The organism is Paraconexibacter sp. AEG42_29 (assembly GCF_040581415.1).
Classification (GTDB): Bacteria; Actinomycetota; Thermoleophilia; order Solirubrobacterales; family Solirubrobacteraceae; genus Paraconexibacter.
In genome coordinates, this window is sequence record NZ_CP114014.1 from 1,896,315 (window position 1) to 1,953,985 (window position 57,671).

The window sequence follows — 57,671 nt, forward strand, 5'->3', positions numbered from 1 at the left end:
TGCGCTTCGTGCCCCGGTCAGAGCGGCCCGGGCGGGACGTCGCCCGTGATGCGCGCGCCGTCCGGGACCGTGCCGTCGATCAGCAGGTGGGCGGCGAGCTGCGCGCCCTGGCCGACGGTCGCGCCGCCGCTGAGGACCGTTCGTGCGCCGACCGACGCGCGGGCCCCGATCTCGATCGGCGCCGCGTCGACCCCCTGGACCCGGACGGGAAGCTCGACGTCCGCCGTCCGCGGGCGATGGTCGAGGAGGACGACCTCGTCCGCCAGGCGGGCTCCCGCGCCGATCGTCACCGCCGTCCGGCTCTGGAGCACGCAGCGGTCCCCGAGCTGGGCGCCGGCACCGATCCGCACCGTGCCGGCCGTGACGTGCAGCCGCGTCCCGCCGCCGACCGCGCAGCCGCCGCCGAGGCTGACCCGGGCGCCGGGCCTCAGGTCGAAGCGGACGCCGGGGCCGAGCGCGGCACCGCGCGCGGCTGTCACCGCGCCGCGCGAGCGCCAGACCGCCCAGCGCGCGCGGGCGAGTGCGCGCGGTCCGGAGGGCGGCGTCCCGGCGGCGGGCGCGTGGCCGACGAGCGGCTCGGCAGGGTCCTGCGTCACGGCGGGGAGGTTACGCATCCGCCGGCGCCCATCGCTTGGCTCCCCGTCAGCACACGCGATGCCGATGGTGACGCTCAGCGTCACTGGCGGCATTCGCGTCTTCCCCGGGCGGCGGCGATGGCGCGTCGGTGGCGCCGACGCCGAGGGCTCGGTGGTCGGGAGGTCGGTGGCGCTGGCGCCGAGGACCACCCTGGTCGTGCGGGCCTGGGAACTGCGGGCTGTTGATGGCGGTGGGCACTGGGAGGCTGCGGGGACTTGGGTGCGGCGCGCGGGACGGGCGGCCGGCCAGGCGAACCGCGGCGGTCGGGGACCTTTCGCCCTGGCACATGTCATACATGCACCAGCGCGCATGGTCCCGCCGCTCACCCGTGCGGTCGGGGTCCTCGGAACATCTGGGGGGCTGGGCCCGCCGGATCCTCCGTTCACCCGGCGGCGAGCGGGTCCCGGGTCGGTGTGGCAGCGTGAGATGTCGAAAGCGAAAGCGCGGTCATGACTGCTGCCGGTGGGTGGGGCCGCGCTGCCGTCAGCGGCCCAGGCGCCGGCCCGCCGCCTCGGCCACCCGCCGGCGCCGGTCGCGGCCGACGGCCGGGAGGTGGCTGGTCAGCGCGTATCGCGCCGTCGCGCGGCGGCCATCGTCACGGCGGGCCAGCGCGGACGGGAGCGTCTCCAAGGCCAGCGCCCGGGCCGCGCGGTCGGCGATCTCGAGTTGCCCGAGGGCGGTGGGGTGGACGGCGTCCGGGAGGACCAGGCGCCAGCCGGTCAGGTCGGTGAGGTCGACGACCGCCGCCTCGTGCTCGGCGGCGACGGCGGTGATCACCGCGTTGGCGTCCGTGACCTTCGCCGCGCCCGCCCGGGGACGCCCGAGGTCGAGCGGGATCGTGCACAGGAGCAGGACGTCGGCGTGCGCGCCGACGTGCCCCGCGATCGTCGCCAGCGAGTCGGCGAACGCCTGGGCGTCGAAGTCCACGTGCCGGACGTCGTTCACCCCCGCGTAGACGACGCCGACGCCATAGGCGAACCGCACCCGTGGCAGCTGCCGATCGACGACGTCCGCGGCGACCGCCCCGTCCTCCGCCAGCCCGTGGAACGGCAGCCCCAGCACGTCCGCGAGCCACTGCGCCCACGACCGGCAGGGCACCCCCATCACCGGGGCGCCGCGCCCGTTCGTGATCGAGTCGCCCACGGCGACCAGCCCCGGCTGGGCGGGAAGCCCCAGCGAGCTCATCGAACGCCGACCAGGCCGTGCGAGCGAGTCCCTCGGGCGGGTGCCGGAACCGTCTGCGTGGGCGAACGAGCCCCCCGGGCCAGTCCTTCGGCGCTCACGACGGCAGCCGTCCCGCTTCCTCGGTCGCGCGACGCAGCCGCCGCGCGTGCGCGGCCGTGAGCGCCCCGGCCGGGAGCCGCCAGCCCCAGTTGCCGGTGGCGCGGCCGGGGGTGTTCATGCGCGCCTCCGACCCGAGCTCGAGCAGGTCCTGCGCCTGCAGCATCACGAGCGGCGACGGTGAGCCCATCCACAACCGGGTGACGCCCCAGACCGGGCGGTCGCGCTTCAGCCCGGCCGCGCCGAGCGCGGCGTCGAGGACCGCGCGACGCTCCGGCGCGAGCGTCGCGAGCCAGCCCGCCAGCGTGTCCGAGTCGTGGGTGCCGGTGTAGGCGACCACGTCCTGCTTGTGATTCGCGAGCTCGTGGGGGCTGTCACCGGGGTCCGGGTCGAACGCGAACTGCGCCACCGCCATGCCCGGGAGCCCCAGGTCGCGGCGCAGGCGCTCGACGGGCGGCGTGATCACTCCCAGATCCTCCGCGATGAAGGGCAGCGCCGCATCCCCGGAGCCCAGCTCGGCGAGCGCGGCGTCGAACAGCGCGCGTCCCGGCCCCCGCCGCCAGCGGCCGTCACGGGCGTTCTTCGCACCGTCGTCGACCGCCCATCCCGCGACGAACCCGCGAAAGTGATCGATGCGCGCGGCGTCGAAGAGCTCGAGCGTGCGGGCCAGCCGCGCGATCCACCAGCGGTACTCCTGCGCGCGCATGGCCGGCCAGTCGTAGAACGGGTTGCCCCAGAGCTGCCCGTCGTCGGAGTACGCGTCCGGCGGCGCGCCGGCGACCAGGCCGTCGCGGAAGAGCTCGGGATGGGCGAGGTGGTCGGCGCTGCCGGGCGCGACGTAGATGGGGACGTCCCCGATGATGCGCACGCCGCGTTCGGCCGCGTACTCGCGCAGCGCGGACCACTCGCGGTCGAACCGCACCTGGTCGGCGACCGCGCGCCGTCCGCCGGACACCCGCGCCCAGTCGTCGATCCAGGCGCTGTTCCCCGCCGCGAACGCATCGAGTTCGTCCACGGACACGGGCGCGGCCGGGTCCGCGAGCAGCCCGCGCCACGCCGCGAACGCCGACTTCGACTTGTAGGGCGAGTGGTGGCGGTCGGGCGGCCCGACGGGCAGCACCTGCCACCAGGACTGGCCTGCTTTGGACAGCCAGTCCACCCAGGTACGGGCCGACGGTCCGAGACGCCCGTCGGGCAGCGAGGTGAGGTGCAGCTGGATGCCGCTGGATCTGGTGAACACGATGCACTCCATGTTGAGGACCGGCGCAAACTGGAAAGAGCAGGAGACATGCCCGGCCTCACTTCGCCCACACCTCGCCGCGGCTCGCCGGCCCCGTCGCGCATCACGATCCGGGGCGCCGAGCCCGTCCTCGACGCCGGCCGCTATGCGGCCAAGCGCACGGTCGGCGAGACGCTGACGGTCACCGCCGAGGTCTTCGCCGACGGCCACGACGTGGTTCGCGCTGCTGTCCGCTGGCTGCCGCCGGGGAAGCGGAAGTGGTCCGAGGCGCCCATGCGTCACCTCGACGCGCACATCGACGGCGACAACTGGGCCGGCGAGGTCCCGATCGACGCGCTCGGCCGCTGGCAGTGGACGATCGAGGCCTGGGTCGACCAGCTCGCGTCGTGGCGGCACGAGCTGAGCCGCAAGCTCGAAGCCGCGCAGGACGACCTCGGCAGCGAGCTCGCGGAGGGCGCGCTGCTGCTCGCCGCCGCTGCGGCGCGCGCCGGGAAGGGCAGCGACCACCGTGTCCTCGCGAGCGCCGCCGAGGCCACCGGCGACGAGGACGCGGCCCAGGACGACCGCGTCCGCGCCGCCCTCGCCGACGCCGTCGTCAGCGCCTCGGCCCGTCACCCGGACCGCAGCACCGCCGCCACCCTCGACCCCCCGATCGAGCTCGACGCCGACCCGCAGCGTGCGCTCTTCGGCAGCTGGTACGAGCTCTTCCCGCGCTCGTTCGGCGGCCTGACCGGCACCGCGCAGGTGGTGCCGCAACTCGCCGACCTGGGCTTCGACGTCCTGTACCTCCCGCCGATCCACCCGATCGGCCGCAAGAACCGCAAGGGCCCGAACAACAGCCTGACGGCCGGTCCGTCCGATCCCGGCAGCCCGTGGGCGATCGGCGCGGCGGAGGGCGGCCACGAGGCGCTGCACCCGGACCTCGGCACCTTCGACGACTTCGCGGCGCTGGTGCAGACGTGCGAGCAGCACGACATCGCCCTGGCCCTCGACCTCGCCTTCCAGTGCTCGGCCGACCACCCGTGGCTGACCGAGCACCCCGAGTGGTTCCACCACCGCCCGGACGGGACGCTCAAGTACGCCGAGAACCCGCCCAAGCGCTACCAGGACATCTACAACCTGGACTTCGGCTGCAGCACGTGGACCGAGCTGTGGGCCGCGCTGCGCGACGTCACGCTCGGCTGGGTCGACCGTGGCGTGAAGGTGTTCCGGGTCGACAACCCGCACACCAAGCCGCTCGCGTTCTGGGAGTGGATGATCCGCGAGGTGCGCACCAAGCACCCGGACGTGATCTTTCTGGCCGAGGCGTTCACGCGGCAGGCGATGATGCGCGCCCTGGGCAAGGCGGGCTTCAACCAGTCCTACACGTACTTCACGTGGAAGAACGAGAAGCAGGAGCTCGAGGAGTACGTCACGGAGCTCACGACCGAGATGGCCGACTACTACCGGCCGAACTTCTTCGCGAACACCCCGGACATCCTCCACGCCTACCTGCAGCACGGCGGCCCGCCGGCGTTCGAGGCGCGGCTCGTCCTCGCTGCGACGCTGTCCCCGACCTACGGCATCTACTCGGGGTTCGAGAACTTCGAGGGGACCGCCGTCCGCGAGGGCTCGGAGGAGTACCTGGACTCCGAGAAGTACGAGGCCCACAACCGGTCCCTCGACGGGCCGCTGCTGCCGATGGTCAAGGCGCTCAACCACGCCCGGCGCGCACACCCCGCGCTGCAGCAGCTCCGCGGCCTGACGTTCCTGGACACCGCGAACCACGACCTCATCGCCTACGCCCGCCGCGTCGGCACCGACACCGTCATCACGACGGTCAACCTCAACCCCCACCACGCACAGGAAGGCCTGATCACCGTTCCCGCGAGCCTCGGCGTCCCGCCCGTCTACACCGTCCGCGACCTGCTGGACGGGGCCACCTACCAGTGGCGCTTGGGGGGCAACTACGTCCGGCTCGTCCCCGGTGAGCGACAGGCCCACGTCTTCGCCGTGGAGGCCGGATCATGAACCCGCCCGTCGAGAGCACCGAGGTCCGCGGCCACGAGGCCGCCGACACCCAGGCCGACCCGCAGCGCTGGTTCGAGTCCGACCCGCTCTGGTACAAGCGCGCGGTCTTCTACGAGATCCACCTGCGCGGATTCTTCGACGGCAACGACGACGGCTCCGGCGACTTCATCGGGCTGACGCAGAAGCTCGACTACCTGGCGTGGCTCGGCGTCGACTGCATCTGGCTGCTGCCGATGTACGCCTCCCCGCTGCGGGACGGCGGCTACGACATCGCCGACTACAACCAGATCCATCCCGACTACGGGACGGTCGAGGACTTCCGCAAGTTCGTCGAGGCGGCGCACCAGCGCGGGATGCGGGTCATCGCCGACCTCGTCGTCAACCACACCTCGTCCGACCATCCGTGGTTCCAGGAGTCGCGCTCCTCGCCGGACAACCCGAAGCGCGACTGGTACATGTGGTCCGACACCGACCAGCGCTACCAGGACGCGCGGATCATCTTCACGGACACGGAGCCGTCGAACTGGACCTGGGACCCCGTGGCCGGCCAGTACTACTGGCACCGGTTCTTCGCGCACCAGCCGGACCTCAACTACGACAACGACGAGGTCCAGGAGGCGATGCTCGACGCGCTGCGCTTCTGGCTCGACCTCGGGCTGGACGGCTTCCGCCTGGACGCCGTCCCGTACCTGTACGCCCGGGAGGGAACCAACTGCGAGAACCTTCCCGAGACGCACGAGTACCTGAAGAAGCTCCGTGCGACCGTCGACAACGAGTACTCGGACAAGGTGCTGCTCGCTGAGGCGAACCAGTGGCCCGAGGACGTCGTCGAGTACTTCGGCGACGGCGACGAGTGCCAGATGGCCTTTCACTTCCCGGTCATGCCGCGGATGTTCATGGCGCTGCGGCGTGAGGTCGCCACGCCGATCATCGAGATCCTCGAGCGCACGCCGGCGATCCCGGACAACTGCCAGTGGGGCCTCTTCCTGCGCAACCACGACGAGCTGACCCTCGAGATGGTCACCGACGAGGAGCGCGACTACATGTACGCGGAGTACGCGAAGGACCCGCGCATGAAGCTGAACCTCGGCATCCGCCGCCGCCTGGCGCCGCTGCTGGACAACGGCCGCGACGAGATCGAGCTGCTCACGGCGATCATGTTCAGCCTGCCGGGGTCGCCCGTCCTCTACTACGGCGACGAGATCGCCATGGGGGACAACTTCTACCTCGGCGACCGCGACGGCGTCCGGACGCCGATGCAGTGGACCGGCGACCGCAACGGCGGCTTCAGCCGCGCGGACTTCGCCCAGCTGTATGCACCGCCGCTGATGGATCCCGTCTACGGATTCCAGGCCGTCAACGTCGAGGCCCAGCTGCGCACGCCGACCTCGCTGCTGCGGTGGCTGCGGCGGTTCATCTCGCTGCGCAAGGAGCACCCCGTCTTCGGCCTCGGGACGTACGAGGCGCAGCAGGTGTCGAACGACAAGATCTTCGCCCACATCCGGCGGCACGCCGACGACGTGATCCTCTGCGTGCACAACGTCGCCCGCTCGGCGCAGGCCGTCGAGCTCGACCTGTCCGCCTACGAGGGCTACCACCCGGTCGAGATGTTCGGACGCACGCAGTTCCCGCGGATCGGCGAGCTGCCCTACCTGCTGACGCTCGCCCCGCGCGGGTTCTTCTGGTTCCAGCTCACGCCGCCCCCGGAGGACGACGGCCACGTGCCGACCGACGGCAACGGCCACGGGGAGCTGCCCGCTGGCGGAACGGTGCCGAAGACGGGAGGGTTCGGTTCATGATCGCCATCGCCGACGTCATCAGCGAGGACACGCTGGCCGAGTACGTGATGGCCCAGCGCTGGTTCGGGTCGCGGCCGGAGGAGGTCGCCGGGATCGGGGTCATCGAGTCGATCCCGCTGCGCGACGCGGACCCGGCCCTCGCCCTCGCGATCATCGAGGTGCGCTTCCACCCAGGGACGCATGAGCTGTACCAGCTGCCGATCGGCCGCCGCGCGACCGGCTCGGGCTGGGCGGACGGCGTGATCTGCGACGACGGTGAGCACGTCGTCTACGACGCGATGACCGACCCGGAGTTCGTCCGCGAGCTGCTGCGCCTGATGTCTCAGCGCGCCGACCTGGAGACCGAGGCGGGGACGGCCGAGTTCCGCTGTCCCGACGGTGACCCCATCGCGGTGCCGACCGCCGTCCGGGCGCTCGGTGCCGAGCAGTCCAACTCGTCCGTGATCCTCGACGACGCCCACGTCCTGAAGGCGTTCCGGCGCCTCGGTGCGGGGGTGAACCCCGAGCTCGAGATGCTGCACTTCCTCAGCGAGCACGGGTTCGCGAACATCGCCCCGCTGCGGGGCTGGTACGGGCACACCGGCAAGCTGATCGACGCGACGCTCGGCGTCGCGCAGGACTACGTCGCCGGGTCGACCGACGGCTGGGACCTCGCGCTGGACCTGCTCGGATCCGGCGAGCCGGACGCGTTCGTCGCGCACGCGGCGCGGCTCGGCACGGTGACCGGGCAGCTGCACACGGTCCTCGCATCGGACAACGCGGCCGAGGCGTTCGCCCCCGAGGAGACGTCGACGGAGGCGCTCGGCCTGCTGACCGCGACGGTCGACGAGGAGATCGAGCGGATCTTCCGCGACCTGCCCGACCTGCCCGAGCTCGAGCCGCTCGCCGGCCGCGGGCAGGAGGTGCGCGAGCGGCTGGGCGCGCTGACCGTCGGCTCCGCCGGTCGCACGATCCGCCACCACGGCGACTACCACCTGGGCCAGGTGCTGCTGGACGCGGCCGGCGAGTGGGTGATCCTCGACTTCGAGGGCGAGCCCGCGCGCTCGCTGGCCGAGCGCCGCGCCAAGCGGTCGCCGCTGCGGGACGTCGCCGGGATGCTGCGCTCCTTCGCCTACGCGGCGACGGCGTCGCGGATCCTCAACGCCAAGCCCGCGCCCGAAGGCTGGGAGGCCCAGGTCCGCACCGAGTTCCTCGACGGCTACCTGGACGCGGCGGACCAGACCCTGCTGCCGCCCGGGCGCCAGGCCGTCGAGCGGCTGCTGAACGTGTTCGAGCTCGAGAAGGCCGTGTACGAGCTGCGCTACGAGCTCGACCACCGACCGGACTGGGTGTCGATCCCGGTCGCCGGGATCCTCCGGATGCTCGAGGGGGACGACCCGTCATGAGTCCCAAGCGCGCGACCACCCCGGACGTCGAGGCCGTGCCCTCGACCTTCGGCGAGCTCGACCTGCACCTCGCCGGCGAGGGCCGCCACGAGGACATCTACCAGCGCCTCGGCGCGCACCCGCAGTCGCTCGCGGGGGTGGAGGGCGTGACCTTCGCCGTCTGGGCGCCGAACGCGGCGGCCGTCGGCGTGGTGGGCGACTTCAACGACTGGGAGCAGGACGCCGACGAGCTGCGGCCCGTCGCTGCCTCCGGGATCTGGGAGCTGTTCGTGCCCGGCGTCCCGGTCGGCAGCGCGTACAAGTTCGCGATCCGCTCCGCGGACGGGAGCGTCAAGCTGAAGGCCGACCCGTACGCCACGCAGTGCCAGGCCCCGCCCGGCACCGACTCGATCGTCCACGCCCCCGCGCACGAGTGGCGCGACGCGAAGTGGATGACCCGCCGCGAGGCGCAGGAGCAGCACCGCGAGCCGATCTCCGTCTACGAGGTCCACCTCGGCTCCTGGCGCCGCGACCCAGACGACCCGGAGACGCCGCTGCCGTTCGCACAACTCGCCCCCGAGCTGGCGGCCTACGCCGTCGACATGGGCTTCACGCACGTCGAGCTGCTGCCCGTGATGGCCCACCCGTTCAGCGGGTCTTGGGGCTACCAGGTGTCCGGCTACTTCGCGCCCGACGCCCGGCACGGCGACCCGGACGACTTCCGCGCGTTCGTGGACACGCTCCACGAGGCGGGCATCGGCGTGATCGTCGACTGGGTCCCGGCCCACTTCCCGAAGGACGACTGGGCGCTCGCGCGCTTCGACGGCACCGCGCTCTACGAGCACGAGGACCCGCGCCGCGGCGAGCACAAGGACTGGGGCACGCTGATCTTCAACACCGGCCGCAACGAGGTGAAGAACTTCCTGCTGGCCAGCGCCCTGTACTGGCTGCGCGAGATGCACTGCGACGGCCTGCGCGTGGACGCGGTCGCGTCGATGCTCTACCTCGACTACTCCCGCGAGCCCGGGGAGTGGGTCCCCAACGAGCACGGCGGCCGGGAGGACCTCGACAGCGTCGCGTTCCTGCGGCAGCTCAACGAGACGGTCTACGCCCGCGAGCCGGGGACGATCTCCGCCGCCGAGGAGTCGACCGCCTGGCCGGGGGTCTCGCGCCCCACGCACGTCGGCGGCCTGGGCTTCGGCTTCAAGTGGAACATGGGCTGGATGCACGACACGCTCGGGTACTTCCAGGAGGACCCGATCAACCGCCGCTACCACCACCACCAGCTCACGTTCAGCCTGATGTACGCGTTCAGCGAGAACTTCATCCTGCCGCTGTCCCACGACGAGGTCGTCCACGGCAAGGGCTCGATCCTCACGAAGATGCCCGGCGACCGCTGGCAGCAGCTCGCGAACGTCCGCGCGCTCTACGCCTACATGTGGGCCCACCCCGGCAAGAAGCTGCTCTTCATGGGCAACGAGTTCGCGCAGGAGATCGAGTGGTCGCACAAGCAGTCGCTCGACTGGCATCTGCTGCAGGACCACGGGCACGCGGGCGTCCAGGCGCTGGTCCGCGAGCTGAACCACGTCTACCGGGACGCGCCCGCGCTGTGGCAGCGCGACGAGGACGCATCCGCGTTCCGCTGGCTGGAGGCCAACGACGCGGATCACAACGTCGTCGCGTTCCTGCGGCTGGGGGACGACGGCACGCCGCCCCTGGTCTGCGTCTGCAACCTGTCGCCCGTCCCGCGCACCGACTACCGCGTGGGCCTGCCGGCAGGCGGGGACTGGCGTGAGGTCCTGAACAGCGACGAGCCGCGTTTCGGCGGCTCGGGCGTGGGGAACGCCGGCACGATCGCCGCCGACGGACAGCCCTGGCACGACCAGCCGACGTCCGCCGCGCTGGCGCTCCCGCCGCTCGGCGTGATCTGGCTGACACCTGCGCCCGCCGGCGAGGGCTCTTGACCAGCCTGCCGTTCGAGCGTCCCCTGGGGACGACGATCATCGATGGTGGCACGGTCCGCTTCCGCGTCTGGGCGCCGAAGCCGGACGCCGTCGCCGTCCGCCTGAAGTCCGGCGACCACGCGCTGGCCGACGTCGGCCACGGGGTCTGGGAGGGCGAGGTCGCGGCGAGCGCCGGGGAGGACTACTGGCTCGTCGCGGACGGCCGCAGGTACCCCGACCCGTACACCCGCCACCAGCCGAAGGGCCTGCGCGGGCCGTCGCGGATCGTCGACCCCGCGGCGTTCACCTGGACCGACGAGAAATGGGGCGGCGTCGCGCTGCGCGACGCGGTCCTCTACGAGCTGCACGTCGGGACGTTCACCGACGAGGGGACGTTCGACGCGGCCGTCAGCGACCTTCCCCGGCTGGCCGACCTCGGCGTGAACGCGATCGAGCTGCTGCCGATCGCCGAGTTCCCGGGCCACCACAACTGGGGTTACGACGGCGTCTACCAGTGGTGCGCGCAGAGCTCCTACGGCGGGCCGGACGGGCTCGCGCGGTTCGTGGACGCTGCGCACGCGCACGGCATCGCGGTCATCCTCGACGTCGTCTACAACCACGTCGGCGCGTCCGGCGAGCGTGCCCTGCGCGCGTTCGGGCCGTACTTCACCGACCGCTACTCGACCTTCTGGGGCGAGGCGCTGAACTACGACGGTGAGGACAGCGGCGGCGTCCGCGAGTGGGTGCTGCAGAGCATGGAGATGTGGCTGCGCGACCTGCACGTCGACGGCCTGCGGCTCGACGCGATCCACTCGATCTTCGACGGCTCCGCCAGGCCGATCCTCGCCGAGCTGGGGGAGCGGGCGCGGGCGGTCGACCCGCGGGCGCTGATCATCGCCGAGTCCGGGCGCAACGACCCGCAGGTGATGCGGCCCGTCGCGGTCGGCGGCCTCGGACACGACGCGGCCTGGGCGGACGACTTCCACCACGCCGTCCGGACGCTGCTCACCGGCGACCAGGAGGGCTACTACGCGGAGTTCGGGACGATGGCCGATCTCGCGAAGGCCTGGCGGGTGCCGCACGTGCACGACGGCGGCTGGTCCTCGTTCCGGGGGCGGCGCTTCGGAGCCCCCGCCCCCGACCTCCCACCGGAGGCGTTCGTCGTCTTCGACCAGAACCACGACCAGGTCGGCAACCGCGCCCTGGGTGACCGCCTGCCGAAGGAGCTACGCCCGCTCGCGGCGTTCTGCACGCTGCTCTCGCCCTACACCCCGATGCTGTTCATGGGCGAGGAATACGGCGAGCCGGCGCCGTTCCAGTTCTTCGTCGACCACATCGACAAGCGCATCGCGAAGGCGACGCGGGACGGGCGGCGCCGCGAGTTCGCCGCGTTCGCCGAGTTCTCCGGCGAGGAGATCCCCGACCCGATGGACCCCGCGACGTTCCACGCGTCGAAGCTCACCCGCCGGCAGGACCGCAAGCTGGCCGCGCTCTACGCCGACCTGCTGCAGCTGCGGCGCCGGATCAACGACGCTGCCCCCGGGTCCGCGGACGTCACCGGCATCGACGAGGATGCGCGCTGGCTGCGCGTCCGGCGCGGCCCCTACGAGCTCGTCATGAACTTCTCCACCAAGGCACAGACCATTCCCGTCCAAGGATCGACCATCGCCCTCAGCACCGCCACGCCGACCACCGCTGCGGACGGGTCGCTCCGTCTGAAGGCGCGCTCCGGCGTGGTGCTCAAGTGAGTGGCCGCGAGGTCTGGCCCGGCCGGCCGTTCCCGCTCGGCCCGGTCTACCAGGGCGACTGCACGAACTTCTCGCTCTTCTCCGAGAACGCCGAGCGCGTCGTGCTCTGCCTGTTCGACGCCGATGGCGCCGAGGAGCAGATCGAGGTCACCCAGGTCACAGCGCACACGTGGCACTGCGCGGTCCCCGGCGTCGGCCCCGGGCAGCGCTACGGCTACCGCGTGCACGGCCCCTACGACCCGGCCAACGGGCATCGCTTCAACCCGTGCAAGCTGCTGATCGACCCGTACGCGAAGGCGATCGAGGGCAACGTCGACTTCGGCGCGGCGAACATCCTGCCCTACGTCCCCGACCCCGAGGGCAGCCCGGACGCGGACCTCGAGCGGGACGACGAGGACGACGCTGCGGCGATGCCGAAGTGCGTCGTCGTCGACCCCGCGTTCGACTGGGAGGGCGACCGGCGCCTGGAGCGCCCGTGGACCGAGACGGTCATCTACGAGACGCACGTGCGCGGCTTCACCAAGCAGCTCGAGTCGCTGCCGGAGGAGCTGCGCGGGACGTACGCCGGCCTGGCCAGCGACCAGGCCATCGAGTACCTGTCGGAGCTCGGCGTCACCGCGGTGGAGTTGCTGCCCGTCCACCACATCGTCGACGAGTCGTTCCTGCACGAGCGCGGCCTGTCGAACTACTGGGGCTACGCGTCGATCGGCTACCTCGCGCCGCACGCAGGGTACGCGGCCGGCGGCGGCAGCGGGGAGCAGGTGCGCGAGTTCAAGGGGATGGTGAAGGCGCTGCACCGCGCCGGCATCGAGGTGATCCTCGACGTCGTCTACAACCACACGTCCGAGGGCAACCACCTCGGCCCGATGCTCTCCTTCCGCGGCGTCGACAACGCGACCTACTACCGCCTCGTCCCGGACGACAAGCGCCACTACATGGACTACACGGGGACGGGCAACACGCTCAACGCCGTGGAGCCCGAGGTGCTGCGCCTGATCATGGACTCGCTGCGGTACTTCGTCATCGAGTGCCACGTGGACGGCTTCCGCTTCGACCTCGCGTCCGCGCTGGCGCGCGGCCTGTACGACGTGGACCGCCTGAGCGCGTTCTTCGACACGATCCACCAGGATCCGGTGTTGTCGCAGGTGAAGCTGATCGCCGAGCCGTGGGACGTCGGCCCCGGCGGCTACCAGGTGGGCAACTTCCCGGTGCTGTGGTCGGAGTGGAACGGGCCCTACCGCGACGTCATGCGCGACTTCTGGCGGGGTGAGGCGCCGCTGCACGAGTTCGCGTCGCGCTTCACCGGCTCGAGCGACCTCTACGAGGACGATGGCCGCCAGCCGTTCGCGTCGGTCAACTTCATCACCGCGCACGACGGCTTCACGCTCGCGGACCTGACCGCGTTCAACGAGAAGCACAACGCGGAGAACCTCGAGGACAACCAGGACGGGACGGACGACAACCGCTCGTGGAACTGCGGCGTCGAGGGCCCGACCGACGACGCCGAGGTCAACAAGCTGCGCTGGCGCCAGCGCCGCAACTTCCTCACCACGCTCCTCCTGTCCCAGGGCGTCCCGATGCTGCTGGCCGGCGACGAGCTGGCCCGCACCCAGGGCGGCAACAACAACGCCTGGTGCCAGGACAACGAGGTGTCGTGGGTCGACTGGGACCTCGACGATGACGCCCAGGGTCTGCAGGAGTTCACCCGTCGTCTCGTCGCCCTGCGCAAGGCCGAGCCCGTGTTCCGCCGCGAGCACTTCCTCGAGGGGGACGACGCCGAGTCCGTCCTGCCCGACATCTGGTGGTTCCGGCTCGACGGGCGCCGCATGACGCGCAAGCAGTGGCAGGACGAGGACCTGCGCTGGCTCGGCGTCTTCCTGAACGGCGCGAGCACCGGCATGCTCGACCGCTACGGGCAGCCGATCGAGGGCGACTCGTTCGCGCTGTGCATCAACGCGAGCGAGCACGATGTCGAGTTCACGCTGCCCGCCGCCCGCTTCGGGTCCGCGTGGTCGCTCGAGCTCGCGACGGCCGCGCCGTGGGCCGAGGCGGGCTCGGCGACCTTCGCCGCCGGGAGCGAGCTCTTCGTGACCGCTCGCTCCGTGACGCTGCTGCGGCGGACGCCGTGAGCGGCCGCGACGTCCGCGCGACCTACCGGCTGCAGCTCGGGCCGGACCTCGACTTCGCCGGGGCCGAGGCGCTGCTGCCGTACCTCGACGACCTCGGGATCTCGCACCTGTACCTGTCGCCGGCCTGGGAGGCGCGGGCCGGATCGACGCACGGGTACGACGTGATCGACCCCGCCGCGGTGTCGTCCGCGCTGGGTGGGGAGGACGGGCTGCGCGCCCTGGCCGCGGCGGCGCACGAGCGCGGCATGGGGCTGGTGCTGGACGTCGTCCCCAACCACATGGCGACCGACGACGCCAACCGCTACTGGGCGGACCCGGCGCTGCGCGCGCAGTTCTTCGACGTCGACGAGGTGACGGGCGCGCACCGGCGGTTCTTCGACATCGACGAGCTCGCCGGCGTGCGGCAGGAGGACCCCGACGTCTTCGCCGCGACCCACTCGAAGGTCATCGAGCTCGTGTCCGACGGGGTCGTCGACGGCATCCGCGTCGACCACCCCGACGGCATGAGCGACCCGGCCGGGTACCTGCGCGACCTGGCGGCCGCGGGCGTCGGCACGGTCTGGGTCGAGAAGATCCTCGAGAACGGCGAGAAGCTGCGGCCGGGCTGGCCGACGGCGGGCACGACCGGCTACGAGTTCTGCGTCGACGTGCAGGCCCTGTTCGTCGACCCCGCCGGCGAGGCGCCGCTGACCGAGCTGTGGACGGAGCTGTCGGGCGACGCGCGTCCGTTCGCGGACTGGGCCGACGAGGCCAAGGCCGAGCAGGCGACGACGACGTTCACGCGCGAGGTCGAGCGGCTGCAGCGCGTGGCGGACGTCCCGGGCGCCGTCGATGCGCTCAGCCGGCTGCACGTGTACCGGACCTACGTCGAGCCGTCCGCGGGTGTCGTGTCGCCCGAGGACCGCGAGGCCGTCGCCGGACTGCCGGAGGCGGTTCGCCGTGCGGTGCTGCTCGAGGCCGACGACGTCCCCGGTGAGTGGGTCGTCCGCTTCCAGCAGACCTCGTCGCCGGTGATGGCGAAGGGCGTCGAGGACACCGCGTTCTACCGGTACCTGCGGCTGATGGCGCTGAACGAGGTCGGCGGGGACCCGGGGCGCTTCTCGCTCCCCGTGGCCGAGTTCCACGCGGGGAACGCCGAGCGCGCGGAGCGGTTCCCGCTGACGCTGCTGACGACGTCCACGCACGACACGAAGCGGTCGGGTGACGTGCGCGCGCGGCTCGGTGCGCTGGCCGGGCTGGGCGAGGAGTGGGCCGGCGCGGTGCGGCGGTGGCGGGCGGACAACGTCGAGCTCCGCGCGGGCGACGTCCCGACAGCCGCCGAGGAGCTGCTGATCTACCAGACGCTGATCGGCGCCTGGCCGATCGAGATGGACCGCCTGGAGCCGTACCTGATCAAGGCGCTGCGGGAGGCCAAGCAGGGGACGAACTGGGTGTCGCCCGACCTCGCGCATGAGCGCGCGGTCCTCGACTTCGCCGCGGCCCTCCTGGAGCACGGCCCGTTCCGCTACGGCTTCGACGGCTGGGCGATGCGCGTGGCGGACGTCGGCGCCCGCGCGGCGCTCGGGCAGACCCTGTTGAAGCTCACCTGTCCCGGCGTCCCCGACGTGTACCAGGGCGACGAGACCGGGTTCCTGGCGCTGGTCGACCCGGACAACCGGCGGCCGGTGGACTGGGCGTCCCGGGCGTCGTCACTGGCCGCGCTGCGCGGCGGGGACGCACCGTCGCGAGAGCTGGCCAAGCTGCACCTGGTGTGGCGGACGCTGACGCTGCGTGCCGAGCTGCCGTCGTCGTTCGCGGGCTCCTACACGCCGATCCCGGCGGGCGAGGGCGTCTGCGCGTTCCTGCGCGGCGACGACGTCCTGGTCGCCGTGGCGCTGCGCGACCCGGTCACGGGCGCCGAGGGCTGGGCGCTGCCCCCCGCCGCCGCGGGCCGCTGGGTGGACGTCCTCTCGGGCGCGGAGCACGACCTCCCGGACCGGGCGTCGCTCGCCTCGGTGATCGGCCCGGACGGCCGCGCCCTCCTGCGCCGCCTGCCCTGACCCCGTCCGGGTCACAGCGACGGCGAGCGGGCGGGCCTCGATGTGCCACCACGTGCGCGGGCGGTACGTGGTGGCACATCGAGCGACCCTGCGCGCACCGGGCGGAGGGTCTGGCGGGCCTGACCCGCCGAATCCGCCGCGGACCGCGCGATCGGCCGATCTGGCGGTCGTCGGCGCGGGCCTCATTGGGTGAATGGCGGTCCACCAGGCCCCGAACCCTGCGATCCACCACTCGCTCACCCCCGCCAGCCGCCCACCTCCCGCCCCGCACGCGAGACCTCGCGGCCTCTCAGCGCCCACCGCCGTCTCCAGCCCGCAGTTCCCAGAGCCGCCACCTCCGGGGCGGCCCTCGGCGTCAGCGCCACAGACTCCCGACCACCAGGCCCTCGGCGTCAGCGCCACCGAGCCCCGACCACCGGGCCCTCGGCGTCAGCGCCACAGACTCCCGACCACCAGGCCCTCGGCGTCAGCGCCACAGACTCCCGACCACGAGGCCCTCGGCGTCAGCGCCGCCGACCCCCGACCACCAGGCCCTCGGCATCAGCGCGCCGACCACGACGGCCCTGCCCGCGCGAACCGGCGACCCGCTCCCGGAACGCGCTGGCCCCGTGCGGGCGTGAACGTGGGCGTTCGGGTAGGGCAATAGGATGCAGCGCGTGGCATCCCGCGTCCTGCTCGTCACCTGGGAGTACCCGCCGATCGTCGAAGGCGGCCTCGCGCGGCACGCCCGCAAGCTCTCCGAGCAGCTCGTCCGCGACGGCGTGGAGGTCCACGTCCTCACCCGCGGGGACCAGCGCAGCCAGGTGCGCGAGGAGCGTCACGGCGTCACCGTGCACCGCGTCCCGGAACCCGGGTACCCGCAGGGGCTGAACGAGTTCGTCGCCTGGGTCCGGCAGCTGAACGACGACCTCCTGGTCGCCGGCCGCGCGCTCGCCGAGGAGCTCGACTTCGACGTGGTCCACAGCCACGACTGGCTCGTGGCGGTGGCGTCCAAGCGGCTGGCGGACGCGGTCGGCGCTCCGCTCGTCACGACCGTCCACGCGACCGAGTACGGCCGGCACCAGGGCTGGGTGCACGTCGCGCCGCAGTCGGACATCCACCGCACCGAGCGCTGGATGGTCCACGTGGCCGACCAGGTCATCGTCTGCTCGCACTACATGCGCGGCCACGTCGCCGACATCTTCGACCTCGACGAGGCCCGGATCGCCGTCATCCCCAACGGCATCGACCCCGGCGACCTGCAGCCGCGCGCCGGCCAGCCGGTGATCGACCGCGCGCGCTTCGCCGCCCCGCACGAGCGCCTGATCCTGCTCGTCGGCCGCCTGGTCTACGAGAAGGGCTTCCAGGTCGCCCTCGACGCCCTGCCGGACGTCATCGCGAAGGTCGGCAACGTGCGCTTCCTCGTGGCGGGCTCGGGGACCGCGGACTCCGAGCTCCGCGCTCAGGCGACCCGCCTGGGCCTCGACGAGCACGGCACGTTCCTCGGCTGGATCGGCGACGACACGCTGCACTCGCTCTACCGGATCGCCGACCTGACCGTGGTGCCGTCGCTGTACGAGCCGTTCGGGCTGGTGGCGCTCGAGGCGATGGCGTCGGACTGCCCGTGCATCGTCGCCGACACCGGCGGACTGCGTGAGGTCGTCCCGCCCGGCGAGCGTGTCGGCCTGCGCTTCAACGGCGGCGACGCCGAGCACCTCGGCGTGATGATGGAGCGGCTGCTGACCGACGAGCCGCTGCGCGATCGCCTCGTCGTCCAGGCCCGTGAGCACGTTCTCGGATTCGACTGGGCGGACGTCGCTGCGCGGACGCGGGCGATCTACGACGGCCTGCTGACCGGTCAGGTCGCGCGGGTGCGCTGACGGCTCCCGGGGCATACCCCGGGGATGGCCTACAAGCTGCTGATGAGCAAGAGCCCGGGCGACGGGCTACGGCGCTGCGCCGACTCGCAGCTGCAGGGGGCGCGGGACGGGCTCGTCGCGGTCCTCGAGAACGACGACGGCGTCGCGCGCGCTGAAGCGATCCACTCCGCGCGCAAGTCGGTGAAGAAGACACGCGCGCTCGTGCGGCTGGCGCGGCCCGCGATCGGCGAGAAGCGCTACCGCAAGGCGAACGCGTCCCTGCGCGAGGCCGGCGGGACGCTGTCCGGCGCCCGCGACGCCGACGTCATGCTGGACGTGATCGCGGACCTGCGCGAGTCGGGGGTCGGGCAGCTGCCGGCGGCGGCGTTCGACGCGCTTCAGGCAGCGGTGGCAGCGGATGGGGGAGGCGACGCGGCGACCGCGGCTGCCGGCGCCGGCGACGCGCTGCCCGTCGCCATCGAGCGGCTGGACGCGGCCGCGGCACGCGTCGGGGCCCTCGACCTGAGCGGCATGACGTGGAGCACCGTGCTCGACAGCCTGACCCTGAGCTACGCCCGCGGCCATGCGGAGCTGGCCGCCGTCGCCGCCGCCCCGACGGTCGAGGCACGCCACGACTGGCGCAAGCGCGCGAAGGACCGCTGGTACCAGGAGCGCCTGATCAGCGGCGCCTGGGAGCCGCTGCTGAGCGCCGAGGCCGATGAGCTGCACCTCCTCTCCGAATACCTCGGGGACGACCACGACCTCGCCGTCCTGCGCGCCGCGATCACGTCGGGCAGCGTCGAGGCGCCGATCGACACGGACGCCGTGCTGGACCTGATCGACGACCGCCGCGAGGAGCTGCTCCACGACGCACTCCTGCTGGGGCGCCGCCTCTACGCCGAGCGGCCGAAGGCGTTCCGGCGCCGGATGCGCGAGTACGTCCGCGTGTGGGACACCGCGCAGCAGGATGCGTTGGTGGAAGTCTGAGCGCATGGAGATCGAGCGCAAGTTCGTCGCCGACGGGGTGCCGGAGGCGATCGCTCAGGCCGCCGGGCGCGACCTGCGCCAGGGCTACGTCGCGGTCGACGAGCAGGCCGAGGCACGCGTGCGGGCCGACGGCGACAGCCACGTCCTGACGATCAAGGGCGGGCACGGCCTGACGCGGACCGAGGTCGAGCTGGAGCTCGACGCCGGCCGCTTCGACGCCCTGTGGGCGCTCACCGAGGACCGCCGCGTGACGAAGACCCGCCACCGGGTGGACCTTGCCGACGGGCTGGTCGCCGAGGTCGACGTCTACTCCGGGGCGCTCGCGGGACTGGTCACTGCCGAGGTCGAGTTCCCGGACGAGGCTGCCTCCGCGGCGTTCGACCCACCGGCGTGGCTGGGCCGCGAGGTCACGGGTGACAAGCGGTACGCGAACCAGCGGCTGGCCGTCGACGGGCGGCCCGCGTGAGCGAACGACCGCACGTTTCATCACCGAGGACGCGGGCATCGAAAATGTATGACCACGTATCCCGTGAAGGTGACCCCGCTGCGTCCCCGGTTCGATCCTGACCGTCATCCGCCCCGGTCGCCCCTGCGACCAGGCCGGGACCGCGACGGTGAGGAGCGTGAAACCGGGTCGGACCGCCGGACGGAGATCCAGCGCCGTCCCGAGCAGCGCAAGCGACGCGGCTAGCGCCGCCGGCTGAACTCCGGCGGTCGCGCAGGAACGTCCGCTGCGGCTGAGGCGCGAGGCGGCGGACCGCCCGCCGCGCTTCATTAGAGTCCGGCGCCATGGCGCTGGTGATCGTGCGGGTCCTGGTCGGTGGCATGCTCGCGTGGGCGATCGCGGGCAAGCTGCGTGCGCCCGCGGCCAGCCGGGCGGCGCTGGCCAATCTCGGCCTGCGCACGGCTCGCGCCCGCAGCGCGGCGTGGACGCTGTCGATCGCGGTGGAGGCCGTCCTGGTGGCGGTGGTCGTCGCCGGCCCGCGGCCCACGCTGCTGCTCCCCGCCGCAGTGCTCGCCGTCTTCGGGGTCGTGCTCGCTCGGGCGATCCGCCGGGGCGCCGCGGGCCAGGCCTGCGGCTGCTTCGGTGCCCGGTCGACGATCTCCTGGCTCGCCGTCGCGCGCAACGGCGCGCTGGCCGCGCTCCTGGCGACGGCGGCGCTCGTCCCGGGCGGCCGCCCCGACGCCGACGTCGTCCAGTGGATCGTGATCGCGATCCTGGTGCTGCTGGTCGCCGCGCTGGCAATCGCACTGCTCGCCCTCGCCCGCGAGGTCGGCGCGCTGCGGATCGCGGTCGGCTCCACCGGCGTCGCGCTCGAGCTCGAGCACGAGGGCCCGCCGGTCGGCTCCCGCCACGACGTCACCGATTGGGTGCAGGACGGCCACGCCGGGCTGGCCGTCGCCGTCTTCGTCTCTGCCGGCTGTGCGATGTGCCAGGGCCTCGGCCCCGCCGTCGCCTACCTCGCGCAGGACCCGTGGCTGCAGGTGGCCACCTTCGACGAGGAGGAGCACCAGCCGCAGTGGCTCGCGTTCGCCGTCCCGGGAAGTCCGTACGCCGTCGTGCTGGAGGCCGACGGCACCGTCGTCGCCAAGGGCACGTTCAACGGGCTGCCGCAGCTCGAGGGCCTGGTCGCGAGCGGCGCCCGCCGCCGCAGCGAGGTGCTCGTCGATGCGTGACCCGAAGCGCAGCAGCGGCCTGGAGCGTCTCGCTGAGGACACATCGCGGCGCGGGTTCCTGGCCCGGGTGAGCGGTGTGCTGATGAGCGCCGCCGGCGCGCAGGCAGCCGTGGGCGTGGTCACCGCGGACGCGGCCGCCACCTATACGAACTTCTGCGGCCACACCTACACCACCGGCAACTGCCCGCACCCGACCGGCCTGCCGCGGATCGACCGGCAGGGGATGCCGCTGCGGGCGAAGGACGGCCACCGGGTGGACGACCTCGGCCGGCCGGTCGACACCAAGGGCCGGCCGCTGACCCCAGCGGGCCGCCTGCTGCGCGATGCCGACGGCGAGCCGCTGGCCCCTGCGCCGCGGACGCAGGTCTGCGCGGCGGTGGCGCAGCGTTACGGCATCAGGACCTACAACGACGGCGCCTGGTACCGCTGCTGCGGCGGACAGGTCCGCAAGCTCGTCGACTGCTGCTCGCCGCACCCGAAGCGCATCAACGGCGACGCCGGGCTCGGGGGCTACTGCTACAAGGGCCGCAAGGTCTTCTGCGTGCAGTACCGCGACACGAACGTGCCGTGCTGATCAGCGGCGTCTGCCTGGTCCTCACCGCGGCGCTCGCGGGCCTGACCGGGACCTGGTCGCCGTGCGGCCTGTCCAGCGTCGACACCCTCGGCACCAGCCTGGGCCGTGAGTCCCGGCGGGGCCGGACCGTCGCCGCCGTGCTCGCCTTCACCGTCGCGGCGGTCGCCGGCGGCGCGCTGACGTTCGGCGCGGCGGCCGCGGTGGGCGGGGCGGCCGGCCTGGGGGACGTCACGTGGGCAGCGCTGCTGGCTGCCGCCATCGCGCTCGGCGCCGGCATCGGCGACCTGCGCTTCCTGCCGATCGTGCCGCAGATCCGCCGGCAGGTCCCTGAGGCGGTCCGGTGGCAGCTGCCCCTGCCCGTCACCGCGGCGTTCTACGGCGGGCTGCTCGGGCTCGGCTTCACCACGTACCTCTTCACCTACGCGATGTGGGCGCTGCTGGCGGCCGCCCTGCTGCTGGGCAGCCCGCTGCTCGGCGTCGTCCTCGGCGCCACCTTCGGCCTCGGCCGCGCGCTGCCGGTCGTCGTCCTGGCCTGCCGCTTCACCGCGCCGACCACGCAGCAGTTCATCGAGGACATGGAGCGCGGCCCGGCGCTGATCGGCCTGCGCCGCATCGACGGCGCGGCGCTGCTGCTGTGCGCGCTGGTGGTGGCGCCGGTCGCGATCGCGGGGGCGGCGACCCGCACCTCCGTCCGGTCCGGGGCCGCCGACCCGAGCGTCGCGCCCGGCCTGCTCGCCTACCAGGATCCGGCCGGCGGGGCCGTGCTTGCGCGCGCCGGCCTACCGCCGGTGACCCTGCCCGGGACGGATCCGGCGGTCGCCGAGGGCGGGACCGTCGCCTGGCGCAGCGGCGACACCGTCACGGTCGCCGACGGGGCGACGCTCACCCCGGCCGCGACGTTCGCCATCCCCGGCGTCCGCGAGCTGGCCCTGACACCCGACCGCCTCGTCTACCGGCGGACCGAGGCGGACGGGCGGCAGGTCGTCGGGGCGCAGGACCTGAGCGGCGGCGCCGCGCCCAGCGTCCTGTTCCGCAGCCGGGACGCGATCGGGCGCCCGTCGGTCGCGGGGACGACCGTCGCCTTCGCGGTCGCCGGCCGCCGCGGCAGCCGCATCGTCGCGGTGGACCTGCTCACCCGCCAGGCGCGGACGGTCCGCCGCGCGGGGCTCGGGACGCAGATCAGCCAGGCCGCCGTGCACGGTCGCCGGCTGGCCTACGTGAGCACGAACCGCTGCGGGCAGGAGCTGCGGTTCGGGACGACCGCCCGGCCGGCCGCCCAGGACCGCGCGCTCCTGCGGCTGCGCCCGGTGGGCAGCCGGGACAGCGGCTTCCAGCGCGGCTATCCCGACGCCTACAACGCGGCCAGCAAGTGCCCGCACCGCCCGACCAGCCGGCGGGCGGGGGTCCTGTCGACCGTGGCCCTGAGCGGCACGCGCGCCTACGTGACCCGACTGCCCCCGACGGGCACGGGCGCGCCGGCGCTGCTGCAAGTCCACTTCACCGGCTGACCGGGGGCCGCCCCGCCCGGCCCGGCCCCCAGCACGCGGAGACCATTTTTCATCAACCTGTCCGATGCTGGACGGCTTTCGGCGCCTTCGGGGCAGTCGACCGGCTAGCGTCGACGAGGTGGACGACCATCGCTACGACGAGGACGAGGGGCTGACGACGCGCCACCCGTCCGAGCACGCCGCCGGCCTGCCCGCCGTCGTCTCCGCGCTACGGCACGGCGTCCGCGAGATGGGCGTCCGCCGCACGGTCAAGACGCTGCGCATGATCAACCAGGACACGGGCTTCGACTGCATGGGCTGCGCGTGGCCCGACCCGGCCAAGCGTCACCACGCGGAGTTCTGCGAGAACGGCGCGAAGGCCGTCGCGGAGGAGGCGACGCTGCTGCGCGCCGGCCCTGACCTCTTCGCCCAGTACAGCGTGGCCGAGCTCGCCGCGCAGTCGGACTTCTGGCTCGGCAAGCGCGGCCGCCTGACGCATCCGCTCTACCTCGCCCCGGGCGCCACGCACTACGCGCCGATCTCCTGGGACGGCGCGTTCGACCTCATCGCCGGCGAGCTGCAGGCCCTCGACAGCCCCGATGAGGCCGCCTTCTACACGAGTGGCCGCACCTCCAACGAGGCGGCGTTCGTCTACCAGGCGTTCGTCCGCGCGCTCGGGACCAACAACCTGCCGGACTGCTCGAACATGTGCCACGAGTCCAGTGGCGTCGCGCTGGAGCAGTCGATCGGGATCGGCAAGGGCAGCGTCTCGCTCGAGGACATCGAGGCTGCCGACCTGCTGATCGTGGTCGGCCAGAACCCGGGGACGAACCACCCCCGGATGCTCTCCTCGCTGGAGGCCGCGAAGGGCCGGGGCGCCAAGGTCGTCGCCGTCAACCCCCTGCGCGAGGCGGGGCTGACGCGGTTCGACAACCCGCAGAAGGTGCGCGGGATGGTGGGGGCGGGGACGAAGCTCGCCGACCTGCACCTGCCGATCCGCGTCAACGGGGACCTCGCGCTGTTCTCGGCGGTGAACGCGCGGCTGCTCGAGCGGGACGCCGTGGACCACGAGTTCCTCAGCGCCAGCTGCGACGGGCTGACCGCCGTCCGCGCGGCCCACGCGGACCTCGACGAGGCCGCGGTCCTGGCCGCGACCGGGCTCAGCCGTGCGGCGATCGACGAGCTCACCGAGCTCGTCGTCGCCTCCGAGCGCACCGTCATCTGCTGGGCGATGGGCCTCACGCAGCACCGCAACTCGGTGGCCACCATCCGCGAGGTCGTCAACCTGCTGCTGTTGCGCGGCATGATCGGCAAGCCGGGGGCGGGGCTGTGCCCGGTCCGCGGGCATTCCAACGTCCAGGGCGACCGCTCGATGGGCATCTACGAGAAGCCGCCCGCGGCGTTCCTGGACCGGATGCAGGCGGCGCTCGGCTACGACCTGCCGCGCGAGCACGGGGTCGACGTCGTCGGGGCGATCCGCGCGATGCGCGACGGCAAGGTCAAGGTCTTCCTCGGGATGGGCGGCAACTTCCTCTCCGCCGCGCCCGACACGGCCGCGACCGCGGCCGCCCTGGGCTCCTGCCGGCTGACGGTCCACGTCGCCACCAAGCCGAACCGCTCGCACGTGACCCCGGGCCGGGCCGCGCTGCTGCTGCCCACGCTCGGGCGGACCGAGCGCGACGTGCAGGCCGGCGGCGAGCAGGTGGTCACCGTCGAGGACTCGATGAGCGCGGTGCACGCCTCGCGCGGCGCCCTGCCGCCGGCCTCGGACGAGCTGCTGAGCGAGGTCGCGATCGTCTGCCGCCTCGCGGACCGGGTCGTCGGCGACCGCGGCAACGTGCGCTGGCTGGAGCTCGCGGCCGACTACGACCGCATCCGCGACCTGATCGCCGAGGCGATCGCCGGGTTCGAGGACTTCAACGCGCGTCGCGACGCCGGCTTCGTCCTGCCGCACCCGCCGCGCGACTCGCGCAGCTTCGCCACCCCGAACGGCCGCGCGCAGCTGACGGTCAACCCGCTCGAGGTGCTGCACGTCCCGGCGGGCCGGCTCGTCCTGCAGACGCTGCGCTCGCACGACCAGTACAACACGACCATCTACGGGCTGAACGACCGTTACCGCGGCGTGAAGGCCGGGCGCCGCGTCGTGCTCGTCAACGCCGCGGACCTCGCCGCCCAGGGCCTACGGGACGGCGACACCGTCGACCTCGTCGGCGAACCCGACCCCGACGGGACCGTCCGCCGCGCCGAGCACTTCCGCGCGATCGCCTACGACACGCCGCTCGGGTGCGCGGCCGCGTACTACCCGGAGACGAACACGCTCGTCCCCCTCGACAGCGTCGCCCTCGAGTCGGGCACGCCGACGTCGAAGTCGGTCATCGTCCGGTTGGAGCCGGCGAGCTGACCCCGGCCCGTCGCAGGCACCACCGTGCCCGCCGGCTGGCCGGCGCGGCGCTGCTCGCCCTCGTCGTCGCCGCGGCGACGTTCACCGGCGGGATGCTCGCCGTCTGGTCCTACTCGGCCGATCGCGAGCTTTCCGCCGGGACGATCTCGCTGTCGGTCAGCCCGTTCCACGAGGGGGCGCTCGACGTCTACGTGCCGCTGGTGGACTGGGGCGTGCGGTTCGGCGGCGTGTCCGCGCCGGCCCGGCTCAAGGTCGAGCTGAAGTCCGTCGACCGCGAGGTCGCTGCCGACGTCGCCAGCGGCGGGCTGGACGCCACGCGGCAGGTCCGCGGGGAGGCCCGGGACGCGGTGGCGTCCTACCTGCTCGTGCTCGCGCTGCTGACCGCGGCGGGCGCGCTCGGCGCCGGCCTGCTCGTCCTCGCCGCGCTGCGGCCGGCCCGCCGCCGGGCGCGGGTGCTCGGCGCGGGGGTGGTGGTCGGCGCCATCGGCTGGGTCGCGGTGATCGGCCTGCTCCTGGCCCCGCGTGGCGAGCTGCCGGACCAGCGCTACTACGCGCGCGGCACCGACATCCCCGTGGCGCTGCGGGCGCTCGAGTCCGCCGCCCGGTCGCCGGACGTGCTCAGCGAAGAGCTCGATGCGCAGCTGCTCGGCCTGGCCCGGCTCGTCACCGCCCCGGGCGGCCGCGTCGCGCTGAGCGGGCTGCCGCGGCTGACGGTCGCCTCCGACCTGCACAACAACGTCCTGGCGATCCCGGCGCTGCGGCGGGCGGCGGCAGGCGGCCCGGTGATCTTCGCCGGCGACCTGTCCGACAGCGGGACGCCGCTCGAGACCCGCGTCACCCGGTCGGTCGTCCGCACCGGCCGCCCGTTCGTGATGCTCGGCGGCAACCACGACTCGGACGCGTCGCTGCGGGCGCTGGCCCGGGCCGGCGCCGTGGTCCTGGGCCGGGAGGGCCGGCTGCGCGCGGACGGGCGCCGCGGCCCGGTCGTCAATCGCGTCGGCGGCCTGCGCGTCGCCGGGTACGAGAGCCCCAACCTGCGGCGGGCGGCAAGTGGCTACGACGATCGCGGAGCTGCTGTCACCGCTGGTCAGCAGGCGGCGTTCAAGGCCTGGCTCGATCCGCTGGTCGGCCGGATCGACGTGGTGGTCGTCCACGAGCCGGCCCTCGCCGCGCCGGCGCTCGCCGGCCTGCGCGCCGACCCACCGGCGGCGCCGCTGCTCGTGATCGAGGGGCACACCCACCGGCAGGCGATCGACTCCCGCTCGTCGATCACCCTCGTCAACGGCGGGACGGTCGGCGGCGGCGGGACCGGCAACCTCGCCGACGACCTGCCGATCGGCCTCGCCGTCGTCACCTACGACACACGCCCGTTCGCCCCGCTCGCGGCCGACCTGGTCACCGTCGCGCCGGGCGACGGCGGTGGCTCGGCGCGTCGGGTCCGCCTCGACGAGGGCTCCGCGCGCACGGGCGATCCCGACGCGCAGTCGCCGGAGGAGGACCCCGCCCGGGCCGACCCGGTCCGCGACGCCGGGGGCCGGATCCTGTCCGCGCCGCCGAACCGCCGCACCGACTGACCCGCGCCGCGCCGCGTCCCTGCCGGTGCCGGGGCGGGTGCCGGCGGTGCGCATAGCCTTCGCCGGACGTGAAGTTCTTCTTAAGTCCGGTCGGTGCATGGCAACGACGGGGCCCGTCATGCGTTCAAGCCCATATGCCGTCCCCCTTCAGGCCCGCCGTCCTCACGCTCACCGGCAGCGCCGCGCTGGCCATCGGCGGTGCTGCGGCACTGCCCCAGGCCGCGGCGGCCGCCGCCACACCGCGCGTGGTCGGCGGGTCCGCGGCTCCAACGCCCTCGTGGCTCGCGCAGGTCTGGGTCTCCGACGGGCTCGGGGGCAGCTCCATCTGCGGTGGCCAGCTCGTCAGCAGCCGGTGGATCCTGACGGCCGCGCACTGCGTCCGGGCGGAGCTCGGCGGTGGCCAGGTAGCGCCGTCGGCCGTCCGCGTGCGGATCGGCGAGCCCGTGCTGAGCGAGCCGAACAGCGGAAGCCCCGGCACCGGCATCGACCAGGTCCGCATCAACCCGGCGAACTCCAGCGGGTCCACGAACGGCGACGCCGCGCTGCTGCACCTGGCCGCGCCCGCGACCCAGACCCCGGTCGCGGTCGGCGGGGCGGGCAGCGCCCCGGTGGGCGTCCCTGCCGTCACCCTCGGCTGGGGCGTCACCCAGACGGGCCGCGTCAGCGCGACACTCCAGCAGGTCGGGCAGACCGTCGTCGACGCCGGCCGCTGCGCGTTCTACGGCGGCGACTTCCTCGCCGACAGCATGATCTGCGCCGGCGGCGTGCCGGGGCAGGACTCCTGCAACGGCGACTCCGGCGGCCCGCTCGCCGTCGACGCCACCGGCCCCGCCGCCACCGTGATCGGGACGGTCGACTTCGGCTCGGATGCCTGCGGGGACGGGTCGCCCGCGGTCTACCAGCGCCTGACCGAGGGCGCCACCGCCGCGTGGCTGCGCAGCGTGCTGGTCCGGCCCGCGATCAGCGCCGGGACGACCACCCCCGTGGCCGGGACGTCGCTGCCGCTCACGGCCGCCACCGGCTGGGGCGACGCCACGTTCAACTGGGACCTCGACAACGACGGCGCGTTCGACGACGCCACCGGCGCGGCGGTCAGGACGGTCGTCCCGCGCGCGGCGCAGACCGTGTCCGTCCGCGCCTCCAGCGTGGCGGAGGGCGACAGCGCCGTCGAGCGGCTCGCCATCACCCCGGTCGACCCGGCGCTCGCGATCACGGCACCGGACGCCGCCACCGAGGGCCGGGTCGTCGCCCTCACCGCCACCAGCCGTGCCGCTGCCGGCACGCTCACCGCCAAGGGCAGCGGGGGGACAGGCACGAAGTCGGCGTCCGTCGCGGCCGGCGGCACGGCGACGCTGCGCTTTCGCGTCGCCCAGAACTCGACGTGGCAGGCGCCGCGGACCGTCGTCTTCACGCTCACCACGACCGGCGGGCTGCAGCCGTCCGCGCGGCAGGTCCGCGTCCGCGTCGCCGACGACGACACGCCGCGGCTGACCGCGGTCAAGACGTGGGCCACGCGCGCCGGGGGCATCGTTACAGCCCGAGTCCCCGGCCGTGGGAGGCTCCGCGCGTACGCGGTGCGCAACGGGCGGACGCTGACCTCGCGCACGGTGACGGTCAAGAAGGTCGGCGCGGTGACGGTGCGCCTGGCGCTGTCGCCGGGGCAGCGCCGGCAGCGCCCGCAGATCCGGCTGACGTGGACGTCGTCCGAGGTCCCGGGGACCACTGCGACCGCGTCACGCCGCCTGCCGTGAGCGTCGCGCGGCCACGCGCCAACTGACCCGCCGCGGCCGGAGGGGCGTCCGGCGGCGAGTTCGGCGTGGCCCGCGCCGAGTACGGTGTCGACGATGGGGGCCGATGCGCTACTCCGGCAGGCGTTCGCCGCTTTTAACGAGCGGGACGCCGAGGCGTTCGTGGCCACCATGCACCCCGACATCGTCTTCGTCCCGCTGCTGACGGCGACCCGTGCGGAGCCCTACCGCGGGCGCGAGGGCATGCGGACGTACCTGGAGGACGCCTACCGCTGGGCGGCGGGCGAGGTCGTGGTCAACCAGGTGCAGGACCTGGGCGACGTCGCCGTCCTGCACGCCCGGATCGACGTGGCGAACGACACGGGCCGGGTGAGCCTCGACGCGGTCTACGTCGCCCGGCTGCGGGACGGCCTGATCGCCGACCTGGCGACGCTGGCCGACCTCAGCCCCGCCCGCCACAGCCTGGGGATCGACCCATCCCGGAGCATCGCGGACCTCGTGCTCGACCTCGAGGCGGTGCCGGCGAACGTCCGCGTCGCGCGCCGGGCGGCCGGTGCGTTCGCGGCGACCGTCGGCTACCCGGACGTGCCCGCCGTCGAGCTGGCGATCACCGAGGCGGTGACGAATGTCGTCCTCCACGCCTACATCGAGGAGCCCGCGGCCGGCACGCTGCGGCTGATGGGGCGGCTGGACGACGGCGACGTGGTCTTCACCATCGAGGACGACGGGCGGGGCCTGCTGCCGCGCCCGGACTCGCCGGGGCTCGGCATGGGGCTCGCCCTCATGCAGACGCAGGCGGCGGAGATCGCGTTCGTCGGCCCGCCACAGCGTGCCCGCGGGTGCGAGGTGCGCCTGCGGTTCAGCCGCGCCGCCTGAGGCGCCCGCCCCCCGCCGTCCGCGCCCGCCACCCGCGCTGGCCGGCCGTCGACTCGAGGGATACCCCACTTCAGCCCGATGGGTGGTGGATGCGGCGGTCGGCCCCCGGTAACGTCGCGCACCATGGGGGACATGATCGGAAGAGTCGGCCGACGCGGGGCTGCGGCCCTGCTTCCGGCGCTCATCGCCGGCCTCGCGTCGCCGCTGGGCACCGCGGGCGCCGCGGTCCCCACCTACAAGGACCCGCCGACGATCGTCGCGCCGACCCGCGCCCCCCAGCAGCAGCCACCGCCGACCCCGCCGGCCGTCCCGCTGTCGACGGGCGGCGTCTTCCCGGACACGCTCATCGACGAGGCCGGGACCGCCCACATCATCTGGACCGAGGGCCGCGGCGCGGACGCCGACGCCACGGTCTACTGCCGCCTGAAGCGCGGCACGTCCAGTTGCGACGGCGCCCCCGTCCAGCTGCTCTGGAACAAGGAGTACGGCCCCGGCGACGGGCCCGAGCTGAACATCGACGACCTCGGCCCGAAGATCATCCGCATCGGGGACCAGCTCGTGGTCCTCAGCCACCGCTACCCCACCGGGAGCACGAAGCCGGACGGGACGACCAGCAGCGACACCGTCGTCGCCTGGGTCAGCAGCGACGGCGGGCAGACCTGGAGCGACCCGTCGATCGTCGGCCGCTACCAGCTCGGCGAGCTCGGGCTGATCGGGACGGGGGACGGCGTCAGCATCCTGAACTTCGGGAACGACCCGCTGTGCCCAGGCACCTGCGTCGAGGACCTGCGGTCGGGCGAGTACAGCGGCGCCGGCGGCAACCTCGAGACCGGCCCGGGGCAGGGCTACCACGCGACGATGGCCGTGACGAAGGGCATCCCGACGGTCGCGTTCGCCGACCTCCAGAACCAGATCTTCCTGCGCCGCTGGAACGGCGCCGGCTCGGCGGCGGACCCGGCGAACTGGTCGGTCTCGGCTGCCGTCCCGGGTGACGAGCCGTCGCTCGCGGGCGGTCCGGCGGGCGTCTACATGCTGAGCAAGGCGCCGTCCGCCCCGGCCGGGCAACGCCCACCGCTCGTGATCCGGCCGGTGGTGGACGCGGCCGGCGGCCTGGCGGCCGGCGCGGCGACGACGGTGAGCACCTCGGACGACGTGAAGTACGGACGCCTCGCCCAGGATGACCAGGGGCGGCTGCTCGCCAGCTGGCAGCAGAAGGAGGGGGCGAAGCCGGGCGTGCGGCTGCGCGTCTCCGACACGACCGCGCCGCCGGCGTCGGGCGCGCGCGCCGCGCTGCGCCAGAAGCAGCCGGCGGCCCTGCCGGTCGGCAGTGACGTCGTCCCCGCGGGCATCTTCGGGCCCGCCCAGACGCTGCTCGCGGGCCGCGACGCGGGTCAGATCGCGCTCGCCGCAGCGCGGGACGGCGGGGGCTTCGCCGTGATGAACCGCACCGGCGGGGTCAACCAGGTGGGGGAGATCGTCGCGACGGGCTTCGGGACGAGCGTCCCGACGGGCCTGCCCGGCATCGCGGACATCCCGGGCGGCGGGACGCCTACCGGCAAGTCGTGCGAGACGATCGACTTCGGCAGCTTCGACATCAAGGGCCTGACGTGCCTCTACCACGGCACAGGGGCGGACGCGAAGAAGGTCAGCACGCGCGGCGAGGTCGACCTCTTCGGCCTCAAGTTCATCCCGGACGTCGGCTCGACGCTGATCATCGACCCCACGAAGCTGCGGATCGACGTCGTCGGCCAGGTCAAGGTCCTGGTCCGCGCGCCCGTCATCGGCGACGTCGTACTGTGGCACGGGAAGCTCAACGTCGACCTGTCAGCCGCGCGCCCGGGGTCCGTCCTGTTCGACTTCCCGATCGGGGAGTACGCGGCGAACATCCTCGGCTTCTCCCCGGCGGCGAACATCAAGGTGCGCCTCGAAAAGGACGGCGTCCACATCCCGATGTCGCTGAAGCTGCCGCCCGCGTTCTTCGGGGCGTCCGCGTCGACCGAGTTCGTCGCCGACCGCGCCACCGGCCTGCGCCTGACGTCGCTGCGCCTGAAGCTCGGGCCGGTGCCGCTCGGCGCGGCCACGCTCGAGAACTTCGACCTGTCCTACAACCCGGCGCAGGAGCTGTGGAAGGGCGACGGGGCCCTGTCCATCGCCGGCGCCGGCCGGATCGCCGCGAACACCGAGTTCAAGGCAGGCCAGTTCAACGGGGCGACCATCAAGTTCGACCCGGACCCGCCCATCCTCATCGGGCCGTTCGTCTACCTGCTGCGCGCCGGCGGCGGCTTCACGGTCGACCCGCTGCACATCGAGGTCGAGGGCTCGGTCGGCGGCGGCGCGGCGATCGCCGGCAAGTCGCCGGTCCGCGTCGACGGCAAGCTCACGGCCGACTTCCCGCGCGACGGGCCGGGGAAGTTCGCGATCAACGGCAGCGTGAAGCTGCTCGACTTCGAGATCGCGACCGGCCGCCTGCGATACCAGACCGACGGCTACGCGGACTTCCTGGTGGAGACCCGCCAGGACTTCGCGGTCCTGACCCTGAACGGCATGTTCGACGGCTTCGTCGACGGGACGACCGGGGACGCGGCCGCGAGCTTCAACGGGCAGGCGTGCATCAACTTCGGTGTCGGCTGCCTGGTCGGGGCGGGCCTGTCCGGGGCCGTCTCCTCCAAGGGCCTGGCGATCTGCGGCAACGCCTCGCTCGGCGACCTCGGGGACACGATCCCGAAGGGCCCGGACGGACAGCCGATCGTGCCGCCGAACGCCACGAAGGGCGGCGGGATCAGCATGGGCGTGCAGTTCACCCTCGAGGGACTGAAGGACGCGGTGTCGACGCTGGCGGCGACGCCGCCGATCGCCGTCCCGTTCGTGGGGGCCGGGATCGTCCTCGCCCACACGCACATCCCGTGTCACACCGGCGACTTCCGCGTCCCGCCGCCACGGCCCCGCCAGGTGGGCGCCGGCGTGGACCTGAACGTCAACGTCGCCGGGGGCCTGCCGAGCCAGACGATCCTCGTCACCGGCGAGGAGGGGCTACCGGCGGTCGACCTCGTCAGCGGCGGCACCACGCTCACCGGCGCCACGGCGGAGCAGCGCGGCGTGCAGACGCCCGCCGGCACGTCGATCGCGATCCCCAACGCGAACGCGGTCCTGTTCGTCCTGAGCGCTCCGAAGGCCGGGACCTGGACCGTCACGCCGCGCGCCGGGTCGCCGGCCGTGAAGAGCATCCAGCTGTCGGACGGGTACCGCGTGGCGCGGCCGACCGGCGTGGTCCGCAAGGCGGGACGGCTGCGGTCGCTGGCCTACAGGGTCGCCGACCTGGCCGCGGGTCAGCAGGTGCGGTTCGTCGAGACGGGGACGTTCGGCACCCGCATCCTGGGCTCGGCCACCCGTCCGGCGGGCACGCTGCGGCTGCCTGCCGGCGCGCTGCCCGGCGGCCCGCGGACGATCACCGCGGAGATCATGAAGGACGGCCTCACGACCGACCGCAAGGTCGTCGCACGCTACGTCGCGCCCCGGCCGCCCGGTCCGGCGGCGGTCAGCGGACTGGCGGTCATCCGCAAGGGCACGACGCTGACCGTGACCTGGCGCCGGGCGTCGCTGGGGGCCGCGCGCCAGCTGGTCAAGCTCACGGGGGCCAAGGGCACGCGGCTGCTGTCGCTGGTCGGCCCGACCACGCGGGTCGCGCGCTTCAGCGGGGTGCGCGCCGACGAGCGGGTGACCGTCGAGGTCGCCGGGGTGACGCGGACCAACGTCCGCGGCACCGTCCAGCGGAAGGTGTCCGCGGGGGCACGCATCAAGCGCTGACGCGCCCCGACCGCCGCCCGTGTGCGATCGGCCACACACGGGCGGCGGCCGGGTCGCCACGCTGGCGGGATGCCTGACGTCGATGTCGCCATCGCGCTGCCGTACGCGCCCGCGCCGGTGTTCGCCGCGCTGACCGACCCGGAGCGCCTGCCCCTGTGGCACCCGACCCACGAGTCGTGGCCCGCCGGCCCGCCGGAGGATCTCGCCGTCGGCCGCGAGTTCGTCCAGCGCACCCGGTTCATGGGGCGCAGCAACGACGTGGCGTGGACCGTGACGGCCCACGAGGCCCCCGCGATGCTCGCGCTCGAGGGGGACGCGGGCCTCGGCGTGAAGCTCGTCTCCACCTACCGGCTGCACCCCGTCGCGGACGGCACGTCGCTGCAGGTGCACGCGCGGGTGAGCGGTGCCCCGCGCGCGATGCAGGTGGCCATGCGCCGCAAGGCCCGCGGCCTGGCTGCCGACACGGGCGCCGGCCTGAGCGCGCTGCTCGCCGCCGACGAGCCCGGGGCACCGGCGCCCGGTCTGCGGCCTTCCGCTCGGCCGCGGCCGACGGTCGCCGGTGCGCGTCCGGGCTGGCAGCGCGCGCTCGGCCTCGCGTCGCAGCTGGTGGACGTCGCCATCGCGCCTGCCGTCCGCCGCGTCGGCCGGCCGCCCCGCCGGCTGGCCCACGACGTGTCGGCGGTCGCGAGCGCGGGTGCCCGGGGTGCCCGTCCGGCGCGGGTCTGGCGGACGGTCCGCCGCGCGGCCGCGGCCCTCCGCGCACACTGACGCCGGCCGCCGGCGCTGCCAAGCCGGGCGCGGCCTTAGTAGGGTCCGCGCGGCCATGGAGAAGCCGTTCATCACCGCCGTGACCTACACGGTCGAGGAAGCCCGCTTCACGCTCGCGGACGTGCCGCACGACCCCGGGGTCGTCGGCCGCATCATGGGCGTCCTGGCCGAGCACGAGGTCAACCTCGACATGATCGTGCAGAACCAGCCGACCTCGGCCGCCGAGCGCGCCCAGGTGTCGGTGTCCGTCCCGCGCTCGCAGCTCCCGGCCGCGCGCGCGGCAGTCGCCAAGCTCGAGACCGAGATGGGCCTGCAGGCCCGGGTGGACGAGGACATGGGCAAGGTCTCGATCGTGGGGGCGGGGTTGCGGTCCCATCCCGAGGTCGCCGCGAAGGTGTTCTCGACGCTCGGGACCGCCGGCATCAACATCGCGATGATCTCGACCTCGCCGATCGTGATCTCCTGCGTGATCCCGGTCGACCAGGTCGAGGCCGCCGTGAGCGCCCTGCGCCTGGCCTTCGAGCTCACCGACGGGGACTCGATCCGGCAGGAACGCCCCTTCGGCGACGACGTCTGAGCGGGGGCGCGGGGCTGGCGCTCTGCGCTGGAATGGGCTGTTGCGGTCGGTGGCGCTGACGCCGCGGGCTTGGTGGTCGGGGGGTCGGTGGCGCTGACGCCGAGGACCGGCGTGGTCGTGGCGGCTTTGGGCACTGCGGGCTGTTGACGGCGGGGGGCGCTGGAGGCTGCGGTGTCTCGGTGCGGGGCGTGGGGCAGGCGGCCGGCCTCGCGGGGCCGGTGGTGGATCGCACGGCTCCCAGCCCTACGGACCGCCATTCACCGCGATGCGGCGGGGAGTGGTGGATCGCACGACTCTCGGCCGGGTGGAATGCCATCGGCGGCGGCCCGCCACGCCCGGAGGATTCGGGGGGTCAGTCCCGCGGGAGCCTCCACGCAGCGCGCCCGGGCTGGACGCTCGGAGGATTCGGGGGGTCAGGCCCGCCGGACCCTCCGCGCGTCGATCGCCCGCCACCCCCGCACCACACCCCCACTTCACGCCGGAGCCACGATGCTCCATCGCGTCAGAGGAAGGTCCTGCCCTCACCGCGGTAGGTCGGGACCTCGTCGACGATGCGGTCGCCGGCCAGCAGGTACAGCCGGTCGAAGCGCTCGCACAGCTCTCCGGCCTTGCAGTGCCGGAAGTACACGCTGTCGCCGATGCGCAGCGCGTCCGCCGTCCGCCCGTGCAGCGGCGTCTGCACCTCGCCCGCGCCCTCCTGCGGGTCCAGCGCCAGGCCCGGCGGCAGATAGGGCCGCGGCGCGCGGTCCGCGGCGGCGACGCCGGACGCGAGGTAGCCGCCGCCGAGCGCAGTCACCACACCCGGCCCGGGCCGGCGGACCACGGGCAGCGCGAACATCGCCGCCGGCTCCAGCGCGAAAGCGGCGTAGTTGTCGAACAGGTGCGGGGCGTAGAAGCCCGAGCCGGCCGTCGCCTCGGTGATCGCGGACTCCGCCGCCACGCGCTCGAGGTCGCCCGTGCCGCCGGCGTTGACGAACTCGAGGTCGGCGACCGCACCGACCGCCGCGATCGCCGCTGCCCGCCGCGCCCGCAGCTCGCGATACGACGCCCCCTGCATCCGCGCGATGGCCCGGCTCTTCAGCGGACTGCCGGGGATCCGGTCCCCGACGCCCGCGATGTGCCCCTCGTAGGACATGAGCCCGACGAGCGTCACTCCGGGCCTGGCAGCGATCTCGCGGGCCAGGGCGACGGCCTGCTCCGGGGTCCGGACGGGCGTGCGCTTGGCGCCGATCCGCACGCGGCCGCCGCCGAGCCAGTAGGCCGCGTCGAAGTCCAGGCAGAGCCGCAGCGGCGCCTGAACAGGGCCGACCGCGGCTGCGATCAGGTCGAGGTGCTCGACGCAGTCGACCATCAGCACCGGCGCGCCCGCCGGGTCCGCTGCCGTCAGCCGCGCCAGGTCGCGCAGCGCGCCGCGGTCGGCCGAGGGGTAGGCGACGACGAGGTCCCGCAGCCCCTGCTCCGCGAGCCACAACGCCTCGGGCAGGGTGAAGGTCAGCTGCCCGCGGAAGCCCACATCCCGTTCGAGGATCAGCGCGGCGACCGCCCGGCAGCGCAGCGACTTCGACGCCAGCCGGATCGGCTTGCCCGCGCTGCGGGCGAGCATCCGGTCCGCGTTGACCCACAGCGCGTCGAGGTCGACGAACGCGAACGGCGCGTCGAGGTCGGCGAATGCAGCGCCATAGCGGGCCAGGCGGGCGGGCGGGGCCAGGGTCATGCCGCGCCGCCGCCGTCCACCGGGCCGAGAACCCGCCGCACGTAGTCGTTGGTGAACACCCCGTCCGGATCGAGGCGGCGGCGGACCGCCTGGAAGCGGGCCCACTCGGGGTACCGCTCGCGGAGCGTCGCCGCCGACTGGTAATGGCGCTTGCCCCAGTGCGGCCGGCCGCCGTACTCGTCCATGATCGCCTCGACCCCGCGGAAGCACGACTCGTACTCCATCCCGGTGTACTGGTGCACCGCGATGTAGCAGGAGTCCCGCGCGTGGGCGGTCGACAGGAACGCGTCGTCGGCGGCGGCGAAGCGCACCTCGAAGGGGAACAGGATCGGCAGCCCCCGGCGCTCGATCAGGTCGAGGCTGCGCTCGAGCGCCTCGCGGGCGTGGGGGCGCGGGATGGCGTACTCCATCTCCGTGAACCGCACGGCGCGCGTCGTCGCGTAGACCTTGTAAGCGTGGTCCTGCACCCGGTGCTCGGCGAACGTACGCGCCATCAGCCGATTCAGCCGCGGGACCTGGCTGCGGAACCGGCGCCCGCTGCGGCACACGAGCTCGAGGGCGGCGTTCTCGACCAGGTCCTCCTGCACCCGACGGCGCCACACGGGGGTCGGGACGGGGGTCTCGGTGCTGCGCCGGGTCGACCGGGCGGCGGCGGTGCGCGTGTACGGGAACAGGAAGAACTCGAAGTGGTCATCGCCGTCGACGTGCGCGTCGAGTGCGTCGAGCGTGGCGTCGAGCGGCAGCGGCCGGTCGTGGCGGTGCAGCGTGTAGAGCGGCACGGTCTGCAGCGTCACCGTCGACGCGATCCCGAGCGCGCCGACCGAGACGCGCGCCGCGAGCAGCGCCTCCGGGTCCGACCGCCCGTCGACGTCGACCACGTCGCCGGACGCCAGGACCAGGCGCATCCCGACGACCCGCGTGGACAGGTTGCCGAACGCCGCTCCGGTGCCGTGCGTCGCGGTCGCGAGGGCGCCGGCCAGCGCCTGGGCGTCGATGTCGCCCTGGTTCTCGAGCGCGAGCCCGTGCCGGGCGAGCTGCTCCCCGAGCACGCGCAGCCGCACGCCGGCCTCGACGGTGACCAGGCCGGTCGCCGGGTCGGCGTCCAGCATCCGCTGCATGCCGCTGGTGTCGACCAGGACGCCGTCGGTGCAGGCGATGTCGGTGAACGAGTGGCCGGCGCCCGCCGCCCGGACCGGCAGGCCGTCGGCGGCCGCCCGTGCGACCACCTCCGCGAGCTCGTCCTCGCTGCCCGGCCGCACGATCCGCGCCGGGGCGCAGCGCTGATCGCCCGCCCAGTTCTTCCACCGCTCCGTCATCTCCTGGCCAAGCTTGCCAGCCGCCGCCCGCCCGCGCGCCCTGTGAAGGTTCCGTAGACCCGCGGGCGCCGATGGCTCCTCCGCGGTACAAACGACGGGATGCCGCCGCTGGTCTTCCTCCACGGGCTGGCGACCACGCAGGTCATCTGGTCGTGGCTGCTGCCGTTGCTGCCCCCGGGCCGTGAGGTCATCGCGCTCGACGTCCCGGGGTTCGGGACCAGCCCGGCGGCCGGTCCGGGGTTCGTGCTGGCGGACGTCGCCGACCGCCTCGCCGCGCAGATCGCCCTGCGGACGGACGGTCCCGTGGACCTCGTCGGCCATTCCATGGGCGGTGCGGTGGCGGTCACGCTGGCCGACCGCCACCCGCACCGGGTCGCGGCGCTGGTGCTCGCGGCGCCCGCGGGCTTCCGCGCGCTGCCGACGCTGCTCTGCCGCGGGGCGGCGCCGGTCGCTGCCGCCGGCATCCGCGTGCGCCGGGCCGCCGCACCGCTCGCCCACCACGCGGCCGCCCGGCGCCTGCTGCTCACCGGTGGCGTGGCCGATCCGGCGCGGATCAGCGCAGCCCAGGCACGGACCATGTTCGCCGCCTCGCGCGACGCCACCCGGACGGCCGCGGCGTTCGCGACGGTCGCCGGAGCGGACCTGCGCCCCGCACTCGGCCGCCTCGCCGCACCGCCGGGGCTGATCTGGGGCGCGGCCGACCGGGTCGTCCCGCCCACCGTGGCCGCGGCGATCGCGGCCGCGCGCCCCGGCGTCCGGCTGCAGACGATCCCCGCCACGGGACACATCGCGATGGTCGAGCGCCCCGACCGGTTCGCGCAGGCGCTCGCGGAGCTGCTGCCGTGCCCGTCGTGACGCTGGCCGGCGGCCGGCGCCTGTCCTACGCCCAGGCAGGCCCGGACGACGGGCGGCCCGTGCTCGTCCTGCACGGCGCCATCGGGTCGCCCCTGCGGCCGAGCCCCGAGCTTGCCGCCGCGATCCAGGCGCTCGGGCTGCGCTATCTGATGGTCAGCCGCCCGGGGTTCGGCGGGTCGGACCCGTCGCCCGGGCGATCGCTCGTCGGCTTCGCGCACGACCTGGCGGGGCTGGCGGAGGTGCTCGGCCTGGCGCGCGTCGCGGTCGTCGGGGTGTCCGCGGGCGGCCCCTACGCGATCGCCTGCGCGCACGCGATCCCGGACCGCGTGGCGGCGGTCGCCACCGTCAGCTCGCCCTCGCCCGCGTTCCGGCCGTGGGCGGCGCCCGGGACCGCGCCGGGCGCGCGGGTGGCGCTCGCCACGATCGCGGCCGCGCCGGGGGTCACGACGGCGGTCGGCAACGTGGCGGCCGGGCTGGTCCGCCGCCACCCGCGACTGCTGCTGCGAGCGATGACGCTGGGGGCGGACGCCGGTGACCGCGAGCTGCTCGACGACCCGCCGCGGGCGGTCGCCGCGGTCGATGGCTTCCTGGCCGCGACCGCCACGGGGGTGGGCGGCCTGATGGACGACTACGTGCTCTCGACCCGACCGTGGGGATTCGCGCTCGCGGACGTCCGCGCTGAGGTCCAGCTCTGGCACGGCACCGGTGATCGCCTCGTCCCGCCGGTGCACGCGGTGCACCTTGCCGCCGGCCTGCCGCGACACCGGCTGACGCTCGCGCCGGCGGACGGCCACTTCTTCTTCCGCCGGCGGCTGCTCGACATCCTCAGCCCGCTCGCGGCGGCGCTCGCCGGCCCGGGCCCAGGGCGGGACGCGACCGACCCCTGACCCTCGGACACCCCGTGGGGGTATTGCTAGCCTGGCCGGATGGCAGCGGCCGAGACCCCGGGGTACAGCGCGTCGAAGGACCAGCTCGGCAAGCGCCTGCGCCGGGTCGAGGGGCAGGTCCGCGGGATCCAGAAGATGGTCGAGGACGACCGCTACTGCATCGATGTCCTCACACAGATCAGTGCCGTGCAGGCCGCCCTGGACAAGGTGGCGCTGGGACTCATGGACGAACACGCCCGGCACTGCGTCCTGCACGCGCCCGAGGGCAAGCAGGAGGACCGCACCGACGAGTTGATGGCCGCGGTGGCACGACTGATGCGCCGCGGGTAGGGGCAAGCGGTCGAGTCCGTTTGCGCCAGGACCGCCCGGCGGGCTAGGTTCGGCTTCACGGTGCGCGATCCGGTCGATCTCACGGGGGGCGATCACGCCGCGGCGCTGCCGGGCGAGTTCACCGTGCTGGTGGCGGTCGTCGACGACACGGTCGCGATCTCCCTGCACGGGGAGCTCGACATCGCGACGGCGCCGCAGGCCCGCGAGGCCTTCGATGCTGCTCTCAGCGGGCCTGCGCCGGCGATCTTCGTCGATCTCGGTGCGCTCGCCTTCGTCGACTCCAGCGGCCTGCGGGAGCTGATCCGCCTGCACCAGCTCGCGCAGGCGCGGGCCAAGGTGGTCGCGATCTCGCCGGGTGGGCCGGCGACGCAACGGGCGTTCGAACTGTCGGGGCTCGACGACATCTTGCCGTTCGTCGACGCTGGACTGTAAGCAGTCTTACGCCAACTCCGGTCGGTTGACTGATCCAGGTGGGGGCCGGGCACGCAACCGTCTCACATGACACACATTGATCTCGATCAAATCGACACGTCAGGTGACCTCCGCCAGATGGCGGACGACGCCGGCGCTTACGACCCCGACGGCAGCACCCGTCGGAACCTGCTGCGCAACGCCAGCATCACCGGCGTCGGCATCTTCGGTGCCAGCGCGCTGCTGTCGCCGCTCGACGCGTTCGCTGCTGCGTCCAAGTCGCAGAAGGGTCAGTTCTCGACCCTCGCCAGCAAGAGCATCCGTCGCGGCAAGGTCAACGCCAACGACGTGAAGATCGGCAACTACGCCCTCACGCTCGAGTACCTCGAGGCCGCGTTCTACGCGATCGCCGACTCCAAGAAGTACGCGGATCCGGACATCGCGCAGGCCGCCAAGGTGCTGGCCGAGCACGAGCAGGCGCACGTCGACGCCCTCAAGAAGGTCCTCGGCTCCGCCGCGGTCAAGACGCCGAAGTTCAACATGGCGAACGTCGAGGCGCTGCTCGTCGACCAGGAGACGTTCATCAAGACGGCCGCGGCCATCGAGCCGGTCGGCACCGCCGCCTACGCCGGTGCGGGCCCGTACGTCCAGAACCTCGCGATCGTCAAGGCCGCGCTCTCGATCCACTCGGTCGAGGCGGAGCACGCCGCGTACACGGCGTCGATCCTGAAGTTCAAGGGCATCGAGCCGAACCGCAACCCGGTCCCGAACGCGTTCAACAAGGCGCGCTCGTTCCAGAGCGTCATCAAGGAAGTCAGCGGTCTGAAGCTGAACGACGGCCCGCTGCAGCCGTAGTCCGAAGTCCGGAGCTCCGCTGATGCTCCTGCGTTCACGGGCCGCCATCTGGCGGCCCGTGGTCGTTCTCCGGGCCGTCGCCACCGTCACGGTCGGCGCTGCCCTGGTCAGCACGACCCACGCCGGCGCGGCGTCGACCCCGACGGCCGCCGCCAAGGTCACGCTCAAGAACATCGCGTTCAAGCGCGCGGTGGTGACGATCAAGGTCGGACAGCGCGTGACATGGACCTGGCAGGACGGCCAGTTCGTGAGCCACAACATCCACTCGGTCGGCAAGCCCCGGTTCGCCGGTGCGCCCGCCAAGACCAAGGGGACCCACACCGTCCGGTTCACCAAGAAGGGGAACTACCGCTACACCTGCACGCTGCACCCCGGGATGGACGGCCGCGTCGTCGTCAAGTAGGTCCGCCGGAGTTCGCGACCGGCGCCGCGCCAACACCTGGTTGACACCCTGTCAAGACGGGGTAGGCGCTCGTTGCGGCCAACCGGCCGCACGGGTCCTGGGAGGGGTCACATGTCCAAGTTCCGCACGCTCGCCGCGGTCGCCGCGGCGTCGTCGGTCGGTGCGGCTGCCGGGTCTGCCGGGTCAGCGTCGGCGTCGGATGCCGACCGCATCCTCGCGACGCGTCCGCCGGTCCAGCTGCACCCGCTCGCCACCGCGACGCGGTCTGTCCTGGCCGACAACGTCATCAAGCTGCTGGCGCCGCAGTCGCGGCCGACCACGGGCGGCCCGTCGACCAACGGCGAGTTCGGACTGCCGTTCGCGGAGCCGACCGTCAACGGCCAGACGACCGCTGCGAAGTGCGTGAAGGCCGCGACGCCGAACGGCGGCGCGAAGGGGCCCGTCGCCCAGGTCTGCAAGCCCGCCGCCGGCACGCTCGTCAACCTCCCGAACGGGAAGGTCCTCTTCTGGGATGCGCTGGAGGGGACCGAGAACAACACCTTCTCGATCGTCGCCGAGGGCGGCGCGACGTTCACCAACGACAGCGCCCGGCTGCTGAGCGGAGCCGAGAGCGGCAAGCCCGTGTGGACCGAGCCGAAGCCGTTCGACGGCGGCGCCAACCCGGACGGCAACCCCGGACGCCCGCTCATCCCGGGGCTGCAGACCACGGAGAAGTACAACGACGGCGCGCTGTTCGGCAGCCACCAGGCCTTCCTGCCCGACGGGCGCCTGCTCGTCCAGGGCGGTACGGACTACTCCCTCGACCCCGGCATCGACGGCATCCCCTTCGGCGCGGTCGAGCTGACGGGCCTGAAGGCGACGCGCATCTACGACCCCAAGACGAACGCCTTCACGCAGACCGGCGACAGCGCCTACCGCCGCTGGTACCCGACGCTCGTCGAGACGGGCGACGGCAAGTACATCAACTTCAGCGGCGTCGGCAAGCTGCTGAAGCCGGTCTACCTCGACGAGCCGCAGGACTCGCTGACCAACGTCAAGCAGGTCGAGCAGTTCGATCCCGCTACGGAGAAGTGGAAGACGTTCCCGAAGACTGCGGACTTCGACCTGCCGCTGTACCCGCGCATGCACCTGCTGCCGAACGGCCGGATGTTCTACAACGCCGCCGGCCAGGCGTTCAACCCGTTCGGGCAGTCGGTGGGGGAGACGAACTGGAACGAGGTCGCGACGTTCGATCCGAAGACCGCGACCTGGAAGAAGCTCGCGCTCGCGAACACCAAGACGCTCGCGCCCGGGTTCCGCGGCTCGACCTCCAGCACGCTGCTACCGCTCAAGCCCGACGCCGACGGCTCCTACACCAAGGCCAGCTTCCTCACGGCCGGCGGCGTCCTGCTGCCGTCACCCGGGAGCTACTTCGCCACCGACCAGTCGTCGATCACCACGGTCGACACCGCGGGCGGCGGCGAGCGCGTGACCCAGCAGAAGACCGGGTCGCTGAACCAGGTCCGCTGGTTCGGGCAGAACATCGTGCTCCCCACCGGTGAGGTCGTCGTCTTCAGCGGCGGGGACAAGGACGAGGTCGTCGGTCCCGGCACCGAGTTCCCGGTGCAGCAGGCCGAGCTGTTCGATCCGGTCCGCAAGACCTGGAAGCCGATCGCGACCGCGCACAACCCGCGCACGTACCACAACAGCGCGGTCCTGCTGCCGAGCGGCGAGGTCCTGGTCGGCGGTCACGCGACCATCTCCACCGCGTACCTGAACAACACGACGCTGCCCGGCGGCTTCGCCCCGCACGACGGCCGCGACCCGTCGTTCGAGGTCTTCAAGCCGCCGTACCTGTTCCGCGGCGCGCGCCCCGTCATCAGCAAGGCCCCCGCCAAGGTCGGCTACGGCAAGAGCATGGTCGTGACCATGAAGACGGCGAAGCAGGCGGCGACGGTCGACACCGTCAGCCTGGTCCGCAACTCGGCGATCACGCACATCGTCGACGCCGACCAGCGCTCGGTGCAGCTGCGCGTCATCTCCCACAAGGGACGCCGCGTGAAGCTGGCCGGCGTGCCGTCGGGGAACGTGGCCCCGCCCGGGCCGTACATGCTGTTCGTCAACCGGACCTCGTCGCAGGGCCCGGTGCCGTCCGTCGCCAAGCAGGTCATGGTCGGGTGATGACCTAGGCCGGTCACGCGGGGCCGCGTCGCGTGCGAGTATCGCGCGATGTGGTCCCGCACCGGCTTTCTGGGTGTCGTCGTCGCCGTCCTCGCCGGTCCCGGCGCGGCGATGGCGGCATCGCCGGCCCCCGCCGACCGCTACGCCCTCGCCGGCGGCTGCTGGACGCTGACCGACGCGGGCGGGGCCGCAGTCGCCGGCCCGCTGCGGCTGCAGGCGACCCGCCTCGGCAGCTACCTGCTGTATACGCAGGACCGTCGGTTCCTCAGCGCCGGGGCAGGCGACGCCGTAGCCGCCGTTGCGGCGCCCGGTCCGGCCGGCGACTGGCAGGTGGCGGACGCGGCGAGCGGCGGCTACGTCCTGACCCCGTCGTCGGACCGTCGTCGCGCGCTCGCGGCGGGCGGGCGGACCACGGCGGCGAGCGCCGCCCCGGCGATTCGCGCCGCCGCAGCGACGGGCTGCCCGGAGTACCCGGAGGCGCAGCTGAACGCCACCGGGACCCCGGCGTCCGGCGCCACGCCGTACGGGGAGACGCGCGGCTTCGTCGACGGGCACATGCACTGGATGACGTACCTGTACTTCGGCGGCCGCTTCCACTGCGGTGCGCCGTACCACCCGTACGGCATCCCGAGCGCACTGCCAGACTGCGCGGGCATCGAGGGGCCGCAGGGCGCGGCCGCGCCGCTGCAGAACCTCCTGTCGTACGGCAGCCCCGTGGCGCCGCACAGCACCGCGGGCTGGCCGTCGCTCGACTCCTGGTCGCGCGAGAACCTCACCTACGAGGGCACCTATTACAAGTGGGTGGAGCGCGTGTGGCTGTCCGGCATGCGCCTGATGGTGATGGGCGTCAACGAGAACCGCGTCCTCTGCGAGCTGCAGACGAACCGCAGCGCACCGTGCGACGAGATGGAGACCGTCCGGCGGTCCGTCGCGTCGATCCGCGCCCTCGAGGACTACGTCGACGCGCAGAGCGGCGGCCCGGGGAAGGGCTGGTTCCGGATCGTCACCGACCCGTTCGAGGCCCGCCGCGTGATCAACGCGGGCAAGATGGCCGTCGTCCTGGAGATGGAGCTGTCCGAGCCGTTCGGGTGCCGCGGCTGGGAGACGTCCACCTGCGACGCCGCCGACGTAGACCGCGACATCGCGGAGCTGCACCGCCTGGGGGTCCGCTCGTCGTTGCTCGTCGGCAAGTACGACAACCCGCTGGCCGGGACGCGGTTCGACGAGGGCACCTCGGGCCTGATCGTCAACCTCGGCAACCGCCTCAGCGCAGGATCGTGGTGGGACGCGAAGACGTGCTCCGGCGGCACGCTCACCGACAACACGATCCCGGGCGAGGCCGGGCCCGTGCCCGAGGCGCTGCAGCAGGTCGGGCTGCCCGGCGGGACGACGCCGCTCTATCCGCCGGGCCCGCACTGCAACACGCGCGGACTGACGGACCTCGGGACCCACGCCGTGCGCCGGCTGATGGAGCGGGGCTGGATCGTCAACCCCGATCACATGTCGCAGGCGGCGGTCGACGCGACCCTCACGCTCGCCGAAGCGCGCCGCTACTCGGGTGTCATCAGCCCGCACTCGTGGATGGACCCGGACAACTGGCCGCGGATCACGCGGCTCGGCGGGATGGCGTTTCCGCAGGCCGCCGGGGCCACGCGGTTCGTCGAGCGCTGGAAGGAGTACCGGCCCAAGGACACCCCGTACTACTTCGGGTGGGGCTTCGGCGCGGACCTCGGCGGTCTGGCGACCCAGGGCGCGCCGGTGCCCGCGGACTCGCCGGCGAAGGTGACCTACCCGTTCAAGTCGCTCGACGGCCGCGTCACCTTCGAACGGCAGAGGACCGGCACGCGGACGTTCGACTACGCGCAGGAGGGCGTCGCGCAGTACGGCCTCTACGCCGACTGGGTGGAGGAGGTCCGCAAGCTCGGCGGGCCACAGCTGGCGAAGGACCTGCTGCGCGGCTCGGAGGCGTACCTGCAGATGTGGGAGCGCACGAGCGGCATCGGCGCACTGAGGTGCCGGGAGCCGCGGCAGTCCATCACGGCCGCCGGCCTCGGCCAGGTGCGCCTGGGTGCGTCCCCCGACCGCCTGCTGCGCGGGGCCGGCCAGCCGGGCACGCGGTCGCGGGCGTGGACCTGGTGCGTACGGGGGACGGCGTCCGCCCGCACTCGGATCGCGGCCGTCTTCGGAACGCGACACGAGCGCGTCGAGCTGGTCGCGTCGACCGCGCCGGGGCACGCTGCGGGCGGGGTCAGGGTGGGGACGCGGTCCGCGGCGCTGCGGCGGCGGAGCGGCGCCCGCGCGGTCGGCGGCGGCGTGGTGGTGCGGCGGGTCGGCCGGACGACGTGGGCCTACCGCTCGCGGGGCGGCCGCGTGCGCGTGGTCGCGGTCGCGTCACCGTCCCTTGCGGCTGATCGGCGCGCCCTGCGCGCGGCGTTCGCCCGCATCCCGGCGACCTACCCCGTCGCCCCGCCCGAGCCCGCGGTGGCCGCGGCGCGGATGCGGGTCCCGTCGGTCAGCGCGGAGCGGTCCCGGGCACTGATCGACTTCGACGCAGACGATCCGGCCGCGCCGGCCTTCGGCCTGGTGTGCAAGCTGGGCCTGATGCAGTAGCGGCCTCGCTCGATGTGCCACCAGGCGCCACATCGGTACCTGGTGGCACATCGGCCGCGTTGTCCCGCCACGGCAGCCCCCGGAACCACGCGGGCTCGATGTGCCACTACGCGCCACATCGGTACCTGGTGGCACATCGAGTGTGGAGGAGGGTGGTGGCTGCGGGTGACGGCAGGTCGTCGATGTGCCGCTAGGCGCCACATGCGCTCGTGGTGGCACATCGAGCGCCGTGGCCAGGGGCTGAGCTCAGAGGGCGGAGGCGAGGACGGTCGCCTCGTGCGCGGCGACCGCGGCCGTCGCCGCTGCGGCGCGGGCGCGGAAGGCGTGCCCCGCCGGGAGGCCGAGGTTGATCTCCACCAGATGCGCGGCGGTCCGGCAGGCCGCGGCCGCGAGCAGGACCGCACCGACCGCGTCCGCCCGGTGGTCGGCGCACCCGTCGCCGACGGTCCAGACCGCGACCTCCGCGACCTCGGCGGCCGCCTCGGCGATCAGCAGCGGCTCCTGGGCTGCGTGGATGAGGGCGGACGTCAGCGCCCGCTCGCGCTCGTCCGGCGTGGCCGCCGGAGCGCCGGGGGCACGCGGCGCACCGCGGTGGTCGCGGTCCTTCCCCGACTGGGCGAGCAGGCTGCGCGCCTGCTGATAGGCGTCCGCGTCGGTCGCGATGTGCGCCTGGAGGCGCGAGCGCAGCGACTCCGCCTGCGCGATCGCCCCGCCGGCGTCGGCCCACGACGCGCGCGACGCGCGGGCGGCCATCGAGATCAGCGCGGCCGCGGTGGCCGCAGTCATTGCCGCGGCGGAACCGCTCGCGGTCGCGTCGCGGCCGTGCGCGATGTCCTCGAGCATCTGCAGCAGCGGCCGCGACGCGGCGCGCTCACCGCGCTGGGGGTCGGTCCCGGGCATCTTCGGGCGACCATACCGCCGCCCAAGCTCCGTCGCGACCGCGACCGCACCGACCCGCTACGGGCCTGCGCCGGGGACCGGCCGCCCCTCCGGCACCGCCCCGCCGTCACCGGGACCTCCGTCCGCCGCCGCGCTCGATGTGCCATCACGTGCGCGGGTGGCATGTGGTGGCACATCGACCGGGCCTCGCCGTCGCGTCCGCCGGTCCCCGCCGGTCCCCGCCGGTCCCCGCCGACGGCACCGTCAGCGCCGGAGCTCGAGCGCCAGCGACCGCAGCCACGGCTCGGCGAACGACGGCTCGCGGCTGAGCAGGCGGGCGATCGCCTCGCGGGTCGCCTTCCGGGCCCCGAGCTCCGTGACCGCCACGGCCTCCGCGAGGGCGGTCAGCCGTTCCTCGCTGCGGCCCGGCGTGGCCACCTGCTCGTCCTGCCACAGCGGGCGGCTGAAGGACAGGCTGGTCTTCGGCTGGCCGTTGCTGAAGTACACGCTGACGTCGAAGCCGAGCGAGACGTTGGCGATCGCGCGCGCCGGCAGTTCCCGGGTCCAGGCGGCGTGCTGCTGCCAGCGGTGCGTGTTCGGGCTCGTGTGCTCCCGGATGGTGACGCCCAGGTAGCGAAGCTTGTGGCGGATGACGTCCCACTGCCCGCGCTCGTCGGCGATCCAGTCGCGCAGGATGCCGTGGATGTTCTCGTAGGTTCCGCCGGAGGCGACGATGTCCGTGAAGACGACGGGCGTCCGGCGCCGGGCGAGGGCCGCCGGCGCCAGGCCGGCCGCCGTCATGTTCGCGCGTAGCTGAGCGAGCTCGTGCGGGGCGAGCGGCTCGACCCCGAGCCAGCGGATCGAGATCGGCAGCGTGTGCAGCCGGGACGCCGCGCTCGTCCCCTGCAGCGCGCCGGTCAGGAGGTCGTGCACGCTGTCCAGCGACCGGCCGACGAAGTGCAGGTCGCCACCCTGGGAGCGGGCCAGGAGCTTGGCGGCGCACGGGACGAGCTCGTCGGCGAACCACAGGTCCGGCTCGGGGACCCCGTCCAGCAGCGACCCGAGCTGCGCGGTCGGGACGTTCCAGCGGAACGGCCGGTTGGGCTCGGGCAGCGTCCCCATCGGACGGGACAGTAGACCTGCCCGCGCGTGGGGACCAGCCGCTAGGTGTCCTGCTCGATCGGCGGGCGCCACTGCAGGCTGATCGCCGTGACCGCCAGCAGGATCAGCAGGAAGCAGACCAGTGCGGCTGCACCCGTTCCCGGTGAGATCGCGAAGAACGACCGGCTGAACCCGAGTGCCTCGTTGGCGCTGGGCTTCGCCGCGAGACGACGGTCGAGATCGATCGACGAGCCCATGCCGGCGTACGCCCAGCGCGCGTACGTCAGCTGCGCGATCGCGTTGGCGGCCCCCGGCATCCGGCCGAGAGGGATGATCGCCCCCGCGAAGATCAGCTGCGGGATGAGGACCAGCGGGATGACGCCGGCGGCCTGGTCGACGCTGCGTGCGATCGCCGAGACCATCAGGCCCAGCGCGACGCTCACCCAGCCGACGAGCACCGCGAGTCCGAGCAGCGAGAAGACCCCCGCCGCATCGCTGTCGGGCGGCTGCAGCAGCAGGATCACCGCCATCATCAGGACGACCTGGGCGGTGGTCAGCGCGAACAGGACCGTGGTCTTCGCGAGGACGTACGCGTCCGATCGCAGGCCGACGTCGAACTCGCGCTCGATGATCGACCGCTCCTTGACGATCTCGCGGCAGGCCGACGTGATGCCGAGCCAGATCGCACCGGTCATCAGCAGGAAGACGTACTGGACGGCATTGGCCGGGCTGCCGCTGGACCGGTCCAGCGCGCCCGAGTGGAAGAGGGTGACGAGCAGCAGGCCGATGACCGGCGCCTGCGCCAGCAGGACCCGCAGCGTCCGCCGGTCGCGCCACAGCGTGCGGGCGTAGCGGCCGGTCAGGGCGCGGTACTCGAGGCCGAACGGACGCGAGCCGACGCCCAGGCGCGGCGGGTCCAGCTCGGCCGCCGGCTCGCGGACCGGGTCGGGCTCCTCGCCGGCCGCGAGCCGCAGCCCGGTGATGGCATCGTCCGCGTCCTTGGCGACGTTGAGCGCGCCCCGGCTCATCACGGCGACGTTGTCGCAGAGGTCGAGGCTGGCGGTGGCGTGGGTCGCCACGACGACGGCACGGCCCTGGTCGGCGAGCCGGCGGAACATCAGCATCAGCCGTCGCTCCAGGACCGGATCGAGGCCGCTGGTCGGCTCGTCGAGGATCAGGACGCGAGGGCGGCCGACGAGCTCGAGGCCGCACGCGGTCCGCCGGCGCTCGCCGCCCGAGAGGTCGCCGACGAAGGTGTCGGCCTGCTCGACGAGGTCGAGCTCCTCGAGCACCTGCTGCGCGCGCGCCTCGACGTCCTCGCTTGCGTCCAGGCGCAGGATCGCGGAGTACTGCAGCGCCTCGCGGACGGTCAGGCGATCGTGGACGGTCTCGCGCTGGGGGACGTAGCCGAGGTCCTCGACGCGGCGGCTCGCGGGGTCGCCGTCGAGCGTGACGGTGCCGGCGGTCGGCGGGGTGATCCCCGCCAGGATGCGCAGCAGCGTGGTCTTGCCGGACCCGCTCGGGCCGACGAGGGCCGTCAGGGTCCCGGGCGTGACCTCGAGGCCGGCCGGCCCCAGGATCTTGCGGCCGTCCGGAAGGACCATCTCGACGTCATCGGCGCGGAGCACCCGTCAGGGGGCGCGATGACAGGCGTGGTCCATGCCGCCGACCCTACCTCAGCCGCCGGTTCGCAGGAGCTGCCGTGGACGGCTCAGTCGCGGGCCGTACAGCCCTCGATGCCGTAGTCGCGGAGGGCCGCCGCCAGGCCTGCGCGCCGACGCGCCACAACCGCTTCTGCACCCCGGCTGTCGCCCCCGCGGCGGAGGACGCGGGCGTACTCGGCGGAGGCGATGTCGAGCCGCTGCATCCGCGCGAAGAGCCGTGTGACCCCTGGGTCGCCGACCGGACGGGGGAGGGCGCGCAGTCGTGCCTGCAGGCGCCGCGTCCGCGTCGCGACCCGCCGCATGAGGTCATCGGCGACGCCGAGGCGCTGAGGGTCGAGCGCGCCCTCGGCCTGGATCCGCGCCTGCCCCCGGAACTGCTCGATCTCGGCCTGGAGCCCCGCGCAGACCCGCTCCGCCGCGGCGACGAAGCTCGCGTGCGTCGGCGGCTCGTCGGCCTCCGCCGGCTCGCGGGCGGCGGTCGGCGCGGGCCCGGCGCCGCCGCATCCGCCGAGCGCCGTTACGCAGACGATCGCGGCGGCTGCCGCCCGCGCGCGGACCGGCCGGCGCGAGGGTGGGGGGACGGCCGGGGCGGACATGGCCCGCGCATCATCGCGCACCGCGGCGGTGCCCCGGCCAGAATCCGCACGTGGCGCAGACCACGGGCACGTGAACGTGCCCTCTACCACTGGCGCGAGCTCGACCGCAGCGACAGCTGACGATCGGGGAACAGAAATGTTCCGTGGTCCCCCCACGATGTAACCGCGTACGCCAGGTGGTTCGCTGGGTGCACGCGCGTACCCGGGGCCGCGTCGCCTGTCTCAGGTCCCGGCGGCGCCGTACCGCCATGTGGACCTCCGCCGCCGCCCTCACCGCCGAGCCGTCGACCGACCCGACGTTCTCGGCCGACGACCTGCACGCGCTCAGGGCGCTGGGCCGCGAGCAGCGCTTCCTGCCCGGGTGGACCCTGAGCACGGCGTCCGCGCGCAAGCTGCTGTTGATCGAGCGCGGCTTCGTCAAGGTCGTCGAGCAGCGGGGTGGACGGGAGACGGTCCTGTCGGTCCACGGCCCGGGCGAGCACCTGGGGGAGATTGCGCTGGTCGACCGGGTGGACCGCGCGCACACGATCGTGGCGCTGACGGGCGGCCACGCCGTGCACCTGCCCGCATCGTCGCTCTGGCGGCTGCTCGATCTGCGCCCGGAGCTGAACCGCACGCTGATCATGGCGCTGACGGCGCGCCTGGGCTCGGTCGCCCAGCAGCAGGCGGACGATGCGCTGACCCCCGCCGTCGCGCGCATCGCCGGCCGGGTGCTGTGGCTGGCCGACCGCTTCGGCACCGAGCGCGGGGCGGTCACGGTCATCGACATCCCGCTGGCCCAGGCGGACCTCGCCTCTTGGGCGGGCATGAGCCGCGAGAGTGGCGTGCGGGCATTGCGTCAGCTTCGTGATGCGGGCTGGATCCGCGTCGAGCAGCGGCGGATCATCGTGATCGACCGCGCCGCACTGGATCGGTACGCGCACGACCCCGGTCGCGGCCCCGCCGCGGACCCCCGCGCGCAGCGCACCCAGCCGGCTCCGCTCGCGCTGATCTGATCCGGCGGCCTGACCGCGCGCCGGCCCGGTGCCGCACGCGGAGTCATCAGAGCGCGTCGAGCGCCGCGGCCGCCGCGGCGTGGTCGGCGTCCGCCTCCCGGCGCGCGGCAGTGGCGTCCGCGAGCCGCCGGCGCGCGGCGTCCTCGTCGCGCGCAGCCGCTTGGCGGCGGGCCTCCGCAGCGGAGAGCACCGCACGCGCCTTATCCCGAGCACGGAGCCGCTCTGCCGCGGCCTCCGCCTCCGCCTCCGCCTGAGCGGCGGCCTGCTCTGCCGCCTCTGCTGCGGCCCGCGCGTCCGCTTCTGCTGCGGCTTCCGCCTCTGCTGTGGCTTCCGCTCCTGCTGCGGCCTCCACCTCCGCTGCGGCCGGTCCCTCCGCCCCGGCCCGGGCCACCTCCACCTGAGCGGCCCCTCTGCGGTTGCGGTCGGTCGCGGTCACCGCCGGGGCGGACCCGGCTGCGGCGCGCGGCAGCAGCGGGATGTCTTCGGCGAGCAGGCCGTCGAAGCCGCCCGGCGCGACCTCCTTCAGCAGGCGGCCGCCGAGGACGACCGCCTCGACGGCGCCGTCGGCGGCCGCGGCCGTCAGGGTCCCCGCGGCCTTCTCGAGGGCGGCCGGCCCGGCCCCGAGTGTCCCCGCCACGTCGACGAGCGCCTGCTGCGCCTGCTTGAGCGCTGCGCTCGCGGCGGGCCAGGCTGTGCGGTCGCCGCCGGCCAGGGCCGCCTGGGCGCTGCGGGCCGCGGCGGCCGCGGCGCGGAACTCGTCGACGAGCCGAGGGTGACCATGGACGAGCTGGTTGACGATCCACGCCGCCGCGGTCGGCTTGCGCAGCGCGGCGGCCGTTTTCGCCTCCTCCTTGGCGCCCCCGGCACGCAGGCGCGCCGCGAGCGCCTTGCGCGCAGGCACGAACTCGTCCAGCGGGACCGCATAGAGATCGACGTCCACGGCGCCATGATGCTCGACGACGAAACCCGGGAGATCGACGCACCGTAAGAGCGAGCACCGCGCTCATGAGAAGTTCCCGAAGGCAGGTGTGCCGGGACTCGGCCGTGGGGAAACACCCGCCCCATGAAACGACTCCTGGTTGGTGTGCTGTCAGCGGTACTGACGGTCGGGTTGTTCGCGGCGGTCCCCAGCGCGGACGCGGCGTACTACATCTCGAAGAAGCGAGCGGAGCACAACGTGCGCGTGCACTTCGCCGGGTATCGCAGCTACGTGTACGCCGGCGCCTCGTGCCGGCCCACGGGCCTGCCGCGGGCGCGGTCGCGCACGCTGTACCACCGTTGGACCTGCCGCTTCGTCGCCTACAACAGCCGGTACCAGAAGCACAAGTGCCAGGGCACGATCCGCATCACCGGGTCCCTGCGCAACCGCTACTACTACCGCGTCCTCACCCACCGCGGGCCGTGCACCCGCGGAACCTGAGCGGCGGGACCTGAACAACCACGGCGCGGACCGGGAGCGGTCCGCGCCGCCGCCGTCAGGTCCGCCTGCGAGGATCCCAGCCGGACCCGAACGAAAGAGCACCATGAGCGCCACCGTCACCAAGGACGTGACCACGCCGACGTTGTACGTCTGCCACGTCGACAAGATCCCGAGCCTGCATCCCTGCGCCAAGGCGGACGCCGCCCTGACCGACGCGGGCGTGAGCCACGAGAAGATCGTCTACGGCAAGGGCAAGCCGTTCGGCCTCGGGACGAAGGGCACCCGCGCCGACCTCGCGGCCGTCAGCGGCCAGGAGAAGCTCCCCGTGCTGGTGCTCCCGGGTGGCGAGGTCCTGTCGGGCAGCAAGTCGATCATCGGCTGGGCCAAGCAGCAGTCCGCAGGCTGAGCTGAGCAGGATGGCCGGCGACGGGTTCGCCGGTCAGCAGTCGCCGGCGTCGTCCGCGTCCGCTGCCATGCAGGCGGACGGGGACTCGCTGGTCGCCAGGTGCAGCAACGCGTAGAGCGTCTCGCGCTGGCCCGAGTCCAGCGCCGCGAGGACACGATCCTCGACGGCCGCCAGCGCATATTCGGCCTTTGCGAGCCGGCGTCCGCCCTTCGGCGTGAGCTCGACGATGTGCCGGCGCCGGTCCTCCGCGGACCGCCGCCGGGCGATGAGCCCCTCGGCCTCCAGCTCGTTGAGCAGGCCGACGAGGTTCGTCCGGTCGACCCCCAGAGTGGTGGCGAGAGCCTGCTGGGTGGACCCGTGCTGGTCGCGGAGGACCGTCAGCGCCACGAGGTGCCGTGAGCGCATGCCGAGGTGCGCGATCGCCGCCTCGGACTCGACGCGCAGGCGCCGAGCGAGGTGCACGACCAACACGGTCGACCGGTGCGGGGCCTGGTTGACGACGGGGAGCTCGATGGCCTCGAGTCTACGCCATGACGCGCGCACATTTGTGTGCTACAAATGAGTTGTACAACACAAACGATCATTGAGGCACAACTTTATGTCCGACCATCTGCTGCACATCGACTCGAGCATCCAGGGCGAGAGCTCGGTCAGCCGCGCGCTGACGGCTCGTGCCGCCGCCGTGTGGCGCGCCGCGCATCCGGGCGGCACCGTGACCCACCGCGACTTCGGCGCCGACCCGCTGCCTCACCTCGACAGCGCCGGCGGCCTGGCCCGCATGCTGCCGCCCGAGCAGCACACACCGGCCCAGGCCGCGTCCTGGGCGCACACCCTGGGCGCGGTGTCCGACGTCCAGCAGGCGACGACGATCATCCTCGGCCTGCCGCTGTACAACTACGGGCCGCCGAGCTCGATCAAGGCGTGGGTCGATCACCTCATCGCGCCGGGGCTGTCGCTCGATCCGGCCACCGTGGAGGGGCGCCTGGGTGGCCGCGACCTCGTCGTGCTGGTGTCGCGGGGCGGCGGCTACGGCGCGGGGACGCCGAAGCACGGCTGGGACCACGCCGAGCCGTGGCTCCCTCACGGACTCAGCCTCACCGGCCTGGAGCCGCGCTTCATCGCGGCCGAGCTCACGCTGGCGAACACCGTGCCGGCCATGGCGGAGCTCAGGCCGCTGGCGGCCGAGAGCCTGGCCGCGGCCGAGCGGCAGATCGACGCGCTCTGGGCCACGGTCGCCGCGGCCTGACCGCGCCCCGCGTCAGGCCGCCGTGCGGGCTGCCTGGCGCAGGTACCAGGCAGCGGCCTCCGAGCGCGTGCTGGTCCGGGTCTTCGCGAGGATCCGCTTCACGTGCGACTTGACCGTGCCGGGGGTGATCGTCAGCTGCGCCGCGATGCCCTTGTTCGTCGCCCCGGCCGTGACGAGCTCGAGCACGTCGAGCTCGCGCGGGCTCAGCAGCCGTGCGGCGCCGGCGGGCCGGTGCGGGACGGGCTTCGCGGCGGCGCCGAGCGCCGCCGGTCGCCGCAGGGGCGGGCCGTCGTCGGCGTCCAGGTCGGCCTGCGCGAGCGCGCGCAGTCGCTCGGTCAGCTCAGCCGTCTGCTCCGCGAGCCGCTGCGCGATCACCGCGCGCTGGACGAGCACGCCCAGCTCCTGCGCGAAGGCGAGGGCGTTGTCGCGGTCCTCGGCGTCCGCCGGGTGGGTCTGTCCGAGCCGGTCGGCGTGCAGCAGGGCGATGACGCGGTCCTCGTCGACCACGGGCACGACCAGATAGGCATCGCAGCCGGAGCGGTCCAGGTATTCGGCCGAGACGCGCCGGTCGGTGGCGGCGTGGGGGACGAGCAGCGGCACGCGACGGCGGGCGATGTCCGCCTCCAGGCTCGTGTGACGCAGCGGGATGGGAACGCCGCGGGCGGCGGCGAACCCGGCGTTGAGCCGGGCGTCCCCGGCGATCGTGCTGTGCAGCGCCACCGGCGTCCACGTCACGGGGGTGAGCCGCGAGATCATCGCGCGGCTGAACCCGCAGGACCGGCAGAGCTCGGCCGGCGCAGCCTCGATCAGCGCGGACGTCGTCCCCGCCGCCCGCAGCCGCCGCATGGCGTGGGTGATCGCCAGGCGGGTGGTGTGGTGGTCCCAGCCCGGGGCAGGGAGCGGGAGCCGCTGGCGCTGCAGGCGCCGGATGCGGGCCGCGACCTGCCCGGCCGTGGCCGCTCCGCCGGTCCCGGCGGACTGGGCCGTGCCGGTCGTCAACGGGACGCGGGAGCCGGGAAGCGCTGCGCGCGGTTCTGCATCCGCCGAGTATCAGGGCCGGTGCCCGGATGCGCGATGCGCTGTTCGGCGGAGGTTCCTCGGTCGATCGGCCGAACCGCCCGGCCCCGTCCCGCCCGCTCGATGTGCCATCACGCGCCACCCGCGCGCGTCATGGCACATCGAGCGTCCGCGGGGTCGCCGGCTCAGGCCTTGCGGCCACCGCGGCGTCCGCGCAGCCGCTTGAGGCGCCCCGGGGCGGGCGGAGGTGTGGCCGCGCCGCGGACGAGCTCGTCGATCAGCACGAGCTTGTCGATGACGTCGGGGGCCAGGACGAACGGGTAGAGGTCGTCCTCGCCGAGGCTGCGGTTGATCGCGTTCAGCGCGTAGGTGAGTGGCAGCCAGGTGTCGAGCATCGCCCGCACGTCGTCGGGCGTCGCGGCCGGGTAGGCGTAGAGCGGCGCCGCGTCGGCCGCGAGGACCTGCGGCCCCGCCACGCTGACGCCGTACGCGACCGCGGTCTGCAGGACGTCACGGATGTGGAGGTAGTGGGCCATCGTCTCGGCCCAGTCCTCCCACGGATGCATGGTGGCGTAGGCCGAAACGAACCGCTGCTGCCAGTCGGCCGGCGCACCCTCCGCGTAGTAGCGGTCCATCGCGGCCGAGTAGTCCTCGCGCTCGTCGCCCATCAGCGCGCGGGTCCGCGCCTCGCCGGGGGACCCCTCCGGCATCAGGATCGGCTGGTAGTAGTGGGCGACCTCATGCCGCATGTGGCCCAGGAGCGTGCGGTACGGCTCGTCCATCTGGGTGCGCATCTTCTCGCGGTGGGCCGGGTCGGCCTCCGCGAGGTCGAGGGTGATGACCCCGTCCGCGTGGCCCGTCGTGACGGGCTCGACCGCGCTGGACAGGAGGTCGAACGCGAGCCCGCCCTCCTGCGTGCGGTACCCGTCGACCGGGAGGCCCAGCTCGAGCAACTCGAAGATCAGGCGGCGCTTGGCGGCCTCGGCGGCGGCCATCAGCGCCAGGCCCGCGGTGTCGTCGTCGGCCGGCCGCGTGCGGGTGAGCGCGCAGCTGCGGCACAGCCCGTCGGTCTCCGCGACGCCGTTGCAGGTGATCAGGTCGCGGTTCGCGCAGCCCTGGCCGGCGTCGAGCTCGACGATGTCGCGGGACTGCCAGTCGAACCCGAGGGTCGTCTGGGAGTGCAGGCAGACGGTGCTGTCAAAGGTGACGAGGTGCCGGCAGACCGGGCAGGAGAAGGCGCGCATGAGCGCGGCATCGTGGCAGCTGGCGGCGCGACGTGGTGTCCGCAGTGCGGACGGAAACCGCTCCGGGCGCGGCGACGCTCCGGCCCGGGACGCTCAGCGGCCCGCCTGCTCCCAGGCCGCGGCGAACCGCCGCAGCTGCTCCAGGCGATCATCGAGGCCGTCCGCGACGATGCTGACGAGCAGCTCGTCGACGCCCGCATCGCGGTAGGCCGCCAGGCGGCCCGCGACCGAGTCGACGGTCCCGCAGAGGCCGACGGTGTCCAGCAACTCGATCGGAAGCGCCGCGGCCGCCTCGTCCTTGTGGCCGTCGAGGTAGAGGTCCTGCACCTTGCGGGCGGCGTCCCCGAATCCGTAGCGGACCATCTGCGCGTTGTAGAAGTTCTTCGCGCGCGAGCCCATGCCGCCGACGTAGAGCGCCGTGACCTCGCGGGTCGCGTCGCGCGCTGCGTCCGCGTCGTCCTCGATCCGGCCGTAGACGGTGGGCGCGACCTTCACGTCGGCCGCGGTCCTGCCGGCGGCGGCGATGCCCTCGTCGAGGCTCTCGCGGATGACCGGGACGTGCTCGGGCGAGAAGAAGATCGGCAGCCAGCCGTCGGCGATCTCGCCGACCATCCGCGTGGCGTTCGGCCCGATGGAGGGCAGGTAGATCGGGACCTCGTCCTGGAGCGGCGCGATCATCAGCTTGATCGCGCGCTGGCCGCCGCCGGGGAGCTGCAGCGTCTCGCCGTCGTAGGTCAGCGGCTCGCGGCGCAGCGCCTGGCGGACGACGTCGACGTACTCGCGGGTGCGCTTGAGCTGCGGGTTGAAGGTCTGACCGTGCCAGCCCTCGGCGACCTGGGGACCGGACGGGCCGAGCCCGAGCTTGAGGCGGCCGCCGGAGAGGGTGTCGAGCGTCGCGGCCATCATCGCCGTGCCGGCGGGTGTCCGTCCCGGGATCTGCGCGATGGCGGTGCCGAGCCCGATCGTCTCGGTGTGGGCGGCCAGGTATCCGAGGCTCACCGCGACGTCGGACCCGTAGGCCTCGCCGACCCAGAGCCGCGAGAACCCGCGGGCCTCGGCCTC

Annotated in this window: 46 protein-coding genes (1 of these 46 only partly in view); 32 read left to right on the forward strand and 14 right to left on the reverse strand. The window is 73.7% G+C overall.

Annotated elements, in window-relative coordinates; genetic code table 11:
- Positions 1-17: 17 nt before the first annotated feature.
- From DSM112329_RS09160 to DSM112329_RS09170, 3 genes are all read right to left on the reverse strand, one after another.
- Positions 18-596, reverse strand: coding sequence for a hypothetical protein (locus DSM112329_RS09160; protein ID WP_354701511.1), 579 nt, complete (start codon positions 594-596; stop codon positions 18-20).
- A gap of 523 nt (positions 597-1,119) precedes the next feature.
- Positions 1,120-1,821: a GDSL-type esterase/lipase family protein gene (locus DSM112329_RS09165; RefSeq protein WP_354701512.1), complete on the reverse strand. Its 702-nt coding sequence runs from the start codon at positions 1,819-1,821 to the stop codon at positions 1,120-1,122.
- A 94-nt stretch (positions 1,822-1,915) separates the two neighbouring features.
- Positions 1,916-3,157, reverse strand: coding sequence for a 4-alpha-glucanotransferase (locus DSM112329_RS09170; protein WP_354701513.1), 1,242 nt, complete (start codon positions 3,155-3,157; stop codon positions 1,916-1,918).
- A 48-nt stretch (positions 3,158-3,205) separates the two neighbouring features.
- Between DSM112329_RS09170 and DSM112329_RS09175 the strand changes: the two genes are divergently transcribed.
- From DSM112329_RS09175 to DSM112329_RS09270, 20 genes are all read left to right on the forward strand, one after another.
- Positions 3,206-5,167, forward strand: coding sequence for an alpha-1,4-glucan--maltose-1-phosphate maltosyltransferase (locus DSM112329_RS09175; protein ID WP_354701514.1), 1,962 nt, complete (start codon positions 3,206-3,208; stop codon positions 5,165-5,167).
- A complete protein-coding gene (gene treS / locus DSM112329_RS09180; protein WP_354701515.1) occupies positions 5,164-6,966 on the forward strand; it encodes a maltose alpha-D-glucosyltransferase in 1,803 nt (600 codons plus the stop codon). The genes DSM112329_RS09175 and treS overlap by 4 nt, the downstream gene beginning before the upstream one ends.
- Complete coding sequence (locus DSM112329_RS09185) at positions 6,963-8,351, forward strand: phosphotransferase (RefSeq protein ID WP_354701516.1); 1,389 nt, start codon at positions 6,963-6,965, stop codon at positions 8,349-8,351. The genes treS and DSM112329_RS09185 overlap by 4 nt, the downstream gene beginning before the upstream one ends.
- Positions 8,348-10,294: a 1,4-alpha-glucan branching protein GlgB gene (glgB, locus tag DSM112329_RS09190; protein WP_354701517.1), complete on the forward strand. Its 1,947-nt coding sequence runs from the start codon at positions 8,348-8,350 to the stop codon at positions 10,292-10,294. The genes DSM112329_RS09185 and glgB overlap by 4 nt, the downstream gene beginning before the upstream one ends.
- Positions 10,291-12,021, forward strand: a complete 1,731-nt coding sequence (gene treZ / locus DSM112329_RS09195; protein WP_354701518.1) for a malto-oligosyltrehalose trehalohydrolase — start codon at positions 10,291-10,293, stop codon at positions 12,019-12,021. Before glgB ends, treZ begins: the two co-directional genes overlap by 4 nt.
- Positions 12,018-14,150, forward strand: coding sequence for a glycogen debranching protein GlgX (glgX, locus tag DSM112329_RS09200; protein ID WP_354701519.1), 2,133 nt, complete (start codon positions 12,018-12,020; stop codon positions 14,148-14,150). Before treZ ends, glgX begins: the two co-directional genes overlap by 4 nt.
- On the forward strand, positions 14,147-16,189 hold the full coding sequence (locus DSM112329_RS09205; protein WP_354701520.1) for a malto-oligosyltrehalose synthase: 2,043 nt from the start codon (positions 14,147-14,149) through the stop codon (positions 16,187-16,189). Before glgX ends, DSM112329_RS09205 begins: the two co-directional genes overlap by 4 nt.
- A gap of 656 nt (positions 16,190-16,845) precedes the next feature.
- Positions 16,846-18,048, forward strand: coding sequence for a glycosyltransferase family 4 protein (locus tag DSM112329_RS09210; RefSeq protein ID WP_354701521.1), 1,203 nt, complete (start codon positions 16,846-16,848; stop codon positions 18,046-18,048).
- Between the two features lie 42 nt (positions 18,049-18,090).
- Positions 18,091-19,014, forward strand: coding sequence for a CHAD domain-containing protein (locus DSM112329_RS09215; protein WP_354701522.1), 924 nt, complete (start codon positions 18,091-18,093; stop codon positions 19,012-19,014).
- Positions 19,015-19,018: 4 nt separating this feature from the next.
- Positions 19,019-19,480 (forward strand): CYTH domain-containing protein, encoded by a 462-nt coding sequence (locus tag DSM112329_RS09220; RefSeq protein ID WP_354701523.1) that lies wholly within the window; start codon positions 19,019-19,021, stop codon positions 19,478-19,480.
- Between the two features lie 323 nt (positions 19,481-19,803).
- Positions 19,804-20,691 (forward strand): MauE/DoxX family redox-associated membrane protein, encoded by an 888-nt coding sequence (locus DSM112329_RS09225; RefSeq protein WP_354701524.1) that lies wholly within the window; start codon positions 19,804-19,806, stop codon positions 20,689-20,691.
- Positions 20,684-21,265: a hypothetical protein gene (locus DSM112329_RS09230; protein ID WP_354701525.1), complete on the forward strand. Its 582-nt coding sequence runs from the start codon at positions 20,684-20,686 to the stop codon at positions 21,263-21,265. The genes DSM112329_RS09225 and DSM112329_RS09230 overlap by 8 nt, the downstream gene beginning before the upstream one ends.
- A complete protein-coding gene (locus DSM112329_RS09235; RefSeq protein ID WP_354701526.1) occupies positions 21,259-22,773 on the forward strand; it encodes a hypothetical protein in 1,515 nt (504 codons plus the stop codon). The genes DSM112329_RS09230 and DSM112329_RS09235 overlap by 7 nt, the downstream gene beginning before the upstream one ends.
- A 64-nt stretch (positions 22,774-22,837) precedes the next feature.
- On the forward strand, positions 22,838-25,153 hold the full coding sequence (locus DSM112329_RS09240; RefSeq protein ID WP_354701527.1) for an FdhF/YdeP family oxidoreductase: 2,316 nt from the start codon (positions 22,838-22,840) through the stop codon (positions 25,151-25,153).
- 92 nt (positions 25,154-25,245) lie between these two features.
- On the forward strand, positions 25,246-26,727 hold the full coding sequence (locus DSM112329_RS09245) for a metallophosphoesterase (protein ID WP_354701528.1): 1,482 nt from the start codon (positions 25,246-25,248) through the stop codon (positions 26,725-26,727).
- 134 nt (positions 26,728-26,861) lie between these two features.
- Positions 26,862-28,478: a serine protease gene (locus DSM112329_RS09250; protein WP_354701529.1), complete on the forward strand. Its 1,617-nt coding sequence runs from the start codon at positions 26,862-26,864 to the stop codon at positions 28,476-28,478.
- A 93-nt stretch (positions 28,479-28,571) separates the two neighbouring features.
- Positions 28,572-29,351: an ATP-binding protein gene (locus tag DSM112329_RS09255; RefSeq protein WP_354701530.1), complete on the forward strand. Its 780-nt coding sequence runs from the start codon at positions 28,572-28,574 to the stop codon at positions 29,349-29,351.
- Between the two features lie 132 nt (positions 29,352-29,483).
- Positions 29,484-33,155, forward strand: coding sequence for a hypothetical protein (locus DSM112329_RS09260; protein WP_354701531.1), 3,672 nt, complete (start codon positions 29,484-29,486; stop codon positions 33,153-33,155).
- Positions 33,156-33,224: 69 nt separating this feature from the next.
- Positions 33,225-33,923, forward strand: coding sequence for an SRPBCC family protein (locus DSM112329_RS09265; RefSeq protein WP_354701532.1), 699 nt, complete (start codon positions 33,225-33,227; stop codon positions 33,921-33,923).
- 55 nt (positions 33,924-33,978) lie between these two features.
- A complete protein-coding gene (locus tag DSM112329_RS09270) occupies positions 33,979-34,500 on the forward strand; it encodes an ACT domain-containing protein (protein ID WP_354701533.1) in 522 nt (173 codons plus the stop codon).
- 502 nt (positions 34,501-35,002) lie between these two features.
- Here the strand turns inward: DSM112329_RS09270 and DSM112329_RS09275 are convergent.
- Positions 35,003-36,214, reverse strand: a complete 1,212-nt coding sequence (locus tag DSM112329_RS09275; RefSeq protein ID WP_354701534.1) for an amino acid deaminase/aldolase — start codon at positions 36,212-36,214, stop codon at positions 35,003-35,005.
- Positions 36,211-37,530, reverse strand: a complete 1,320-nt coding sequence (locus tag DSM112329_RS09280; RefSeq protein ID WP_354701535.1) for a D-arabinono-1,4-lactone oxidase — start codon at positions 37,528-37,530, stop codon at positions 36,211-36,213. The genes DSM112329_RS09275 and DSM112329_RS09280 overlap by 4 nt, the downstream gene beginning before the upstream one ends.
- Before the next feature lie 99 nt (positions 37,531-37,629).
- Between DSM112329_RS09280 and DSM112329_RS09285 the strand changes: the two genes are divergently transcribed.
- The 8 genes from DSM112329_RS09285 to DSM112329_RS09320 all read left to right on the forward strand — a co-directional run bounded on the left by DSM112329_RS09285 (position 37,630) and on the right by DSM112329_RS09320 (position 46,041).
- Positions 37,630-38,385, forward strand: coding sequence for an alpha/beta hydrolase (locus DSM112329_RS09285; RefSeq protein ID WP_354701536.1), 756 nt, complete (start codon positions 37,630-37,632; stop codon positions 38,383-38,385).
- Positions 38,373-39,272 carry an alpha/beta fold hydrolase gene (locus DSM112329_RS09290; RefSeq protein ID WP_354701537.1) on the forward strand — a complete coding sequence of 300 codons (900 nt, stop codon included), beginning with the start codon at positions 38,373-38,375 and terminating at the stop codon, positions 39,270-39,272. The genes DSM112329_RS09285 and DSM112329_RS09290 overlap by 13 nt, the downstream gene beginning before the upstream one ends.
- A gap of 39 nt (positions 39,273-39,311) precedes the next feature.
- On the forward strand, positions 39,312-39,602 hold the full coding sequence (locus tag DSM112329_RS09295) for a metal-sensitive transcriptional regulator (protein WP_354701538.1): 291 nt from the start codon (positions 39,312-39,314) through the stop codon (positions 39,600-39,602).
- Between the two features lie 60 nt (positions 39,603-39,662).
- Positions 39,663-40,034 carry an STAS domain-containing protein gene (locus tag DSM112329_RS09300; RefSeq protein ID WP_354701539.1) on the forward strand — a complete coding sequence of 124 codons (372 nt, stop codon included), beginning with the start codon at positions 39,663-39,665 and terminating at the stop codon, positions 40,032-40,034.
- 66 nt (positions 40,035-40,100) lie between these two features.
- Positions 40,101-40,868, forward strand: a complete 768-nt coding sequence (locus DSM112329_RS09305) for a ferritin-like domain-containing protein (RefSeq protein ID WP_354701540.1) — start codon at positions 40,101-40,103, stop codon at positions 40,866-40,868.
- Positions 40,869-40,890: 22 nt separating this feature from the next.
- Positions 40,891-41,271: a plastocyanin/azurin family copper-binding protein gene (locus tag DSM112329_RS09310; protein ID WP_354701541.1), complete on the forward strand. Its 381-nt coding sequence runs from the start codon at positions 40,891-40,893 to the stop codon at positions 41,269-41,271.
- 111 nt (positions 41,272-41,382) lie between these two features.
- On the forward strand, positions 41,383-43,431 hold the full coding sequence (locus DSM112329_RS09315; RefSeq protein WP_354701542.1) for a galactose oxidase early set domain-containing protein: 2,049 nt from the start codon (positions 41,383-41,385) through the stop codon (positions 43,429-43,431).
- Positions 43,432-43,479: 48 nt separating this feature from the next.
- Complete coding sequence (locus DSM112329_RS09320) at positions 43,480-46,041, forward strand: Coagulation factor 5/8 type domain-containing protein (protein WP_354701543.1); 2,562 nt, start codon at positions 43,480-43,482, stop codon at positions 46,039-46,041.
- Positions 46,042-46,287: 246 nt separating this feature from the next.
- Here the strand turns inward: DSM112329_RS09320 and DSM112329_RS09325 are convergent, their stop codons facing one another.
- The 4 genes from DSM112329_RS09325 to DSM112329_RS09340 all read right to left on the reverse strand — a co-directional run bounded on the left by DSM112329_RS09325 (position 46,288) and on the right by DSM112329_RS09340 (position 50,281).
- Positions 46,288-46,941: a cyclodeaminase/cyclohydrolase family protein gene (locus DSM112329_RS09325; RefSeq protein WP_354701544.1), complete on the reverse strand. Its 654-nt coding sequence runs from the start codon at positions 46,939-46,941 to the stop codon at positions 46,288-46,290.
- A gap of 243 nt (positions 46,942-47,184) precedes the next feature.
- Positions 47,185-48,042, reverse strand: coding sequence for a hypothetical protein (locus DSM112329_RS09330; protein WP_354701545.1), 858 nt, complete (start codon positions 48,040-48,042; stop codon positions 47,185-47,187).
- Positions 48,043-48,083: 41 nt separating this feature from the next.
- The gene (locus DSM112329_RS09335; RefSeq protein ID WP_354701546.1) at positions 48,084-49,649 is read right to left on the reverse strand and encodes an ABC transporter permease; all 1,566 of its coding nucleotides are present in this window, start codon (positions 49,647-49,649) and stop codon (positions 48,084-48,086) included.
- An 83-nt stretch (positions 49,650-49,732) separates the two neighbouring features.
- On the reverse strand, positions 49,733-50,281 hold the full coding sequence (locus tag DSM112329_RS09340) for a hypothetical protein (RefSeq protein ID WP_354701547.1): 549 nt from the start codon (positions 50,279-50,281) through the stop codon (positions 49,733-49,735).
- Positions 50,282-50,529: 248 nt separating this feature from the next.
- On the opposite strand from DSM112329_RS09340, the gene DSM112329_RS09345 reads away from it, so the two are divergent.
- On the forward strand, positions 50,530-51,276 hold the full coding sequence (locus tag DSM112329_RS09345; RefSeq protein ID WP_354701548.1) for a Crp/Fnr family transcriptional regulator: 747 nt from the start codon (positions 50,530-50,532) through the stop codon (positions 51,274-51,276).
- A 46-nt stretch (positions 51,277-51,322) separates the two neighbouring features.
- Here DSM112329_RS09345 and DSM112329_RS09350 read toward each other — a convergent pair whose 3' ends face one another.
- Positions 51,323-52,216 carry a hypothetical protein gene (locus DSM112329_RS09350; RefSeq protein WP_354701549.1) on the reverse strand — a complete coding sequence of 298 codons (894 nt, stop codon included), beginning with the start codon at positions 52,214-52,216 and terminating at the stop codon, positions 51,323-51,325.
- Between the two features lie 123 nt (positions 52,217-52,339).
- Here DSM112329_RS09350 and DSM112329_RS09355 point away from each other — a divergent pair, with 123 nt between their 5' ends.
- Both DSM112329_RS09355 and DSM112329_RS09360 read left to right on the forward strand, forming a co-directional pair.
- Positions 52,340-52,696, forward strand: coding sequence for a hypothetical protein (locus DSM112329_RS09355; protein ID WP_354701550.1), 357 nt, complete (start codon positions 52,340-52,342; stop codon positions 52,694-52,696).
- Positions 52,697-52,799: 103 nt separating this feature from the next.
- Positions 52,800-53,102, forward strand: coding sequence for a glutathione S-transferase N-terminal domain-containing protein (locus DSM112329_RS09360; RefSeq protein WP_354701551.1), 303 nt, complete (start codon positions 52,800-52,802; stop codon positions 53,100-53,102).
- Positions 53,103-53,135: 33 nt separating this feature from the next.
- On the opposite strand, the gene DSM112329_RS09365 is transcribed toward DSM112329_RS09360, so the two are convergent.
- On the reverse strand, positions 53,136-53,645 hold the full coding sequence (locus DSM112329_RS09365) for a MarR family winged helix-turn-helix transcriptional regulator (protein ID WP_354701552.1): 510 nt from the start codon (positions 53,643-53,645) through the stop codon (positions 53,136-53,138).
- Positions 53,646-53,700: 55 nt separating this feature from the next.
- On the opposite strand from DSM112329_RS09365, the gene DSM112329_RS09370 reads away from it, so the two are divergent.
- Entirely contained in the window at positions 53,701-54,348 is a 648-nt protein-coding gene (locus tag DSM112329_RS09370) for an NAD(P)H-dependent oxidoreductase (protein WP_354701553.1), read from the forward strand.
- Positions 54,349-54,360: 12 nt separating this feature from the next.
- Here the strand turns inward: DSM112329_RS09370 and DSM112329_RS09375 are convergent, their stop codons facing one another.
- The 3 genes from DSM112329_RS09375 to DSM112329_RS09385 form a co-directional block, all read right to left on the reverse strand.
- A complete protein-coding gene (locus tag DSM112329_RS09375; protein WP_354701554.1) occupies positions 54,361-55,347 on the reverse strand; it encodes a LuxR C-terminal-related transcriptional regulator in 987 nt (328 codons plus the stop codon).
- Between the two features lie 203 nt (positions 55,348-55,550).
- Positions 55,551-56,609: a putative zinc-binding metallopeptidase gene (locus tag DSM112329_RS09380; RefSeq protein ID WP_354701555.1), complete on the reverse strand. Its 1,059-nt coding sequence runs from the start codon at positions 56,607-56,609 to the stop codon at positions 55,551-55,553.
- 93 nt (positions 56,610-56,702) lie between these two features.
- Positions 56,703-57,671: the 3' portion of an LLM class F420-dependent oxidoreductase gene (locus tag DSM112329_RS09385; protein WP_354701556.1), read on the reverse strand. Its footprint extends 72 nt past the window's final position; 969 of the gene's 1,041 nt are visible here — the last part of the coding sequence; its start codon lies beyond the right edge, outside the window; the stop codon is at positions 56,703-56,705.

What these genes read in the sequence shown, in the direction of transcription:
- DSM112329_RS09165 (WP_354701512.1), bottom strand. Translation starts at nt 1,821, where the DNA reads ATGAGCTCGCTGGGGCTTCCCGCCCAGCCGGGGCTGGTCGCCGTGGGC.
- DSM112329_RS09175 (WP_354701514.1), top strand. Translation starts at nt 3,206, where the DNA reads ATGCCCGGCCTCACTTCGCCCACACCTCGCCGCGGCTCGCCGGCCCCG.
- treS (WP_354701515.1), top strand. Translation starts at nt 5,164, where the DNA reads ATGAACCCGCCCGTCGAGAGCACCGAGGTCCGCGGCCACGAGGCCGCC.
- DSM112329_RS09185 (WP_354701516.1), top strand. Translation starts at nt 6,963, where the DNA reads ATGATCGCCATCGCCGACGTCATCAGCGAGGACACGCTGGCCGAGTAC.
- glgB (WP_354701517.1), top strand. Translation starts at nt 8,348, where the DNA reads ATGAGTCCCAAGCGCGCGACCACCCCGGACGTCGAGGCCGTGCCCTCG.
- DSM112329_RS09215 (WP_354701522.1), top strand. Translation starts at nt 18,091, where the DNA reads ATGAGCAAGAGCCCGGGCGACGGGCTACGGCGCTGCGCCGACTCGCAG.
- DSM112329_RS09220 (WP_354701523.1), top strand. Translation starts at nt 19,019, where the DNA reads ATGGAGATCGAGCGCAAGTTCGTCGCCGACGGGGTGCCGGAGGCGATC.
- DSM112329_RS09225 (WP_354701524.1), top strand. Translation starts at nt 19,804, where the DNA reads ATGGCGCTGGTGATCGTGCGGGTCCTGGTCGGTGGCATGCTCGCGTGG.
- DSM112329_RS09230 (WP_354701525.1), top strand. Translation starts at nt 20,684, where the DNA reads ATGCGTGACCCGAAGCGCAGCAGCGGCCTGGAGCGTCTCGCTGAGGAC.
- DSM112329_RS09240 (WP_354701527.1), top strand. Translation starts at nt 22,838, where the DNA reads ATGCTGGACGGCTTTCGGCGCCTTCGGGGCAGTCGACCGGCTAGCGTC.
- DSM112329_RS09245 (WP_354701528.1), top strand. Translation starts at nt 25,246, where the DNA reads ATGCTCGCCGTCTGGTCCTACTCGGCCGATCGCGAGCTTTCCGCCGGG.
- DSM112329_RS09250 (WP_354701529.1), top strand. Translation starts at nt 26,862, where the DNA reads ATGCCGTCCCCCTTCAGGCCCGCCGTCCTCACGCTCACCGGCAGCGCC.
- DSM112329_RS09255 (WP_354701530.1), top strand. Translation starts at nt 28,572, where the DNA reads ATGGGGGCCGATGCGCTACTCCGGCAGGCGTTCGCCGCTTTTAACGAG.
- DSM112329_RS09260 (WP_354701531.1), top strand. Translation starts at nt 29,484, where the DNA reads ATGATCGGAAGAGTCGGCCGACGCGGGGCTGCGGCCCTGCTTCCGGCG.
- DSM112329_RS09265 (WP_354701532.1), top strand. Translation starts at nt 33,225, where the DNA reads ATGCCTGACGTCGATGTCGCCATCGCGCTGCCGTACGCGCCCGCGCCG.
- DSM112329_RS09270 (WP_354701533.1), top strand. Translation starts at nt 33,979, where the DNA reads ATGGAGAAGCCGTTCATCACCGCCGTGACCTACACGGTCGAGGAAGCC.
- DSM112329_RS09275 (WP_354701534.1), bottom strand. Translation starts at nt 36,214, where the DNA reads ATGACCCTGGCCCCGCCCGCCCGCCTGGCCCGCTATGGCGCTGCATTC.
- DSM112329_RS09280 (WP_354701535.1), bottom strand. Translation starts at nt 37,530, where the DNA reads ATGACGGAGCGGTGGAAGAACTGGGCGGGCGATCAGCGCTGCGCCCCG.
- DSM112329_RS09285 (WP_354701536.1), top strand. Translation starts at nt 37,630, where the DNA reads ATGCCGCCGCTGGTCTTCCTCCACGGGCTGGCGACCACGCAGGTCATC.
- DSM112329_RS09295 (WP_354701538.1), top strand. Translation starts at nt 39,312, where the DNA reads ATGGCAGCGGCCGAGACCCCGGGGTACAGCGCGTCGAAGGACCAGCTC.
- DSM112329_RS09305 (WP_354701540.1), top strand. Translation starts at nt 40,101, where the DNA reads ATGACACACATTGATCTCGATCAAATCGACACGTCAGGTGACCTCCGC.
- DSM112329_RS09310 (WP_354701541.1), top strand. Translation starts at nt 40,891, where the DNA reads ATGCTCCTGCGTTCACGGGCCGCCATCTGGCGGCCCGTGGTCGTTCTC.
- DSM112329_RS09315 (WP_354701542.1), top strand. Translation starts at nt 41,383, where the DNA reads ATGTCCAAGTTCCGCACGCTCGCCGCGGTCGCCGCGGCGTCGTCGGTC.
- DSM112329_RS09320 (WP_354701543.1), top strand. Translation starts at nt 43,480, where the DNA reads ATGTGGTCCCGCACCGGCTTTCTGGGTGTCGTCGTCGCCGTCCTCGCC.
- DSM112329_RS09325 (WP_354701544.1), bottom strand. Translation starts at nt 46,941, where the DNA reads ATGCCCGGGACCGACCCCCAGCGCGGTGAGCGCGCCGCGTCGCGGCCG.
- DSM112329_RS09330 (WP_354701545.1), bottom strand. Translation starts at nt 48,042, where the DNA reads ATGGGGACGCTGCCCGAGCCCAACCGGCCGTTCCGCTGGAACGTCCCG.
- DSM112329_RS09340 (WP_354701547.1), bottom strand. Translation starts at nt 50,281, where the DNA reads ATGTCCGCCCCGGCCGTCCCCCCACCCTCGCGCCGGCCGGTCCGCGCG.
- DSM112329_RS09345 (WP_354701548.1), top strand. Translation starts at nt 50,530, where the DNA reads ATGTGGACCTCCGCCGCCGCCCTCACCGCCGAGCCGTCGACCGACCCG.
- DSM112329_RS09355 (WP_354701550.1), top strand. Translation starts at nt 52,340, where the DNA reads ATGAAACGACTCCTGGTTGGTGTGCTGTCAGCGGTACTGACGGTCGGG.
- DSM112329_RS09360 (WP_354701551.1), top strand. Translation starts at nt 52,800, where the DNA reads ATGAGCGCCACCGTCACCAAGGACGTGACCACGCCGACGTTGTACGTC.
- DSM112329_RS09370 (WP_354701553.1), top strand. Translation starts at nt 53,701, where the DNA reads ATGTCCGACCATCTGCTGCACATCGACTCGAGCATCCAGGGCGAGAGC.
- DSM112329_RS09380 (WP_354701555.1), bottom strand. Translation starts at nt 56,609, where the DNA reads ATGCGCGCCTTCTCCTGCCCGGTCTGCCGGCACCTCGTCACCTTTGAC.